54 protein-coding genes, 3 tRNA genes and 1 other RNA gene (2 of these 58 only partly in view) are annotated in these 55915 nt (G+C 69.1%); 37 read left to right on the top strand and 21 right to left on the bottom strand.

Annotated elements, in window-relative coordinates; all coding sequences use genetic code 11:
• Positions 1-1051, top strand: the end of a protein-coding gene (locus FNH13_RS12340) for a DUF4153 domain-containing protein (protein ID WP_143783689.1). 1763 nt of this gene lie to the left of the window's left edge; the window shows 1051 of its 2814 coding nt (coding positions 1764-2814); its start codon lies off the left edge, out of view; the stop codon is at positions 1049-1051.
• A 156-nt stretch (positions 1052-1207) separates the two neighbouring features.
• Here FNH13_RS12340 and FNH13_RS12335 read toward each other — a convergent pair whose 3' ends face one another.
• The 3 genes from FNH13_RS12335 to FNH13_RS12325 all read right to left on the bottom strand — a co-directional run bounded on the left by FNH13_RS12335 (position 1208) and on the right by FNH13_RS12325 (position 4045).
• Entirely contained in the window at positions 1208-2767 is a 1560-nt protein-coding gene (locus FNH13_RS12335; protein ID WP_143783688.1) for an HNH endonuclease signature motif containing protein, read from the bottom strand.
• 120 nt (positions 2768-2887) lie between these two features.
• Positions 2888-3751 (bottom strand): sulfurtransferase, encoded by an 864-nt coding sequence (locus tag FNH13_RS12330; protein ID WP_165700100.1) that lies wholly within the window; start codon positions 3749-3751, stop codon positions 2888-2890.
• A 24-nt stretch (positions 3752-3775) separates the two neighbouring features.
• Positions 3776-4045 carry a DUF2277 domain-containing protein gene (locus tag FNH13_RS12325; RefSeq protein ID WP_143783687.1) on the bottom strand — a complete coding sequence of 90 codons (270 nt, stop codon included), beginning with the start codon at positions 4043-4045 and terminating at the stop codon, positions 3776-3778.
• 34 nt (positions 4046-4079) lie between these two features.
• Between FNH13_RS12325 and FNH13_RS12320 the strand changes: the two genes are divergently transcribed.
• Positions 4080-4646 (top strand): hypothetical protein, encoded by a 567-nt coding sequence (locus FNH13_RS12320; RefSeq protein WP_228266382.1) that lies wholly within the window; start codon positions 4080-4082, stop codon positions 4644-4646.
• 54 nt (positions 4647-4700) lie between these two features.
• Here FNH13_RS12320 and FNH13_RS12315 read toward each other — a convergent pair whose 3' ends face one another.
• Complete coding sequence (locus FNH13_RS12315; protein ID WP_143783686.1) at positions 4701-5978, bottom strand: alpha/beta-hydrolase family protein; 1278 nt, start codon at positions 5976-5978, stop codon at positions 4701-4703.
• A gap of 163 nt (positions 5979-6141) precedes the next feature.
• Here FNH13_RS12315 and FNH13_RS12310 point away from each other — a divergent pair, with 163 nt between their 5' ends.
• The 8 genes from FNH13_RS12310 to FNH13_RS12275 all read left to right on the top strand — a co-directional run bounded on the left by FNH13_RS12310 (position 6142) and on the right by FNH13_RS12275 (position 13837).
• Positions 6142-7536 carry a sensor histidine kinase gene (locus FNH13_RS12310; RefSeq protein WP_165700099.1) on the top strand — a complete coding sequence of 465 codons (1395 nt, stop codon included), beginning with the start codon at positions 6142-6144 and terminating at the stop codon, positions 7534-7536.
• Between the two features lie 5 nt (positions 7537-7541).
• Complete coding sequence (locus tag FNH13_RS12305; RefSeq protein WP_143783684.1) at positions 7542-8201, top strand: response regulator; 660 nt, start codon at positions 7542-7544, stop codon at positions 8199-8201.
• Between the two features lie 10 nt (positions 8202-8211).
• The gene (locus FNH13_RS12300) at positions 8212-9543 is read left to right on the top strand and encodes a deoxyguanosinetriphosphate triphosphohydrolase (protein ID WP_407669895.1); all 1332 of its coding nucleotides are present in this window, start codon (positions 8212-8214) and stop codon (positions 9541-9543) included.
• Positions 9544-10246: 703 nt separating this feature from the next.
• Entirely contained in the window at positions 10247-10564 is a 318-nt protein-coding gene (locus FNH13_RS12295; RefSeq protein WP_143783683.1) for a hypothetical protein, read from the top strand.
• 323 nt (positions 10565-10887) lie between these two features.
• Positions 10888-11478, top strand: coding sequence for a hypothetical protein (locus FNH13_RS12290; RefSeq protein WP_143783682.1), 591 nt, complete (start codon positions 10888-10890; stop codon positions 11476-11478).
• Positions 11479-11631: 153 nt separating this feature from the next.
• Positions 11632-12135 (top strand): SigE family RNA polymerase sigma factor, encoded by a 504-nt coding sequence (locus FNH13_RS12285; RefSeq protein ID WP_165700098.1) that lies wholly within the window; start codon positions 11632-11634, stop codon positions 12133-12135.
• Complete coding sequence (locus FNH13_RS12280) at positions 12132-13514, top strand: META domain-containing protein (protein ID WP_143783680.1); 1383 nt, start codon at positions 12132-12134, stop codon at positions 13512-13514. Before FNH13_RS12285 ends, FNH13_RS12280 begins: the two co-directional genes overlap by 4 nt.
• Positions 13475-13837: an AMIN-like domain-containing (lipo)protein gene (locus tag FNH13_RS12275; protein WP_143783679.1), complete on the top strand. Its 363-nt coding sequence runs from the start codon at positions 13475-13477 to the stop codon at positions 13835-13837. Before FNH13_RS12280 ends, FNH13_RS12275 begins: the two co-directional genes overlap by 40 nt.
• A 9-nt stretch (positions 13838-13846) precedes the next feature.
• Here FNH13_RS12275 and ligD read toward each other — a convergent pair whose 3' ends face one another.
• Positions 13847-14812 (bottom strand): non-homologous end-joining DNA ligase, encoded by a 966-nt coding sequence (gene ligD, locus FNH13_RS12270; RefSeq protein ID WP_143783678.1) that lies wholly within the window; start codon positions 14810-14812, stop codon positions 13847-13849.
• Between the two features lie 76 nt (positions 14813-14888).
• Between ligD and FNH13_RS12265 the strand changes: the two genes are divergently transcribed.
• The 4 genes from FNH13_RS12265 to FNH13_RS12250 all read left to right on the top strand — a co-directional run bounded on the left by FNH13_RS12265 (position 14889) and on the right by FNH13_RS12250 (position 18679).
• Positions 14889-15914: an alpha/beta fold hydrolase gene (locus tag FNH13_RS12265; protein WP_143783677.1), complete on the top strand. Its 1026-nt coding sequence runs from the start codon at positions 14889-14891 to the stop codon at positions 15912-15914.
• Between the two features lie 78 nt (positions 15915-15992).
• Complete coding sequence (dnaG, locus tag FNH13_RS12260) at positions 15993-18029, top strand: DNA primase (RefSeq protein WP_143783676.1); 2037 nt, start codon at positions 15993-15995, stop codon at positions 18027-18029.
• A gap of 6 nt (positions 18030-18035) precedes the next feature.
• Entirely contained in the window at positions 18036-18566 is a 531-nt protein-coding gene (locus tag FNH13_RS12255; RefSeq protein ID WP_143783675.1) for a hypothetical protein, read from the top strand.
• A 40-nt stretch (positions 18567-18606) separates the two neighbouring features.
• Positions 18607-18679: transfer RNA gene (locus FNH13_RS12250), tRNA-Asn, on the top strand.
• Positions 18680-18735: 56 nt separating this feature from the next.
• Here FNH13_RS12250 and FNH13_RS12245 read toward each other — a convergent pair.
• The 4 genes from FNH13_RS12245 to FNH13_RS12230 form a co-directional block, all read right to left on the bottom strand.
• Positions 18736-19647: an amino acid ABC transporter permease gene (locus FNH13_RS12245; RefSeq protein WP_143783674.1), complete on the bottom strand. Its 912-nt coding sequence runs from the start codon at positions 19645-19647 to the stop codon at positions 18736-18738.
• Complete coding sequence (locus FNH13_RS12240; protein ID WP_143783673.1) at positions 19644-20324, bottom strand: amino acid ABC transporter permease; 681 nt, start codon at positions 20322-20324, stop codon at positions 19644-19646. The genes FNH13_RS12245 and FNH13_RS12240 overlap by 4 nt, the downstream gene beginning before the upstream one ends.
• A 90-nt stretch (positions 20325-20414) precedes the next feature.
• On the bottom strand, positions 20415-21227 hold the full coding sequence (locus FNH13_RS12235; protein WP_143783672.1) for a glutamate ABC transporter substrate-binding protein: 813 nt from the start codon (positions 21225-21227) through the stop codon (positions 20415-20417).
• A gap of 36 nt (positions 21228-21263) precedes the next feature.
• Entirely contained in the window at positions 21264-22037 is a 774-nt protein-coding gene (locus tag FNH13_RS12230) for an amino acid ABC transporter ATP-binding protein (protein ID WP_143783671.1), read from the bottom strand.
• Between the two features lie 128 nt (positions 22038-22165).
• On the opposite strand from FNH13_RS12230, the gene FNH13_RS12225 reads away from it, so the two are divergent.
• The 3 genes from FNH13_RS12225 (at position 22166) to FNH13_RS12215 (ending at position 24235) form a co-directional block, all read left to right on the top strand.
• A tRNA-Ile gene (locus FNH13_RS12225) sits at positions 22166-22239 on the top strand.
• A gap of 113 nt (positions 22240-22352) precedes the next feature.
• Entirely contained in the window at positions 22353-23510 is a 1158-nt protein-coding gene (locus FNH13_RS12220; RefSeq protein ID WP_143783670.1) for a baeRF3 domain-containing protein, read from the top strand.
• 209 nt (positions 23511-23719) lie between these two features.
• Complete coding sequence (locus FNH13_RS12215; RefSeq protein WP_143783669.1) at positions 23720-24235, top strand: DUF3145 domain-containing protein; 516 nt, start codon at positions 23720-23722, stop codon at positions 24233-24235.
• Between the two features lie 158 nt (positions 24236-24393).
• On the opposite strand, the gene FNH13_RS12210 is transcribed toward FNH13_RS12215, so the two are convergent.
• Positions 24394-25527, bottom strand: coding sequence for a glycosyltransferase (locus FNH13_RS12210; protein WP_143783668.1), 1134 nt, complete (start codon positions 25525-25527; stop codon positions 24394-24396).
• Between the two features lie 266 nt (positions 25528-25793).
• Here FNH13_RS12210 and FNH13_RS12205 point away from each other — a divergent pair, with 266 nt between their 5' ends.
• Positions 25794-27302: a hypothetical protein gene (locus FNH13_RS12205; RefSeq protein WP_143783667.1), complete on the top strand. Its 1509-nt coding sequence runs from the start codon at positions 25794-25796 to the stop codon at positions 27300-27302.
• A 49-nt stretch (positions 27303-27351) separates the two neighbouring features.
• On the opposite strand, the gene fabF is transcribed toward FNH13_RS12205, so the two are convergent.
• The 5 genes from fabF to FNH13_RS12180 all read right to left on the bottom strand — a co-directional run bounded on the left by fabF (position 27352) and on the right by FNH13_RS12180 (position 32339).
• Positions 27352-28602 (bottom strand): beta-ketoacyl-ACP synthase II, encoded by a 1251-nt coding sequence (fabF, locus tag FNH13_RS12200; protein WP_143783666.1) that lies wholly within the window; start codon positions 28600-28602, stop codon positions 27352-27354.
• Between the two features lie 106 nt (positions 28603-28708).
• Positions 28709-28957: an acyl carrier protein gene (locus FNH13_RS12195; RefSeq protein ID WP_143783665.1), complete on the bottom strand. Its 249-nt coding sequence runs from the start codon at positions 28955-28957 to the stop codon at positions 28709-28711.
• A 71-nt stretch (positions 28958-29028) separates the two neighbouring features.
• The gene (locus FNH13_RS12190; protein ID WP_202878773.1) at positions 29029-30072 is read right to left on the bottom strand and encodes a beta-ketoacyl-ACP synthase III; all 1044 of its coding nucleotides are present in this window, start codon (positions 30070-30072) and stop codon (positions 29029-29031) included.
• Positions 30069-31028, bottom strand: coding sequence for an ACP S-malonyltransferase (locus FNH13_RS12185; RefSeq protein ID WP_143783664.1), 960 nt, complete (start codon positions 31026-31028; stop codon positions 30069-30071). The genes FNH13_RS12190 and FNH13_RS12185 overlap by 4 nt, the downstream gene beginning before the upstream one ends.
• A 138-nt stretch (positions 31029-31166) precedes the next feature.
• Positions 31167-32339 carry a PucR family transcriptional regulator gene (locus tag FNH13_RS12180; RefSeq protein ID WP_228266381.1) on the bottom strand — a complete coding sequence of 391 codons (1173 nt, stop codon included), beginning with the start codon at positions 32337-32339 and terminating at the stop codon, positions 31167-31169.
• Positions 32340-32448: 109 nt separating this feature from the next.
• Between FNH13_RS12180 and FNH13_RS12175 the strand changes: the two genes are divergently transcribed.
• Both FNH13_RS12175 and FNH13_RS12170 read left to right on the top strand, forming a co-directional pair.
• A complete protein-coding gene (locus tag FNH13_RS12175) occupies positions 32449-33015 on the top strand; it encodes a DinB family protein (RefSeq protein WP_143783663.1) in 567 nt (188 codons plus the stop codon).
• Complete coding sequence (locus FNH13_RS12170) at positions 33008-34006, top strand: glycerophosphodiester phosphodiesterase (protein ID WP_228266380.1); 999 nt, start codon at positions 33008-33010, stop codon at positions 34004-34006. The genes FNH13_RS12175 and FNH13_RS12170 overlap by 8 nt, the downstream gene beginning before the upstream one ends.
• Here the strand turns inward: FNH13_RS12170 and aceE are convergent.
• Positions 34003-36753: a pyruvate dehydrogenase (acetyl-transferring), homodimeric type gene (gene aceE / locus FNH13_RS12165; protein ID WP_228266379.1), complete on the bottom strand. Its 2751-nt coding sequence runs from the start codon at positions 36751-36753 to the stop codon at positions 34003-34005. The two genes, FNH13_RS12170 and aceE, sit on opposite strands and share 4 nt — an antisense overlap.
• A 209-nt stretch (positions 36754-36962) precedes the next feature.
• Here aceE and FNH13_RS12160 point away from each other — a divergent pair, with 209 nt between their 5' ends.
• From FNH13_RS12160 to ctlX, 3 genes are all read left to right on the top strand, one after another.
• The gene (locus FNH13_RS12160) at positions 36963-37382 is read left to right on the top strand and encodes a DUF3052 domain-containing protein (RefSeq protein WP_143783660.1); all 420 of its coding nucleotides are present in this window, start codon (positions 36963-36965) and stop codon (positions 37380-37382) included.
• On the top strand, positions 37379-37861 hold the full coding sequence (locus FNH13_RS12155) for a peroxiredoxin (RefSeq protein ID WP_143783659.1): 483 nt from the start codon (positions 37379-37381) through the stop codon (positions 37859-37861). The genes FNH13_RS12160 and FNH13_RS12155 overlap by 4 nt, the downstream gene beginning before the upstream one ends.
• Positions 37862-37944: 83 nt before the next feature.
• On the top strand, positions 37945-38919 hold the full coding sequence (gene ctlX, locus FNH13_RS12150) for a citrulline utilization hydrolase CtlX (RefSeq protein ID WP_202878772.1): 975 nt from the start codon (positions 37945-37947) through the stop codon (positions 38917-38919).
• Between the two features lie 17 nt (positions 38920-38936).
• Here ctlX and FNH13_RS12145 read toward each other — a convergent pair.
• A tRNA-Val gene (locus FNH13_RS12145) sits at positions 38937-39012 on the bottom strand.
• A 61-nt stretch (positions 39013-39073) separates the two neighbouring features.
• On the opposite strand from FNH13_RS12145, the gene FNH13_RS12140 reads away from it, so the two are divergent.
• The 5 genes from FNH13_RS12140 (at position 39074) to FNH13_RS12120 (ending at position 44826) form a co-directional block, all read left to right on the top strand.
• A complete protein-coding gene (locus FNH13_RS12140) occupies positions 39074-39988 on the top strand; it encodes a Nif3-like dinuclear metal center hexameric protein (protein ID WP_143783658.1) in 915 nt (304 codons plus the stop codon).
• Positions 39985-40722, top strand: coding sequence for a zinc ribbon domain-containing protein (locus FNH13_RS12135; protein WP_143783657.1), 738 nt, complete (start codon positions 39985-39987; stop codon positions 40720-40722). Before FNH13_RS12140 ends, FNH13_RS12135 begins: the two co-directional genes overlap by 4 nt.
• Positions 40719-42122 (top strand): bifunctional RNase H/acid phosphatase, encoded by a 1404-nt coding sequence (locus tag FNH13_RS12130; protein ID WP_143783656.1) that lies wholly within the window; start codon positions 40719-40721, stop codon positions 42120-42122. Before FNH13_RS12135 ends, FNH13_RS12130 begins: the two co-directional genes overlap by 4 nt.
• 91 nt (positions 42123-42213) lie before the next feature.
• Positions 42214-43572, top strand: a complete 1359-nt coding sequence (locus FNH13_RS12125; RefSeq protein WP_143783655.1) for a cystathionine beta-synthase — start codon at positions 42214-42216, stop codon at positions 43570-43572.
• A 108-nt stretch (positions 43573-43680) separates the two neighbouring features.
• A complete protein-coding gene (locus FNH13_RS12120; protein WP_229576520.1) occupies positions 43681-44826 on the top strand; it encodes a cystathionine gamma-synthase in 1146 nt (381 codons plus the stop codon).
• A 320-nt stretch (positions 44827-45146) separates the two neighbouring features.
• On the opposite strand, the gene FNH13_RS12115 is transcribed toward FNH13_RS12120, so the two are convergent.
• Complete coding sequence (locus FNH13_RS12115; RefSeq protein WP_143783653.1) at positions 45147-45896, bottom strand: YaaA family protein; 750 nt, start codon at positions 45894-45896, stop codon at positions 45147-45149.
• Between FNH13_RS12115 and FNH13_RS12110 the strand changes: the two genes are divergently transcribed.
• On the top strand, positions 45897-46079 hold the full coding sequence (locus FNH13_RS12110; RefSeq protein WP_143783652.1) for a hypothetical protein: 183 nt from the start codon (positions 45897-45899) through the stop codon (positions 46077-46079).
• Between the two features lie 71 nt (positions 46080-46150).
• Positions 46151-47587 carry an RNB domain-containing ribonuclease gene (locus FNH13_RS12105; protein ID WP_143783651.1) on the top strand — a complete coding sequence of 479 codons (1437 nt, stop codon included), beginning with the start codon at positions 46151-46153 and terminating at the stop codon, positions 47585-47587.
• Between the two features lie 36 nt (positions 47588-47623).
• Here FNH13_RS12105 and FNH13_RS12100 read toward each other — a convergent pair whose 3' ends face one another.
• Positions 47624-48184 carry an NADPH-dependent FMN reductase gene (locus FNH13_RS12100; RefSeq protein ID WP_143783650.1) on the bottom strand — a complete coding sequence of 187 codons (561 nt, stop codon included), beginning with the start codon at positions 48182-48184 and terminating at the stop codon, positions 47624-47626.
• 148 nt (positions 48185-48332) lie between these two features.
• Between FNH13_RS12100 and FNH13_RS12095 the strand changes: the two genes are divergently transcribed.
• The 3 genes from FNH13_RS12095 (at position 48333) to rnpB (ending at position 50981) form a co-directional block, all read left to right on the top strand.
• On the top strand, positions 48333-49031 hold the full coding sequence (locus FNH13_RS12095) for an alpha/beta fold hydrolase (protein WP_143783649.1): 699 nt from the start codon (positions 48333-48335) through the stop codon (positions 49029-49031).
• A 91-nt stretch (positions 49032-49122) separates the two neighbouring features.
• Positions 49123-50532: an MFS transporter gene (locus FNH13_RS12090; protein WP_228266377.1), complete on the top strand. Its 1410-nt coding sequence runs from the start codon at positions 49123-49125 to the stop codon at positions 50530-50532.
• 66 nt (positions 50533-50598) lie between these two features.
• Positions 50599-50981, top strand: an RNA gene (gene rnpB, locus FNH13_RS12085) — RNase P RNA component class A.
• Between the two features lie 106 nt (positions 50982-51087).
• Here the strand turns inward: rnpB and FNH13_RS12080 are convergent.
• On the bottom strand, positions 51088-51819 hold the full coding sequence (locus FNH13_RS12080; RefSeq protein WP_143783647.1) for a tyrosine-protein phosphatase: 732 nt from the start codon (positions 51817-51819) through the stop codon (positions 51088-51090).
• A 65-nt stretch (positions 51820-51884) separates the two neighbouring features.
• On the opposite strand from FNH13_RS12080, the gene FNH13_RS12075 reads away from it, so the two are divergent.
• The 3 genes from FNH13_RS12075 (at position 51885) to FNH13_RS12065 (ending at position 54071) form a co-directional block, all read left to right on the top strand.
• Positions 51885-52400 (top strand): hypothetical protein, encoded by a 516-nt coding sequence (locus tag FNH13_RS12075; RefSeq protein ID WP_143783646.1) that lies wholly within the window; start codon positions 51885-51887, stop codon positions 52398-52400.
• An 11-nt stretch (positions 52401-52411) separates the two neighbouring features.
• A complete protein-coding gene (locus FNH13_RS12070; protein WP_143783645.1) occupies positions 52412-52891 on the top strand; it encodes a DUF421 domain-containing protein in 480 nt (159 codons plus the stop codon).
• Positions 52892-52964: 73 nt separating this feature from the next.
• A complete protein-coding gene (locus FNH13_RS12065) occupies positions 52965-54071 on the top strand; it encodes a VIT1/CCC1 transporter family protein (protein ID WP_143783644.1) in 1107 nt (368 codons plus the stop codon).
• Positions 54072-54123: 52 nt separating this feature from the next.
• Here the strand turns inward: FNH13_RS12065 and FNH13_RS12060 are convergent, their stop codons facing one another.
• Positions 54124-54786 (bottom strand): MBL fold metallo-hydrolase, encoded by a 663-nt coding sequence (locus tag FNH13_RS12060; RefSeq protein ID WP_143783643.1) that lies wholly within the window; start codon positions 54784-54786, stop codon positions 54124-54126.
• Positions 54787-54904: 118 nt separating this feature from the next.
• Between FNH13_RS12060 and FNH13_RS12055 the strand changes: the two genes are divergently transcribed.
• Positions 54905-55915: the 5' portion of a GuaB1 family IMP dehydrogenase-related protein gene (locus FNH13_RS12055; protein ID WP_143783642.1), read on the top strand. 447 nt of this gene lie beyond the right edge of the window; the window shows 1011 of its 1458 coding nt (coding positions 1-1011); it begins with the start codon at positions 54905-54907; its stop codon lies off the right edge, out of view.

Raw genomic sequence — 55915 nt, 5'->3', positions numbered from 1 at the left:
CACGAGCCGGCACCACGTGCTGTGGCCAGCGTTACGGACAGCCGCGATCTCCCTGGTCCTGCTCGTCGTCTTTGTCGGACTCTTCGCCTCCGGCGACGCACTCTTCGGCAGTTGGGTGTCCGGCATACTCCCCAACATCCAGATCGCTGACACCCTCGTGCTGCGCGCGTTCACCTGGTTCATGGTCGCTGGGCTCGTGCTCGCGGCCTGCTATCTGGCGCTGAACCCACCGCGTGTCGAAGCTGTCTCGCTCGGCGATGCCCGTCCGGTCGCTCGCCCGTGGGAGTGGCAGGTGCCCGTCGGGGTCGTGATCGCCGTCTTCACCGCCTTCCTGATCGCCCAGGCGACGGCGATGTGGGGTGGTCATGACTACCTGCAGGAGGCGACCGGCCTCACCTACGCCGAGTATGTCCACCAGGGCTTCGGCCAGCTGGTCGTCGCGACCCTGCTCACGCTCGTCACCATCGCCGTCGCCGTGCGCAAGGCCCCGCGTGAGACTCGAGGCGAACGGCAGGTGCTGCGCCTCCTGCTCGGGATTCTCTGTGGGCTGACGCTGATCGTGGTTGGCTCAGCGCTCTACCGGATGTCGCTCTATCAGGAGGCCTACGGCTACACCGTCCTGCGGGTGCTGGTCGACGCCTTCGAACTCTGGCTCGGGCTGCTCGTCGTCCTGGTCCTGGTCGCGGGTATCCGCCTCTCGGGTTGGTGGCTCCCGCGGGCGGCCCTGCTCTCCGGCGCTGCGTTCCTGCTGGTCATCGGACTGGCCAACCCGGAGGCGTGGGTCGCGGGACAGAACATTGAGCGCTACGAGACGACCGGCAAGCTCGATCTGGACTATCTCGCCTCCCTCGGCGTCGACGCTGCCCCCACGATCGCCGACGGACTGCCGGAGGACCTGAGCCGCTGCATCCTGGGGGACGCTGACTCTGCACTCGGTGATGATCTCCTGGAGTGGAACCTGGGCCGGGCGCGGGCCGCGGCGCTCACCACGGGTGCCAGCGCCGCACCTCCGGTGGGTCAGCCTGGGTGTCCACGCACGATCGGGGAGTGAAGGAGCAGGTCCTGGCGCGGAAGGTGCTCAGCAGTGCCGACATGGTGGTGACCCCGCTGTCCGCGTGAGTGTGGATAGCCACTGTCCGAGGCGGCCTCGGGCATGGCTGTGACCCCGCCGTCCGTGTGGGTGTGGGCGGGGTCGGGGGCGTGGTCGTTAGGTGTCGACGAGGGGGCCGGTGGGGGTCGTCATGGTGCCGGGTAGGTGCCAGATGACTTTGGTGGCGGTGACGGTGGCGGTGTAGCCGTAGCGGTGGACGATGACGTGGTGTCGTCGGCAGAGGGCGGCGGCGTTGGTCAGGTCGGTGGCGCCGCCGAAGATCCAGTGGATGACGTGGTGGATGTCGGTCCAGGTGGCGGGCATGGTGCAGCCCGGGAAGGTGCATCCTTTGTCGCGGAGGTGGACGGCTTTGCGTTGGGCGGGGGTGAAGAGGCGTTTGGTGAGGCCGACGTCGAGGGGTTCGGAGGGGCCGCCGAGGACGATGGGGATGATTTCGGCGTCGCACGCCAGGCGGCGGATCGCGCCGGGGGAGAGGCGTTGTCCGGTGGCGGTGTCGCCACCGCCACCGATCTTGCCGGCGAGGGCCTCTATGTCGATGGTGACCTGGATCTTGGCTTTGTCGGTGACGGTGGTGCCTTCGGGGGCGGCGACGCCGCGGCCGATGATTTCTAGGAGTGCGTCGGCTCGGCGGGTGGCGGTGGTGCGTGGGTCGTGTTGGTGGGTCCCGTGCTCGTCGGCGCTGGGGCGGGGTTTGGATAGTGGGTCGAGGGCGGCGAGCAGGATCGCTTCGGCTTCGTCGTCGAGGATGAGTTGCCACTCGGCGAGGCCGGCGATGGTCCCGACCCGGCGCAGGCGCCGGCAGCGGGATTTTTCGTCTTCGGCTTTGTCGTCGGGGTCGGGCTCGAGGAGGCGCTCTTTGGCTTCGGTGCCGACTTTGGCCAGGTCGCGTAGCCCGGTGGTTTCGACGACGTCGGTCATCACGTCGGTCAGAGCTTGTAGGGACTGTGGGGTGGCGAGGTCGGTGAGGTCCTGGGTGAGGCGGGTGATGAGGTTGGCTCGGGCGATGCGTGCGGTGCCGTCGTTGACTTTGGCGGTCAGGGCTTCGAACCGGTCGTCGTCCATCGCGGCGGCGACTCGGGCGGTGGCCAGGGCTTCGGGGCGGTCGATCAACGGTGCCCAGGTGGTGATCCAGTCGGGCACGGAGTGTCCGGATTGGTCGGGCAGGCCGCGGGTGATGGCTTCGTGGGTGGTCGCGGCCAACAGTGATTGGGCGGCCTGGACCAACGCCTGCGCGGCGCCGACAGCCTCACCCAGTCCCTGCTCGGGCAGGTGTGCGAGGGGGAACTCCCCGGCGAGCATCTGGATCATGTGCGCGGACCCGGCGACGAACTCGGGCACCTCGTGCCCCGAGGTGGTTAGCGGCGCGCCCCGGTCTTGGCCACCCTGCCCGGCATGTGCTGGCCCGCCCGGACCACCCCGCGTCGGATCGTGCTCCTGGGCCAGGGCTGGATCCTGGGCCAGGTCGTGGCCGACTTCTGGGACTAGATCCTGGTCTTGGTCGGGGACCAACGGTCCGGCATTGGTGGTTTCCCGTAGCGGTCCGGCCCCGATCAGCGGGGCATACCGCACCCGGCCACTGGTGGTGGCGGACTCGGTCAGCGCAGCCTTCTCGGCAGCGGTCAGTTCCCCGCTGTCCAGAGTCGCCTGCTGTGCCATAAATCAAACATACGTGCGACCACTGACAGTGGGTGGCTGCGCTCGAAAATGCGAACTGTTCAGTTTCCTGACCAGCGGAAACTCGTGGAGGCAGTGACGTCGAGGGTGGCAGCCGACGCCTCAGGGACCGGTCGTGATGGGCCGTTCAGGATCTGAGATCCAGTCGCTCCAGGACCCGATGTAGACGGCCGGGTCATAGACCCCGACCTCCGCGACCTCCATCGCCAGCGCCATGTGACAGGCCTGGATCCCCGAGCCGCAGTAGATCGCGGTCCGCTTGTCCGGTTGGATGCCGCGCGCGGTGAACCGCATCTCCAGGTCGTCGGCCGGCAGGAACCGGCCGGCCTCGTCGACATTTTTCAGCGCGGGGATGCTGATGGCGCCCGGGATGTGCCCGGCCACAGGGTCGATGGTCTCGTTCTCCCCGCGGAACCTGTCTGCCGGGCGTGAATCAACCACCTGGTGCCGGTCCAGATAGTGCTCGATCCCGTCTGCGTCCAGCAGTCGGCGCCCGCCCGGGGTGAGCACGATGTCACCGCGCTCGATCTCGGGCTCACCAGTTTCGGTCGGCAGTCCGGCGGCCAGCCATGCGGCATACCCGCCGTCGAGGACCCGCACCTCGTCCTTGCCAAAGAAGTTGAGCAACCACCAGGCGCGTGCCGCCCCCAGGGAGGTGGCCCCGTCATAGACAACAACAGGCCGTATGTCGGTGACTCCCGCAGCCCGGAACGCCTCCTGTGCGTCGGCGAGCTTGGGCATCGGGTGACGACCACCGCGCCCGTCCTCGGACGGCGAGCTGGCCAGCCCAGGCTTCATGGCCATGAAGGCGGCACCGGGGAGATGACCGGCGAGGTATTCGGCGAGATTGTCCTCGGGGGAGGTGCCCAGGCTCCACCGGATGTCGAGCAGCACGGGCCGCTCCTCGGGGTCCTCGGCGGCGAGCAGCTCAGCGAGTTCGGCGGGGTCGATCAGCAGGTCGGACACGGGTCTGAGCCTACGGCCTGCCGGTCAGCTGGCGAACCTGGCGGCAGAGCGCGCCTTCGCCTTGGCGGCCTCCTCCTCACGGTTCTTAGGAGGAACCGAGGTGACCAGCGAGTCAAGCAGATCCTGGCTGGCAGCGGCGATCTTCTCGATGGCCTGGTCGTAGGCGTCCTGGTTGGCAGCTGAGGGCTTGGTAGCCCCACCGATCTTGCGCACATATTGCAGCGCTGCGGCACGCACCTCATCGGTGGTTGCCGGCGGCTCGAAGTTGTTGAGCGGTCTGATGTTCCTGCACATGCCTCCACGATGCCACGGAGGTAGCGTGACCGCCATGAGTTCACCCGAGCTGGCGGTCGACCCGCTGGCACCCACCCCGCCGGAGCTGCTGCCCAGGTCCGTCACGATCCGTCACCGCGCCAACTGGCTCAACCTCTCCACCCTGTTTGGCATGGGGGTCGCCAGGGCGGGAGGAGCCGACATCCGGCGCGGGCCACGCAAGCTCTATCTGGCTGAGCACTATCGGTGGAAGTTCCCGGCAGGCGGTGCCTTCACCGTCGGCGACGTCGTGATCACCCGCCACGACATCGACGAGCTGGTCGCCAGGCGCCCGCACCTACTCGAGCACGAGGAGGCACACAGCCGGCAGTGGATGGCCTGCCTCGGCCTGCCGTTCCTCCCGCTCTACGTCGCCTCGATGGGCTGGTCCTGGCTGCGCACGGGTGACCGGGCGTCATACTCCTTCTTTGAGCGCAGCGCCGACCTGGCCAAGGGCGGCTACAAGGACGTCCCACCGCGGCCGCTGATGCCGGTCATCGCCTCCGGAGCGCGGCAGGCCATCGCCTTCGTCACCGGCCGACGCTCTGCCGACACGGGTGTGGACGTCGGTCGCAGCGGCTGACCGACCCATCGCGCGCCGCGCACGCCACCGCACGCACTCTGAGCTGTCGGCAGGTCAGCACAGGGGCAGGGTCCAGTCCTGCTCCGGGCCATAGGCGTGACCGTGTCCGGCGTCAGGCAGCAGCGAGGCTCCCAGATCCAGCACCGTCGTGCCATAGCTCAGACCCGGCAGCCAGGTTGTTGGCCAGTCCTCCGGCTGTGAGAGGGCCGTTTCGCCCGACAGATACCGGACGGGATCGTCGGCATTGTGGAGGCTGACCTCTCGCGGGTGACCCGAGATCTCCCCGCCCGGCGCGCCGGACCAGATCACGCCGCAGAGTGCCGACGCGTCGACGTCGGCGATGGCTGCCTGACCGGCCAGCGCCCCGAGGGACTCGCCATGGACATAGACGTCCGGCCGCTCCCGCGCGGGGAGCTCGGCGACCTGTGTGAGCACCTCCTGCACCAGGGCGCGCGCCGACCGCATCGCAGGCTTTTGGTCGATCAGGAAGCTCCACCAGCTCGGCAGGTCGCCGTACTGCGCGGAGACCACGGCCACGTCACCATCGAGCTGGGTCTCGAACGCCGTGACGGCCTCCCGGTTGACCCAGCCACTTCCGGTGGGGAGGGCGATGAGGATCGCACCACGCTCAAGGCCGCCCTCCGCGACCATCCGATCGACCGCCAGCCGGGCACCCGCCTCCGGGCTCCTGGCCTCGTCCACCCGGGCAAACGAGCGGGAGGCCCCGGCGGGGGAGTCGATGAGCAGCACGTGCTGCGGGTCCATGGTCTTGCGCAGAGGGGCCAGCAGATCGATCGGGCCGGCGGCTGCTGTCGTGACCGTGAGCGTGACCAGCAGTGCCGCGACCAGGGGCACGGAGGTGCGCCGCACATTGACCCGGGCCAGTCGGCGCACCCCGGCACCGACCGTCAGGCCGACCCCGACGACCAGGAGCGCCCACGCTGTGGCACTCAGCCAGTATGTCGGGGGGAGCGCGGGCATGCCGAGCTCAGCCGAGCGCACCACCAGGGACTGCTGGGTCACCCACTCCAGACCGGCAAGCACTGCGCAGGTTCCGGCCACCACGAGCCAGCGGGCCGGCTCGCTGACCCGCTGCCCGCTGGCAGTGCCGCGATGGGTCAGGATCAACCGGGTGCCTCCGACGAGGGTCAGGGCGAGGAGCACGAGCACCCCGGTGAGGAGTCCCTGCGGGAGTGGCAGGCGGGGGAGCAGTGACGGGATGGTGGACAGCGCCAGGGCCGCCCCGACCGTCAGCGTGGTCCCGATGTGGGGCGCAGGGATCTTGCTGAGATGGCGAGCGGGAGTGGCGGTGTCGCGACTGCTGGAGAACATGCTTCGACGCTAGGAATCCGTGGCACTTCGGCGGGTCCCCCAGTCGAGCCAGATCCGGGCACGCGATGCGGTGCCCGGGGCGGCGACACTCACCCCCACGATGCGGGCAGAACTCACCCCTAGGTATGACAAGCACCTGCCCCCGCGCGATTACGGTCGACCCATGAGCAGGCAACGGCGCGACGTGCGCGGAGAGGGCAGCCGTGACCGTCGCGGGATGGGACGTCGCGGGGTCGGACGACGGGGGATCGGACGACGCGGGATTGGACGTCGCGGGGTCGGACGACGGGGGATCGGAGGACGGGGCGCGCGTGGTGTCGGGCGGACGCTGAGCTGGGTCACGGTGCGGCCTGCCAACGCACTCGTGGTGCGACCCTCTCGCTGGCTCGGCTCGCGCGGGCTGGCCTTCGTCATCCGTCACGGCACCGTCCTGGTGTGGCTGGCGGTCGCGATCCTGATGGCCATCGCCTGGCCCACGGTCGGGATGACCCACCAGGTGCCCGCCAGCCTGTGGCCGATGTTTGCCGCACTCGGGATCCTGCCGCTGCTCTGGCTGCGGGTCGCGCCCTTCCTGGGGTGGCTCACCTGGGTGATCCCGGCAGCCGTGATCCCGCTGATCTTCGAGTCCACCTCGTTGCACGCGTTCCCGTGGCAGATCAGTGCCTTCCTCGTGCTCCTGGCGCTGCTGATCGCGGTCGGCGTCACGGAGACGCCGGCTCGGGTCGGTCTCACCTTTCTGGGCACCGGGGCCCTCTTCCTGGCCCACCTGCCCTCGAGCATGGCGACGGGCTGGGTCTTCGGCGCCGCAGCCTTCCTCGGGCTGGGTCTGCTGCTGCGCGGGCTGTTCCGCTCTCGCCGCGAGGCCGCCGAGCAGGCGCAACGCGCCGAGGAGCAGACCCGCCGCGCCGAGGTGGAGCAAGCCAGGGCGGTCCTGGCCGAGGAGCGCACCCGCATCGCCCGGGACCTGCACGACGTGGTCGCCCACCGGATGTCGATGGTGGTGGTGCAGGCACAGTCCGCGCAGTATCGCCTCGGTGGGGTCACCCCCGAGGTCGCCGCCGAGTTCGAGTCGGTGGCCAGCCAGGCGCGAGAGGCCCTCAACGAGGTGCGCGCGATGCTCGGCGTTCTGCGCAGCGAGGACCACGCCCCGGAGCAGGCGCCCCAGCCCGGCACCGAGGATGTGCTGCGGCTGCTGCGGTCCTCCAGCGCGGCCGGGGTGGACCTGACCTGGTCGATCGTCGGGGAGACCGAGCCGGGACCGGCCACCGCGATGGTCCTCTACCGGGTGCTGCAGGAGTCACTGGCCAACGCCTCCCGGCACGCCCCGGGGGCACCTGTGCGGGTCGAGCTGGGCTACGGGGAACAGGTGGTCGTGCGGGTGTCCAGCGGAGCGGGCCACGCCCGCCCGCGAGATGCGTCGGGGAGCGGGGGACACGGCATACCGGGTATGTCGGCGCGCGCCGCCTCCGTGGGCGGCACCCTGAGCGCCGGGCCAGTGGGCGACGGGGGTTGGCTGGTGGAGGCGTCCTTGCCCACCCGACCGACGGTCGTAGGGTGAGCGGCATGGTGAACGTCTTCATCGCCGACGACCAGGCCATGGTGCGGCAGGGGTTCGGTGCCCTGCTCGCGGCCCAGCCCGACATCCAGGTGGTCGGTGACGCGCCCGATGGTGCGACCGCCGTCCGCGAGGTGGTCCGTCTGCGTCCCGATGTCGTGTTGATGGATGTGCGGATGCCGGAGATGAACGGGCTGGATGCCGCAGCAGAGATCTTCCGTCGGCGGATCGACCCCGCTCCACGCGTGCTGATGCTGACGACCTTCGACATCGACGACTATGTCTATGAGGCGCTGCGCCTGGGGGCCAGCGGCTTCATGCTCAAGGACGCTCCCGCCGAGGAGCTGATCAGGGCGGTGCGGCTGGTGGCCTCCGGGGAAGCGCTGCTGGCGCCGTCGGTGACGCGGCGCCTCATCGAGGAAGTCACTCGCCGTCGCTCCGACGTCCGGCCCAGCGCCGAGCTGGCGACGCTGACCCCGCGGGAGCGTGAGGTGCTCGAGCTGGTCGCCGCCGGGCTGTCCAACGCCGAGATCGGGCAGCGGCTGTTCGTGGCCGAGCAGACCGTCAAGACCCACGTCGGCAAGGTGCTGGCCAAACTCGGCCTGCGGGACCGGGCACAGGCTGTGGTCTATGCCTATGAGTCGGGCGTGGTCCGCCCGGGGGCCTAGGCTCCGGGCTGTGGAAGGAGTCGAGGACGCCGCGGGGGACGCTGGCCGCACCGGGCGTGCGCGTCGCTCTCCGGGCGAGTCCGTGGTGCCGGCGATCCCTGGCTACACGGCGCACGACCGGGAGCGCTGGGTTGCCGAGGATCCGGCGCACAAGAGGCTGGACCGTGACGACTTCGCTCGCGACCGTGGCAGGGTCATCCACTCGGCCGGGCTGCGACGACTCTCGGCGACGACGCAGGTCGTGTCGCCAGACACTGATGACTTCGTCCGCAACCGACTGACCCACTCCCTGGAGGTCGCCCAGATCGGGCGCGAGTTCGGGGCCGCTCTCGGCTGCTCGGCCGACGTGGTCGACACGGCCTGTTTGGCCCACGACATCGGCCACCCGCCGTTCGGGCACAACGGTGAGGCCGCGCTCAACGAGCTGGCCGCTGACATCGGGGGCTTTGAGGGCAACGCGCAGACGCTGCGGGTGCTCACCCGCCTGGAGGCCAAGCGGACCCATGCCGACGGCCGCTCGGCCGGGCTCAACCTGACCCGGGCGAGCCTGGACGCCGCGACGAAATATCCCTGGCCTCGCGGGGGCGGTCCTCGCCCGACGCCGAAGTTCGGGGTCTATCCCGACGACCTGGACGTCTTTGCCTGGTTGCGTCAGGGTGCCCCCGAGGGGGTGGGCCGTCGGTGTCTTGAGGCTCAGGTCATGGACTGGGCGGACGACGTCGCCTACTGCGTCCACGACGTGGAGGACGCCATCGCCTCGGGGCGAGTGGACCCCGCTGCCCTGCGTGCGGCACCCGAGCAGGCCGCGGTCGTGGACGTGGCACAGCGCTGGTATGCCGACGACCTGACCGGCGACGATCTCACCAGAGCGCTGGACCGCCTGCTCGCCTCCGGGTGGGTGCCGCGCACCCATGACGGCACCCGGGGTGATCTCGCGGCGCTGAAGGACATGACCAGCCGGCTCATCGGGCGCTTCGTGCACACCGTCGAGGTCGCCACCCGCGAGCGGCACGGTCAGGGGGTGCTGACGCGCTATGCCGCCGACCTGGTGGTCCCGGACCGGGTGCGCGCGGAGACTGCGGTGCTCAAGGCGACAGCGGCCTACTTCGTGATGCTCAGTGACGAGCGGCGAGACCTGATGGACGTGCAGCGAGGCATCATCGGGGTGCTGATGCGGCACTTTGAGGACCACCCGGAGGCGATGGACCCGCTGCACCGAGCGGCTCGTGAGGCGGCCCGCGCCGTGTCCGACGAGGCTGCGGAACTGCGGTCAGTGGTGGACCAGGTGGCTTCCCTCTCGGACGCCCGAGCCCTGACTCTGCACGCCTCTCTCTCGCGCTGAGGCAGGCGCACCCCCACCGAGCGCGTCCGTCGGTCACACTGTCGATCTCATCGCGCGTACCGGCGACAGCGCCTGGAGTGCTGAGCCCGACAGTAGTCGATGGAGGTGGGTGGCCGGAGATGCAGGGTCATTCGTGCAGCAGGCTCCGTGGTCGCTTGACAAAGCGTCGGGGGGGGGGAGTCTAGCGCCGGGGGCAACGGGGCCCCTCATTCGCGAAGGAGTCACTATGCTCGATATCCAATCGATCACTCACAAGACTGCGACACCGTTGGTTCGCCGGACACTTGCTGGGATTGCCGCCTCGGCTATTGCACTGTCGTTGGTTAGCGGGACGGCAGCCGCGCATTCTGGAAGCATTGACATTGGGACTAAGACGGGCGCCGTTTGCGCCGTATCTGTGGCCACTAAGGTTTCGCAGTTGAAGCAGTCAGGCCACCAAGTTCGAGTGACGCAGCAGTGCCATGCGGTGCCAGGCGGCTACCTTGCTCGGGTGACTTTCTGGCATTGATGCTGCAGCAGGGTTTGTGTTATCACATGCGTGCAGGACGTGGACGGCGACATACGATGACCACGATCACGGCCTGGTGGCCGGTGCTCCTCGATGGCCCCGGCAAGAGTTCTCTGTGCATCCATTACGCTAAAGCGCGGAAGTCGGTGCCCCAGGGGGCATAGCGTCGCCGCACCGGCTGATGTGGGAGGAACAATGAAGCGAGTGATGACGGGTGTCGTGGCGGCTGCCTTGCTGGTGCCGACCCTGACCGCGTGCGGTGGCGGTGATCCGGTATTCTGTGACGCCGCCCCCGACGTCGACACATCCGACCCGGCTGCCATGCAGAAGGCTCTCGAGGACATCGCCGACGATGCACCGGACGAGGTCCGGGACGATGTCGACGTGATCATCGAGCAGTTGAAGCTCGTCGAGGAGGACCCGGCCAGCATCGATGTCGACGCGGTCAACACGGCGGTCGACAACCTGACCACGTGGGAAGAGGAGAACTGCTCGACGGACGAGGACGGGTAAGACGTCTGTTGACGACTCACCGGAGCCCCCGCCGCAACAGCGCCGGGGGCTCCGTCGTGCCCGGACCGGGCACCCGTCGCTGGGATCCTCACTGCTCTGGCCTGGAGTCTGGGTGGGCGGCGTCGATGAAGTCTGTCGCTCGGGGCGAGGAAGTCCCTCGCGCACGGGAACCGACCGCGCAGTCGCCCCGTCCATCAGGTGCTTGAGTCCAGCACTGCAGCTTGCCTACCGGTGTCGCACCGGGGGGAGAGCGGCACTGAGACCTGCGGGTCAGACTGAGAGGACCGGTCATGAAGACACATAGCGGGACCACGCCACGACGCGTGAGCACGATCGCCCTGGTCGCGATCATGGGCACGGCTGCCCTGCTCACCACCGCGTGCGCCGAGGAGGCCCCCGACACCATCGCGGTCGGCGGTGGCGGCAGTCCTCAGGCCGGCACTCAGGGCAACGGTGGTGGTGAGGGTGGCACCAGGGGTGAGGGTGGCACCGGAGGGGGAAAGGGCGGTCAGGCTGAGCCCGAGCCTCCCGCTGGAACTGGAGACGGCGGCGGGGAAGGCGGGCTCTCGGTCGCTCCCGAGCCGCCAGCGGTGCCCGAGCCCCCGGTCGGCGGTGAAGGCGGCGGAGGTGAGCCGGCCTCCGAGCCTCCGGTCGGCGGTGAGGGTGGGGGACAGCTCGACCCCGGGCTCCAGGAGTTCTGTGTCCAGTTTGCGCAGAGCGACCTCTCGGATGTCAACGACCTGCAGTCATTGCGGGAGGTCGCACCCGACGAGCTGGTCGACGACATTGGCGTGATGATCGAGCAGACACCCCTCGTGGAGCAGGATCCGCTGGGCGCTGACCTGGACGCGTTGTTGGACGCGACCACGGTGCTGGGCGACTACAACCTGGAGAATTGCTTCACCCTGGAGTGAGCCGTCGTCATCCTCGGCCGGGTGCCCGCTTCGCGGCACGCGGCCGAGGATGAACCTTTTGGGCGTCCGGGACGACAGAGTGGGGAGAGCACCACTTCGGCAGCAGCCCACGCCGCGCCGGGGCCGGGACCGACGTGCGAGAGGAGAGCGGCCGTGGCGACGACCGACCCCGCCTACAGCGAGTTCGTGCTGTCTCGGCAGGCACGGCTGCGTCGCGTGGCGGTGCTGCTGTGCGGTGACCCGCACCAGGCTGAGGATCTGCTCCAGGAGGCGCTGATCGCGCTCGCCGAGAAGTGGGAGAAGGTCGAGCATCCGGACGCCTTCGTGCGCACGGTGCTCGCCCGGCAGCGGGTCTCGTGGTGGCGGCGCAGACGCCACGAGGTGATCTCTGAGACGGTGCCGGACCGCGGTCTTGACGACGGGTCGGAGGCCCGTGCGCGCAACGACGAGGTGCACAGGGCGTTGCGCGCGCTGCCACAGAGGCAGCGGGCTGCGCTGGTACTGCGCTACTTCGAGGACCTGACCGAGGCGCAGACGGCCGAGGCCATGGGTGTCGCGGTGGGCACCGTCAAGAGCCTGTCCCACCAGGCAGTTGCCGGTCTGCGCAGGCAGTTGGGTGTGGACTCCCTGGCCAGCATGGAGGAGGATCAGCGATGAGTGATCGTGGCGACGACGTGCGGGTGCTGCTCGAGGATGCGTCCGGCAGCGGCCGAGAGCGAGACATCAGGCCCGAGGACACCTGGTCGAGGGGACGCCGGCGTCAGTCGCGCAAGCGGGCCGGAGCAGGTGTCGTGGGGGCACTCGGGGTGGCCGCCGTTGTTGGGCTGGTCTGGCAGACCAACCTGCTGGGCGGTGGACAGGAGACCGGGGTGGCGACGCCGCCCTCGGGCCTGACGACCTTTGTCCTCGCGGCACCGGGTGCGCCCGGACAGGTGCCCAACACGCTCGACGGCCTCGCGGTCCCCGCTCCCGAAGATCTGGTGGGGACGACCTGGAGGGTGCGTGAGGACCTCTGGGGGAGTGACCTGACGGCTGTCGACGTGGTCGGCTCGGCTGCAGAGACCGACTTCTCCTTCGGCGGGAACGGGACCGTCGGCTGGGGGTTCTGGGCCGATGGGTGCGGCGGTGGGTGGTTCCAGGAGGCCCTCGAGGTGACCGAGGACGGTGCGTTCTCCGGTGGGCCGATGGGGACGGACGACCAGGGCTGTCTCGAGCCGGCGCAGACCGCCGAAGACTTCTGGATCGACGTGCTGGGGCACGGCGGGTCCCTCCATCAGCTGGGCGAGGACTGGCTCCTGCTCTCGGTGGACCCGTCGTGGGCCGGCCTTGAGGAGCCGCCTCCCGTCGTGGTCGACGGCGCCGCTCGGCTCGACTTTGTCCGAGAAGGAGCAGACCCTGCCACTATCGACACGGCATCGCCCGAGCGGGTCCCCGCCAACGAGGAACTGACCGGGACCTGGCAGCTCCTGGAGTGGGCCGATGGTGGCGGGGTGCTTGGTGATTTCATGGCCGACCCGAGCCAACTGCGCCTCAGTTTCGAGGGAATGCCGCCGCAGTCCCTGCTGCTGAGCGACGGACCGCCGTCCGCTGACGGAGACCAGACCTGCCCCATCGTGTCCCTGGGCAACGTGCAGGGCGTCGACAGTCTCGGACACACCGTGCCGCCCGATCACGGCTACACCCTGACTCCTGCGGACGGGACCTGCGCCAGCGTTGCCGACGTGCAACCCGTGTTCGTGGACGGACTGCGTGAGGGTGCCCAGATCACCCTGGTCGGCGAGGACCTGCTGGTGCTGCGCCTGCCCCTCGTGGAGCGAGGCACTGTGCAGGAGTCGGGCGATGTGACCGACCCGACCAGCGATCAGGTGACGGATGATCCTGACCTGCCGGACGGCATACCGGACATCACGTTTGTCCAGCCAGGCACCGAGCTCGCCTGGCCTGACGCGACACCTGGAGCCATCTCTCGGAGCGTGGTGGAGCGTTGGTCAGTGGCGTGCGGTTCGGCGCTCACGACGGGTTCGACCGCGTGGTGATCGACCTGGAGACGGCGGAGCAACCCGGGTGGATGGTCCGCTACGAGGATCCACCGGGCGGCCAGGCGTTCGACCCTCCGGAACTGCCCGGCGACGCCACCCTGGTCGTGGACGTGGTGGGGGTTCCCTATCCCGCGGACTCCGAGCAGCCCACGTCGGTGCCGGTGGGCGAGACGAACGGTCTGTCGGTCGTCACCGGTGCCGTCGTCGCGGGTCCTTACGAGGCCCACCTCAACTTCTTTGTGGGTGTCGATCATGAGCGGCCGTTCTCAGTGACCTACCTGGAGGACCCCGGGCGTCTGGTCATCGACATCCAGCACTAGGCACGAACGTCACTCCTCGTCTGGCTCCGGCACCGGCTCGGCACCCTGCGCCTCGTCCCGGTCGGCCCACTCCAGCAGCGGAGCGATGTCATAGACCGCGTCGTCGATGCCCGCGTGCAGGTCGCCGACCTCGGCATAGCGGTCCGGCATCGTCACGATGGTGAAGTCGGCGGGGTCGACCTCCGGCACCTCGTCCCAGGTGAGCGGTGCGGAGACGCGCGCATCGGGCCGCCCACGGACCGAATAGGCCGCGGCGATCGTGTGATCTCGCGCGTTTTGGTTGTAGTCCACGAAGACTGTGGTGGGGTCGCGGTCCTTGCGCCACCAGGTCGTCGTCGCGTCCTCTGTGCGGCGCTCCACCTCGCGCGCAAAGGCGAGCGCTGCCCGGCGCACCTCTTCGAAGCCGTGGTCCGGGGCGATCCGCACATAGACGTGCAGGCCCTTGCTGCCGCTGGTCTTGGGCCACCCCGTCGCGCCGAGCTCGTCCAGCACCTCCTGCGCGACGCCCGCCACCCGCTGCACCGTCGCGAAGTCGCACTGCTCACCCGGGTCCAGGTCGATCCGCCATTCGTCGGGCCGCTCCACGTCGGCACGGCGGCTGTTCCACGGGTGGAACTCCACGGTCGACATCTGCACCGCCCAGATGACGCTGGCCAGCTCGGTGACGCACAGCTCGTCGGCAGTGCGGTTCCACCTCGGGAAGGTGACGTGCGCGGTCTCCACCCAGTCCGGCGCACCACGTGGCAGCCGCTTCTGGTGCACCTTCTCACCGGTGATGCCCTCAGGGAAGCGGTGCAGCATACAAGGCCGTTCGCGCAGCGCGCTGACGATGCCGTCGCCCACGGACAGGTAGTAGTTGGCCAGGTCGAGCTTGGTGTGGCCACCCTCGGGGAAGTAGACGCGGTCCGGGTTGGACAGGCGCACGGTGCGCTCGCCGACCTCGAGCTCGATCGCGGGTGACTTCGACGCAGCCATGCCCCCGATCATTCACCATGCGCACGCGCTGTGCCCACGGTCGAGTGCCGAAGGCCCCCGTGCCAGGATCAGGACCATGAAGACCTCGACCCGCCTGGTCCAGACGTCCCGCCTCAACACCTTCGTGCGAGAGGCCGGTGACCCGAGTGCGCCGGTGCTGGTGCTGGTGCACGGCAATGTCAGTTCCTCGGTCTTTTTCGACGCCCTGATCGAGGAGCTGTCCGACACCTACCGCATCATCGCGCCCGACTACCGCGGCTATGGCGGGTCGGAGCGCAAGACCATCGACGCGACCCGCGGCATGGCCGACTTCTCCGACGACGTGGTCGCCCTGCTCGACGCCCTCGAGATCACCGAACCCGTCGACCTGCTCGGCTGGTCCGCGGGCGGCAACATCGTGCTGCAGCTCGCGATCGACCACCCCCACCGCGTGCGGCGACTGATCCTGGAGGCGGGGGGCTCGCCCTACGGCTTCGGGGGCACTCACGGGCTTGACGGCACCCCCACCTCCGAGGACTTCGCCGGCACCGGTGGCGGGACCGCCAACCCGGACTTCTGCAAGCGTCTGGCCGAGGGCGACCGCGGAGATGACCCGGCCAGCCCCGTGACCACCCTGCGCAACTTTTATGTGAAGCCGGGGTTCACCTTCGATCGCGAGACAGAGCAACGCTATCTGGACGGCATGCTCGACACGACGCTCGGCGACGACATCTACCCCGGTGACAGCACGACCTCGCAGAACTGGCCGGGACTGGGGCCGGGCACGACGGGCACCAACAACGCGCTGTCGCCGAAGTACCTCAACCAGGGCTCCTTCGCCGACCTCGACCCGGCCCCGCCGGTGCTCTGGATCCGGGGCGCGGACGACCAGATCGTCTCTGACACCTCGATGTTCGATCTGGCTCAGCTCGGCAAGCTCGGTGCCATCCCCGGCTATCCCGGGGAGGAGACCTGCCCGACCCAGCCGATGGTCAGCCAGCTCCGCACGGTGCTCGAGGGCGCGGGTGAGTTCACCGAGATCGTCTATGAGGACTGCGGCCACAGCCCACACCTGGAGCACCCGGAGCGGTTCGTCGCCGACGTGCGTGCCTTCCTGGACTGAGCCGGTGGGGGCTGTGTCCTCTCGGCGGGGGATGACGGCCCCACCGCCTAGACTCACGGCAACCGCGAAGGAGGGTCGGTGGCCGGACTGATCAGGCCTGAGGACGTGCAGACCGTCAAGGAACGCACGTCCATCGAGGACGTCGTGCGCGAGCACGTCACCCTGCGACCCGGCGGCACCGGCTCCCTCAAGGGACTGTGCCCGTTCCACGACGAGAAGACCCCCAGCTTCAACATCCGGCCCGCCGTCGGTGCCTGGCACTGCTTCGGCTGTGGCGAGGGTGGGGACGTCATCTCCTTCGTGATGAAGATCGACCACCTGACCTTTGCCGAGGCCGTGGAGCGGCTCGCCGGCAAGCTCGGGATGGAGCTGAGGTATGCCGAGGGCACGGGCGGGCGTGGTCGTCGCGACGGCGAGGGTGGCCTCGGGCGACGGGCGAGGCTGGTCGAGGCCCACCGGGCTGCTGCCGAGTTCTATGCCTCCGCCTTCGCGGAGAGCCCCGAGGGACAGACCGCGCGGGACTTCCTCCTGGCCAAGGGCTTCGGGCTCGACGACGCGGCCCGCTTCCAGGTGGGATATGCACCCCAGTCCGGTGAGGCGCTGACCCGCCACCTCCGGGCCAAGGAGTTCACCGACGACGAGCTGGTCATCGCCGGACTGTCCGGGCGGAGCAGCCGTGGGCTCTATGACCGGTTCCGCGGGCGGGTGCTCTGGCCGATCCGGGACATCACCGGTGACACGGTGGGCTTTGGTGCCCGGCGGATCTTCGAGGACGACCGCATCCAGGCCAAGTATCTCAACACCTCCGAGACCCCGATCTATCGGAAGACCTCGGTGCTCTATGGACTCGACCTGGCCAAGAAGCCGATGGCCGAGCAGCGCCGGGCCGTGGTCGTGGAGGGTTACACCGACGTGATGGCCTGCCACCTGGCGGGCGTGGACACCGCAGTGGCCACCTGCGGGACAGCCTTTGGAGTCGACCACATCAAGATGCTCCGGCGCATCCTGCGCGACGAGGCAGGACTGTCGCCAGCTCGCGTCATCTTCACCTTTGACGGCGACGCGGCCGGCCAGAAGGCGGCGATGCGTGCGTTCCGCGAGGACCAGCGCTGGGCCAGCCAGTCCTATGTGGCGGTGGCACCAGCAGGGCAGGATCCCAACGACCTGCGACTGTCGGGCGGTGACGAGCCGGTCCGTGAGTTGATCGAGGACGCGGTGCCACTGTTTGAGTTCGCCATCCGGTCGACCATCGCCCCCTATGACCTGGACCGTGCCGAGGAGCGGGTCTCGGCGATGCGCGCCGCAGCACCCATCCTGGCGGGGATCCGGGACCCTGCGCTACGACCGGAGTATGTCCGCACCGTCGCAGGCTGGCTCGGCATGCCGGTCGAACGGGTCGGTTCAGAGGCCGCCCGTGCCGGACGCTCGTCTCAGGGCCGGAGCGGCCCCCGTGGTGCCTCGCCGCAGCGACCCGGCGGTCAGAATGGCTGGGCACCGCAGCACGCCGGCCCGCCTCACCCAGGTCCACCGCAGGATGGTCCGCAGTATGACGGCCCACCCGAGGATGGCCCGCCCTACGACGGCCCACCGGAGGATGGCCCCCCGGAGCAGCAGCGGCTGCCTCGTCCTGATCTGCGGGACCCCTTGGTCTCTGCCGAGCGCCAGTTGCTCCAGGTCGTCCTGCAGTATCCCGGCACCGTCGCACCCGAAGCGCTGACGCAGCTGCCGTCAGACGGGATGCGGGCACCGGCTCACCGGGCGGTTCTGGAGGGTGTGCGCTCCGGTGGTGGATTGGCCGCAGCGCGCACCATGAGCAGCCAGGGCTGGGCTGCAGCAGTGTCTACGGCGACCAGTGAGGCTGCGCGGCCACTGGTCCATGAGCTGGCCGTCGCCACGCTGCCCGTGCGGCTCGATGCCGGCACCGGCCAGCCGCCCCAGCGCTATGTCGAGTCCCTGGTGAGCAGGGTGGTGGAGGCTGGGGTCGCGCGGCGCATCTCTGATGCCCTCAGCGCCCTGCAGCGCGCTGAGCCGGGGAGTCCGGAAGAGCGTGCCAAGAACGAGGAGCTGACCATGTTGTATCGCGAGCGGGCACGCCTGCGTGCCGGGATGGAGTGAGGCGTCATGGCGTGGGGCAAGAAGAGCGAAGGTCCACCCGAAGCGATCCGGGAGGCCGGGGTGCCTGACGGGGACAAACTGATCGCGGCGAAGGTCGACGAGCTCACCGGACGGTGGGTGCTGGCCTGCCGCACCCGCGTCACGGTGGTCAGCGACGCCGGGGAAGTGCAGGAGTCACGACCCTGGCTCGACGTCGACGGCGGCACGTGGGACCCCGAGCAGGACATCCTGCGGGTGACCTGGATCGAGGGCGGCACTCCCACGCGGTGGCAGTTCACCGGTTCGGGGACGCACATCTTCACCGACGCCTTCCGGGACAGGGTGCAGTCCAGTGTCGTGCTCGTGCGCGAGGTCGACCTGGGGCCGGGGCGCAAGACCCGGGTGGCGATCCGCAAGGACCTCGCGACGCGCGAGCTCGTGGACCAGGTGGTCCCCGGGCGTGGGGTCCGCAGCGACGATGTCGAGCTTGCTGAGCAGGTGGCTGTGGCACGAGCCACCCTGCGTGACCAGAGTGGCTTGCCACCCCTGACCGCGTGATAGAGTCTCTCCTCGCTGCCACCTTCTAGGGTGTGCACATTCCCCTGTAGCTCAATTGGCAGAGCAGCCGGCTGTTAACCGGCAGGTTGTTGGTTCGAGTCCAACCGGGGGAGCACACGAAAATGGCCCGGATCTCTCGCGAGATCCGGGCCATTTGCTATCGGCGGGACTACCCGACCGCGCCACCGCCGCCAGCCCCAGATGGCGCCGGGATGGGCGCGACAGGTGGGGGCTCGTTGGCGCTGCCAACCTTGCCTGCGGACCGGGCCCGGCGGCGCTGCCGGTTCTCGATCCACTCGGCCAGCTTGCTGAGGGCGTAGTTGAGCAGGATGAACAGGACTGCGACCACGACATAGGCCGGCAGTGTCGCCGACTCCAGCGAGCCGAGGTTGCGGGCCCGGGTGAGCAGCTCGGGGTAGAGGATGATGTAGCCCAGCGCCGTGTCCTTGGTGATGACGATGACCTGGCTGACCAGGGTCGGCAGCATCGCCGTCAAGGACTGGGGGATCAAGATGGTGCGGCGCGTCTGACTCGGTGACAGACCGATGGCCAAGCCGGCCTCGCGCTGGCCGGAGGGCAGTGACGCCACGCCGTTGCGGATCACTTCGCAGAGCACGGCGGAGTTGTAGAGCGTGAGGCCCACGACCACGCCGATGAGGGGGTTGATGCTGCTCGGGAACCAGCCACGGTGGGCCAGGAAGTAGAAGATGAACAGCATCATCACCAGCACGGGAACCGCGCGGAAGAACTCCACCATCATGCCGGCCAGCCAACGCAGCACCCGGTTGTCCGACATCCGCGCCATGGCCAGGGCCAGCGCGAGGACACTGGCGCACACGATGGCAATCGCGGCTGCGCGGAGGGTGTCGATGATGCCGGGGATCAGGTAGTTCTTCCAGGCACTGGCACCCAGCACCCAGTCCCAGCGCGCCGCTTCCAACTGGCCCTTGTCCGCGAGCCGGTCGTAGACGACATACAGGATGGCTGCCAGCAGCAGGATGCCCACCACCGCCATGAGGCGGTAGCGCATGCGGGCCTTGGGGCCTGGGGCGTCGAACAGGACGCGTGTTGTGTCAGTCATCGCTTCACCGCCAGTCGGCCGGAGAGATAGCTGGTCAAGATGCCCAGCGGGAGTGTCAGGATCACGAAGCCGATCGCCACGACGGCAAAACCGAGCATCAGCAGGTCCGGTCGGAACTCGGCCACCGCCTTCATCCGGTAGGCGATCTCAGCAACGCCGATGGCTGCCACGACCGTGGTGTTCTTGATAAGGGCGATGAGCACGTTGCCCAACGGAGTGACCGCCCCGCGGAAGGCCTGGGGCATGATGACCTGTCGCAGGCTCTGGGTGAAGGTCAGCCCGATGGACCGGGCTGCCTCTGCCTGGCCGAGGGGGATGGTGTTGACGCCACTGCGCAGCGCCTCGCACACGAAGGCCGCGTGGTAGGCGCTCAGGCCGAGGATCGCGAGCCGGATGTTGTTGTCGACCAGGAAGCTGGCGGACTCCCGATCAGCGAGCGTGATCCCCAGTTGACCGTAGAGCGCCAGGCTGCAGAAGACCACGATCAGGGTCAGGGGCGTGTTGCGGACCAGCGTGACGTAGGAGGACCCCAGCCACTGGAAGATGCGCACCGGCGAGACGCGCATGACCGCCAGCACCGTCCCGAGGATGAGTGAGTAGAACGCCGAGTAGGCAGCCAACTTGAGGGTCATCCAGAACGCTGCGACGAACTCGTATTCCTCGATCAGCTCAAGCATGGGACTCCCGGGAGTGAGGGGGTTTGTGGTCCGGTGCCGGTCGGCATACCCACCGTGTGGGGAGGGTATGCCGACCGGTCAGGCCGGCGCTCAGGCGCAGTTGCCGCCCGCCTCCGGCGGGTTGGTGTCCGCGTTGGGCGTGTAGTTGGCCGGGCCGAGGTACTTCTGGATGATCTCGTCCATCGTGCCGTCATCCCACATCTCGGTGATGATCTCGTTGATCTCCTCGCACCGGTCGTCCTCCTTGTTGAGGCCGATCCCGTAGTTCTCGGTGCTGAAGGTCTCACCGGCGACGACCAGCTTGCCGGCGTAGGCCTCCTGGGCCGCGAAACCGGCCAGGATGGTGTCATCAGTGGTGAGCGCGTCCAGCGTGCCGTTGGCGACCTGCTCGACACACTCGGAGTAGCTGGCGTACTCCTGCAGCTGGACGTCGGGGTAGTCCTCCTTGACGTTCTCCGCCGAGGTGGAACCGGCCACCGAGCAGAGCAGCTTGCCCTCCAGGTCTGCCGGCCCGGTGATGCCACTGTCGACCCCGACCAGGAGGTCCTGGCCGGCCACGAAGTAGGGGCCGGCGAACTGCACGGTCTCCTTGCGCGAGTCCGTGATCGAGTAGGTCGCCACGATCATGTCGACCTGGCCCGTGTCCAGCATGGTCTCGCGCTGGGCGGAGACCGACTCCTTGAAGCTGATCTGGTCCTCGCTGTAGCCGAGCTTCTCCGCCACGTGCCGCGCGATGTCGGTGTCCATGCCGGAGAAGGTGTCGCCATCCTGGACGCCCATGCCGGGCTGGTCGATCTTGACGCCGATGGTGATGCCGTCCTCGTCATCGCCACCGCCACAGGCAGTGAGGACCAGGGCGCCGGCCGCGAGAGCGACCGCCATGCGGAAAGTGGTGTGCTTCATCGTGTGAATCTCCTTAGTTGGGGTCACGGACTGCAGTCAGTGGGTCAGGATCTTGCCGAGGAAGTCCTTGGCGCGATCGGTCTGCGGGTTGGTGAAGAACTCTTCGGGGGTGTTCTGCTCGAGGATGGCGCCGTCGGCCATGAAGACCACGCGGTCGGCTGCCTTGCGAGCGAAGCCCATCTCGTGGGTCACCACGATCATCGTCATGCCCGACTGGGCCAGCTGGACCATGACGTCCAGGACCTCGTTGATCATCTCGGGGTCGAGGGCCGAGGTCGGCTCGTCAAAGAGCATGACGGTCGGCTCCATCGCCAGGGACCGAGCGATGGCCACGCGCTGCTGCTGGCCGCCGGAGAGCTGCGCTGGGTACTTGGCCGCCTGGTGAGCGACCCCCACCCGGTCCAGGAGCTCCATGGCACGCTTCTTGGCGTCGGCCTTGTTGGTCCCGCGCACCTTGGTCGGCCCCAGGGTGACGTTCTCGAGGATCGTCTTGTGGGCGAACAGGTTGAAGGACTGGAAGACCATGCCGACGTCGGCCCGGAGCTTGGCGAGTGCCTTGCCCTCCTCGGGGAGCGTCTCACCACCGATCGTGATGGAGCCGGACTCGTAGGTCTCGAGGCGGTTGATGGTGCGGCACAGGGTCGACTTGCCCGAGCCCGAGGGCCCGATCACGACGACGACCTCGCCCCGGTGGACCGTCAGGTTGATGTCCTGGAGCACATGCAGATCGCCGAAGTGCTTATTGACGTCCTGGAGCACCACCAGCGGTTCGGTGCTGGGCTCGGGAAACCCGGTAGCGTCTTCGCTCATGCAGGCACCCTACTGATGGGTGTGCACAAAATGCGGCAGTTGCGGCGAGCCGTAACCGAATTGAGTCCTTCGGCCGCCCGCGGCAACGAGTTGGTGGCGCTCTCGGCGGGTTACCATCGGCCGTCGAGGGGCCAGTAGCTCAGCCGGTTAGAGCAGCGGACTCATAATCCGTCGGTCGCGGGTTCAAGCCCCGCCTGGCCCACCCCTCATGCCGGTCACTAGGCTGGGAGTCGTCCGGACCCGCCCGGCCGCGAGGCCCCGGATCGGCACCTGCCGGACAGGCCTCGACGGTCATCTCAGTGAGAGGCCTGCCGCATGACCACGCACCACCAACTGCCCTCCTCCGACGACCTCGACAGGCTCAGCGCCCGGACTGAGCACGCCCTGACCATCTATGTGCCGACATCGCCCAACCCGCAGGAGCGCAGCGCCAGCCAGACGGCCGTCAAGAGCGCTGTCGACGACGCGGTTCGGCGTCTGAAGCAGGACGGTGCCTCGCACGCTCTGGTCGAGAAGCTGCGTGCTCAGTGGGAGTCCGTCGACCGCGACAGCGACCTGTGGGGTTCCCTGTCGTCCTCACTCGCAATCTTCCTGGCCCCCGAGGTCAACGAGGTCTTTGTCCTTCCTAATAGCCTCCTGCCGCAGTCGCAGCTGGCGGACCACTTCGATCTCGGACAGCTTCTGCGCTCGGTGACCTTCCCTCACGAGGCCTATGGGCTGATCCTGGCGGCCAACGGCTGGAGCCTGTGGCACGCCACTGCCGACGCTCGGATCACCGAGCTGGAACTGGACGGGGACTATCCCAGCGATGCTGCGGACGCGACGAACCGGGACAGCATCCGGGGTCGGGACAAGAACCGCGGGCTCGTGGGGGATGAAGGCAAGAAGGCCCTGCTGGGCAAGTATGCCCACCGTGTCGCGGAGGCAGTCACGGCAGAGATGAACCGTCGGCGCGTGGCTTCCAGCGTCCCGTTCTTTGTGTTTGGCGTCGAGCCGCTGCTGAGCCAGTTCGCCGACCAGTTCGACCGCGACGTGATCCAGCTCCAGGGCGCGGCCGAGCGCCTCGGTGCCGACCAGTTGGACGAGCAGGTCCGCGCGGAGCTGGCAAAGATCCACGCCGAACGGGCGGACTCTCGGCTGCACACGATCGCCGACACGGTCTCCAGCGGGCTGGTGGCCACGGACCTCGTGGACATCGCCACCGCGGCGACCCGTGGGCTCGTGGACACCTTGATCTTCAACTTCACCGTGGACATCTACGGTCGGATCGACGAGGTCACCGGTGCGGTCGAGCGGGTCCGCGACGGCGAGCGTGCTCTGCCCGGTGGCACCGCGGCATACGACCTGCTGTCGCAGATCGCGCTGATGGTGCTGCGTCAGGGTGGCACGGTGCTTGCTGTCCGTGACGACGAGGTGTCCCACCTCATCTGGAACTCGGTCGCCGTCGCCCAGCTGCGTGCTCCTCTGGGCTGAACTGAGCGCACCGTGCCCGCCCAGGCGGGCACGGTGCAGCCGAGCTTCGCGGGGCGCCCAGCGGCGTGTCGCTGACTGCGGCGCGCCGGTGCACTTGATACTGGTGTGACAAGAGAGCACAATGGGTCGTGTCACAGGACGCGGCACTCGTCGCGTGTGGTTTGAGGCCGTTGGGGAAGACGTCCCTCGCACCACACAGGAGGTTCCGGATGTCTGCTGTGACACCGCGTATCGTCACGCGCGGGGTGGTGTTTATTCACTCCACCCCTACTGCGTTGTGCCCGCACATCACGTGGGCACTTGAGGGTGTACTCGACACCCGTGTGTCCCTGGACTGGGTCTCGCAACCGGCGCAGCCGGGCACCATGCGGGCCGAGTTCTCCTGGACCGGCGACGCCGGCACCGGGGCCTACCTTGCCAGCGCCATGCGCGGCTGGGACGGCCTGCGTTATGAGGTCGTCGAGGAAGCCAGCCGCGGGTGCGACGGTGCCCGCTGGACCCACACGCCCGAATTGGGCATCCACCACAGCCGCCTGTCCGCCAACGGTGACGTCGTCGTCAACGAGGACCGGATCCGCAGCATCGTGGAAGAGTCCAGCGGCAACATGGCCGTACTCACCGCTGAGCTCGACCGCGCCCTCGGGTCGGCCTGGGACACCGAGCTGGAAGACTTCCGCCACGCAGGCGAGGGTGCTCCGGTCAAGTGGCTCCACAAGGTCGGCTGACCTGACCTGACCTGACCTGACCTGACGCGGTCGTGTCCTGATCGGTCGGGTGACCGAGCTCATGGGTCAGTCTGGTGCTCTCTGAGTGCACCTGGCTTCCCCACGAGCGGTTTCGGTGTCTCTCACCGTGGCGCGCACTGGGCCGTGCGGGTGCTGTCTTACCTCCTGGAGTGCAGCACTGCCAGCTCACCGTGGATCGCGAGCATCTCGTCCGAGGAGTGTTCCCAGCTAAAGGTTTCGGCCTGCTCGCGGGCCAGGCGGCGAGCGTCCGGTCGAGTGCTGAGCGTGAGTACCGCGTCGGCGAACTTCGCCGGGTCGGACGGCGCGGCGATGCCACCATCACGCACGACCTCGGCCAAGGCGCCTTCGTCGGGACAGACGGTCGGCACGCCGCAGGCCAGTGCCTCCAGCGCCGCCAGACCGAACGTCTCCAACGGACCGGGTGCAATCGCGACGTCAGCCCGGCGCATCACCGCGGCCAGCTCGGAGCGAGAGTTGATGTAGGCGTGGAAGGTCACCGGCAGGTCCTGGGACTTCTCGATCAACTCGTCACGCAGCGGCCCGTGGCCCAGCACGGTCAGGTGGGCCCTGACGCCGCCGCGCACCAGGTGACGGAGCGTCTCGATGGACAGCTGCGGGTTCTTCTCCGGGGCCAGGCGACCGCAGTGGATGATGTGCAGCCCCTCGTCCTCGGTGCGCACGCGCCCACCGGGGGTGAGGTGCTCGTAGGAGTCGTCGGGGTGGAAGACGTCCAGGTCCACGCCGAGGTCGACGATGCGGGCGGGGACACCGAGGCGGTGGAACTCCTCGGCCGCAAACCGGCTGGGGCAGACGATCGCGTCGTAGTCGTTGGCGCTGTGGGTGTTGATGAAGTCCGCCATCCAGACGGCAGGCACGTCGGGGACCGGGGTGCGGCGGACCATGATGCCGGTCATGTTCTCGTGGCTGATCATGATGCTGCCGATGTCCCGGCGGCGGGCCCAGCGCCCCATCCAGCGGGTGGTGGAGCGGTCGGACACCTCGAGGGAGTCGGGGTTGATCCGGTCCATCAGCGCGCCGAGGCGGGCCCGGCTCCACATGAGCGAGTAGCCCGTGCCAGGAATGGCCGTGGCGGGGACACGGTAGACGGTGCCCTGGCTCTCCTCGGTGACCGGCTCGTCGCCCTTGGTCGCCGGGATGATCAGGGAGACCTGGTGTCCACGGGCGCGATAGCCCTCGCCCCAGTGCCGCAGCGCGGTCTTGATGCCGCCTGAGGTGGGGCTGACGAAGTTGGCGACCCGGAGGATGTGCATAGGCACGAAACGCTACCCCGCGGTGGCCGAGTCCGTCGTCGCCGGGGCCTGGCCGAGGGCAGGGAGCTGTAGTTGGCCGCTCACTGATGGGGCGTGCGCGAACGGGCAGGCAACTCTGCCCACCCTGGCCGAAGCCGTCGCCGTAGCCTGGGTGTGTCAGATCGAGGGAGCGCATGTACGCACGCCGACCAGGAGACCTGAGACAACCTGCCCGACCAGTTCGTGCGCTGACGACCAGCCGCGCCGGAGAGGGCGGGACCCTCGGCATGCGGCCAGTCCCCAGCGACGTCCTGAGGGTGCAGGCGGAGGCCGGCAACGCGACCGTCTCAAGGTGGCTCGACGGCCAGCAGCTGTCGGTGCAACGCTCCAAGGAGTCGCAGGACTTGCTCACGAGGCTCGCCGTCCCCAAGATTCGCGAGGGCCCGGCGATCGAGGTCCAGACCACACTGGTCAGCGCCTTGGAGGACCTGATCAGGAGAGGGGAGGTCTCGGAGGCCACCACTGAGTTCTGTATCGGCGGCGTGGTATTGGACCGGCTTCCCAACTCTGAGACAGAACTCCGGCCGGCGACGCGCACACAGGAGGACAGCAAGGAGGAGGACAAGAAAAGACGGGATGCTGAGACCGGGGAGATCTTCACCCGGCTCACGCAGCAGAAGGGCAAGGAGACCCCGATGACGAGGTTCACGCCGCTGAGCGGGGGTGGCACAGTCGCACGGTCGGCAGGGGTGGACTTCGGTCCCTTCGTGCTTGGTGGCGAACTCGGGAGCCTGGTGGTGGAGAACTCGCTCAAGACGATGATCGATGCCGAGCAGGTGGAGTACCTGCGGCTCGCGGGGCTGCCAAACAGCGAATGGGTGATCCTCATCGAACTCCACTACATCCGGAGCCGCCCGAAGGACATGGCCGGGTTCCACAAGGACACGAGGGGCCAAAGCCTCTTCGTCAACCTCAACTACCACATGCCAGGGCACCGGACGCGTGGGCCGGAACACGTCCTCAACCCACCACCGTCAGTCGACCACGACGAGCAGGTCCTGAGCGATAAGGACAGCAATCGGACCCTGCCGGCGGAGTTCAGCGATGATCTCCGCCACGCGCGGAAGGAACTGGGAGCTCCGTCGCGCATCGAGTTGCCAGGTGATGTCCCCGAGTTGGGGTACGTCGCCTTCGTGGACGAGGCCATTCACCACGCCACGCCGTGGTTCGGGCACCGGTATGTCACAGCGAAGGAGTTCAGTGCCTACCTCACGCGGCACCATCCTGCGAAGTTCGCAGAGATCTCTCGGGCCGAGAAGCAGTATGAGAATTCCTTGGTACCTGCGTACTTCTCACCGTTCAACAGTTACGTGAAGCACTCGATCATCAGCGACGACGAGATCGAGACCTGGCGTAGATGGCACCACATGGCTACGCCCGCGAATGACCGCCGATACACCCGGAAGGACTTTGCGCCTACGATCCCGAGCGAGGAGTTCGACGAGGTGCTGCATGACGTCGGCGCCCAGAAGGACGCGCCACGAGCGAGGGGTGGGTCCGGCGGCTGGCACTCGGCCAGCATTCCCGGGGTCAAGCCCAGCATCCGTGGAGCGACAGTGACACCTGGAGTTCGCTCACCGATCCGGCCGGACGGCAGCAAACCGCTCGTCCGGACCTCAAGTCAGTCGGACCTGACCAAGGGTTTGCCGGGTCAACTGCCCGAGGACGTGCCGCGGCGGTTCATCCGGACCTGGGTCCGAGCCGTGCCGCGGGAGGCGGCGCACGATATCCCCTAGGGATCGGGGATGTCCGCAGCTTGGCGGAGAAACCCGGTGCGGGCAGGCATCAGGCGCTGCGGAAGGTGAGCGCCACGTTGGCACCGCCGAAGCCGAAGCTGTTGCTCAGCGCCGCGAGGTCCCCGGAGGGCAGTTCCCGGGAAGAGCCGGTCACCACGTCGACCGGGATCTCCGGGTCCTGCTCCTGCAGGTTGATCGTGGCGGGGATCGAGCGGTGGTGCAGGGTCAAGATCGTCAGCACGGCCTCGATCGCGCCCGCAGCACCGAGCAGGTGTCCGGTCATCGACTTGGTGGCGGTGATCGGGATCTCGCTGCTGTGCGAGCCAAAGGCACGGGCGATCGCCTTGGCCTCGGCGGCATCGCCGACCGGCGTGGACGTCGCGTGGGCGTTGATGTGCAGGATGTCAGCGGTGCTCAGGTCGGCATCTTCCGTGGCCTCGAGCATCGCGCGCGCAGCGCCGCGACCCTCCGGCTCGCCGGCGGTGATGTGATAGGCGTCGGCTGACATGCCGACCCCGGCTACCTCGCCATAGATCGTGGCACCACGGGCCTTGGCGTGCTCCTCAGCCTCGAGGACGAGCACGGCAGCGCCCTCACCGAGCACGAAACCGTCGCGTGAGACGTCATAGGGACGAGAGGCGCCCGCCGGATCGTCGTTGCGCTTGGACAGCGCCATCATCGCGGCGAACGCGGCGATCGGCAGCGGGTGCACCGCGGCCTCCGTGCCCCCGGCCACCATGACGTCGGCGCGCCCGGAGCGGATCATGTTGAGCGCCAGACCGATCCCCTCCGCACCCGAGGCGCAGGCGCTGACGGGGGTGTGGGCGCCGGCCCGGGCACCAAGGTCGAGGGAGACGGCCGCGGCCGGGCCGTTGGGCATGAGCATGGGCACGGCCAGCGGGAAGACGCGGCGGGGTCCCTTGGTGCGCAGGTTGTCCCACTGGTCCAGCAGGGTCCACACGCCGCCGATGCCGGAGCCGATGGCGACGCCGAGACGCTCCGGCTCGACCTCGGGGGAGCCGGCGTGAGCCCAGGCCTCGCGGGAGGCGATGAGCGCATACTGACCGGCAGGGTCGTTGCGGCGCACCTCCACCTTGGAGAGCACATCTCCGGGCGGCGTGTGCACGCTCGCCGCGAAGGTCACCGGAATCTCATACTCGGCGACCCAGTCCTGCTCCAGGGTGCGGGCTCCGGACTGACCAGACTGGATGGCCTGCCAGGTCTCCTCGACGTTGCCGCCGACCGGGCTGGTGGTTCCCAGACCGGTGACGACGACCCGACGCTGGGGGTTCGCTGACATCTGCTACTCCTCGGTGGGGTGGTGCGAGTGTGGGTGCGGGCTGGGAGCCGTGCGGCCCACCGGCTGCACTCCAGCGGTATGCCGGGTGGCCGGTGGGCGCAACGGATCAGCCCTGGGCGTTGATGATGAAGTTGACCGCGTCCTTGACGTGGGTGAGGTTCTTGACCTCGTCGTCGGGGATGCGGACACCGAACTTGTCCTCGGCGTTGACGACCACCTGCATCATCGACAGCGAGTCGATGTCCAGGTCCTCCTGGAAGGACTTGTCCATCTCCACGGCGTCAGCCTCGATGCCGGTCTCCTCGTTGACGATCTCGGCGAGTCCGGCGAGGATCTCCTGCTCGTTCAGTGCCATGTGGCGTGCTCCTTGTCTCTGCTGGGTTGGGCTGACCCGGTGTCGTCCCGCCGGGCCTCGGGAATCGGGGGTCAGGGGAGGATGACGACCTGCGCGGCATAGACCAGGCCGGCACCGAAGCCGAACTGGAGCGCCAGACCGCCGTGCGGTGCCTCTCCTGCGTTGAGCATGCGGGCGGTGGCCAGCGGGACCGAGGCCGCCGAGGTGTTGCCGGTCTCGGCGATATCCCTGGCCACCGGGATCTCCGGCGGGATGCCGATGTGCTTGATCATCGCGTCGGTGATCCGCATGTTGGCCTGGTGGGGAATGAAGACGTCCAGGTCGTGGGCAGTGACGCCCGCGGCGGCCAGCGCCTGGTCGACGACCGGGGCGATGGTGTAGACCGCCCAGCGGAAGACGGACTGGCCCTGCATCGCGAAGTGGGGCCACTCGACGGAGCCGGCGTCGGCGGAAGTCATGTCCGCGCGCAGCCCGGTCCACGGCTCCTTCTGCATGATCTTGTCCCAGTTTTCACCGTCCGAGCCCCAGATCGTGGGGCCGATGCCGGGGAAGTCGGAGGGACCGACGATGGCCGCGCCCGCGCCGTCACCGAAGATGAACGCGCTGCCGCGGTCGTGCTTGTCGGTGAAGTCCGACAGCTTCTCCACACCGACGACCAGGACGTAGTCCGCGCTGCCGGCCCGCACCATGTCGTTGGCCAGGGAGATGCCGTAGCAGTAGCCCGCGCACGCGGCAGAGATGTCGAACGCGGCCGGGCCGTTGGTGCCCAGGCGCTCAGCCAGGATCGGCGCGGCCGCCGGGGTCTGGTAGGGGTGGGTCACGGTCGCCATGAGCACCACCGAGATCTGGTCCGGGGTGATGCCGGCCATCGCGATCGCGTCGCGCGAGGCTGCCTCGGCCATGTCCACCACGGTCTCGTCTGCGCGGGCGAAGCGTCGCTCCTTGATGCCGGAGCGCTGCTGGATCCACTCGTCGCTGGAGTCGATGTGCTGGCAGATCTCCTCGTTGGTGACGATGCGCTCGGGGCGATAGCCCCCGACGCCGTGGATGCGGGCGTGTCGCGGCCCATCCGGAACCGTCAGGGTGGGCTGGTCTGCCTTGGGCTGGGCGGTCACTGTGCGTCCTCCTGGGAGTCTGTCGCGGCGTTGCCGTGCTCGCCGATCATGCGGTGGGCGGCCTCGAGGTCGTCCAGGGTCTTCAGGGCCAACAGTTCGACGCCCTTGAGGGCACGCTTGGCCAGGCCTGTCAGGGTGCCTGCAGGGGCAAGCTCGATGAGGCCGGTCACGCCGAGCTCGGCGAAGGTCTGCATGCACAGGTCCCACCGCACCGGGTTGCTCACCTGGGTCACCAGTCGCTGGAGGAACTCGCGACCGTCCGTGACGACCTGCCCGTCGGCGTTGGACACCAGGGCCGTCCGCGGGTCCTGGGTGCTGATGGCGCCGGCATAGCGGCCGAGTTGGTCGACGGCGCTGCCCATGTGGTGGGTGTGGAAGGCGCCGGCAACCTGCAGCGGGATCACCCGAGCCCGGGTCGGGGGCGCCTCCTGGAGGGCGGTGAGCTGTTCGGTGGTGCCGGCCGCGACGACCTGACCGCCGCCATTGATGTTGGCCGGGGTCAGCCCGTGTCCCTCCAGCACCGTGGTGACCTCGTCGGGGTCGCCACCCAGGACCGCGCTCATGCCGGTCGGGTTTGCGGCGGCGGCCTCGGCCATCAGCCGGCCCCGCTCGCGGACGAAGACCATGGACTGCTCGGTGCCCAGCACGCCCGCGGCGGCGGCCGCAGTGATTTCACCCACGGAGTGCCCGGCCCAGGCACCGACCCGGCTGGTCACCTCGGCCGGGTCCGCGAAGAGCGCCGGCAGGGTCAGCAGGCCCGCTGCGACGAGGAGCGGCTGGGCGACGGCGGTGTCCCGGATGGTGTCGGCGTCAGAGGTGGTGCCGTGGGTCACGAGATCGAGTCCGGCGACGGCCGACATCCAGTCCAGCCGGTCCCCGAGCCCGTCCAGCTCAAGCCAGGGGGAGAGGAAGCCGGGGGTCTGGGAGCCCTGTCCGGGCGCAACGATCACAAGCACGAGGTCCACTCTCCCGTCCGGGGCCCTGACGCAACGACGCCGTTACCCACCACAACTCCTGGCGTTTCTTGTAGAGAACCTACAACCGAACCCGGCCACGCGCAGCCGCGCGAGGGCCCGGCCGCGCACGGCGGGTGATCATCCGGTGCCGCGGCGCCACGAGCCGGCCGCGATCCGCCCGTAGACCAGCGCCACGCGGACGATCCACGCCTCTCGGGCGCGGGTCAGGTCGAGGTCGACGACCTCGGCGATCCGGCCCAGCCGGTAGCGCACGGTGTTGGGATGGACGAACAGCTCCCGTCCGGTGGCCTCCAGCCGCCCGCCGGACTCCAGATAGGCCGTGGCGGTCTCGAGCAGGTCCGGGTGCTGAGCCAGCTGGCGATAGACGCGATCCACCAGCAGACGACGGGCCGGGCCGTCGCCGTTGAGAGCCCGCTCGGCGAGCAGGTCGTCCGCCGCCACGGGGCGGGGAACGTCCGGCCAGCCGGCGGCAGCATCGAGCCCGGACAGGGCCGAGCGCGCCGAGCGGCCCGCCGCGAACAGGTGCGGCACGCGGGGACCGACAACGACGGGGCCGGGGCCGAACTGACCGGCCAGGTCGGCGGCGCTGGCCAGCGGGTCACCGACACTGCCCAGCACCACGATCAGGCGGTTGCCCTGCACGGCGATGAGCACCTCCAAACCCTTGCGGACAGCCGTGCTGCGCAGGGCGTCAGCCACCTCGGCACTGCTGCGCTGCGGGGCGGCACCCACGACGACCGCCACGTCGGACACCTGCTCCCAGCCCAACTCGGCCGCCCGGGACTGCAAGGCATCATCAGCCTCACCGCGCACCACGGCGTGGACCACGAGGGACTCCAGCCGGGCGTCCCAGGCGCCACGAGACTCCGCAGCGGCGGCATAGATCTGGGCGGCGGCGAAGGCCAGCTCCCGTGAGTAGCGCAACAGGGAGTCCCGCACCTGCGCCTCCTCGCCCGGCTCGGCCAGCAGACTGACCTGCTCCTCCACGACGCCGATCGTCGTGCGCACCAGGTCGAGGGTCTGCCGCAGGGTGATGGTGTGCGCCAGCTCGCGCGGTGCGGTGCCGAAGACGTCGGCGGTGACCGGCAACGAGTCGTCGTTCTGCCGATACCAGGTGAGGAAGGCGTGGATGCCGGCCTGAGCGACCAGTCCCACCCAGGAACGGTCCTGCGCGGACAGCTCGCGATACCACTGGTGCTCACGCTCCATGCGCTGCACCGCCAGGGTTGCGACCGCCCCGACGTTGCGCAGGGTCGGCTCCCGGGCGGGGGTGCCTGTGTCGCTGTCCATTCCGGGCACTGTAGCCGCCGACGGATTGTGCGGGCCACACAACCACCGGTCAGGCTCGGACCAGCTTGCCCGGGGCCCCGAGCGGAGAGCCGGGCGATAGGTTCGGTGCATGGCTGCAGACCCGATCGTGCCCGACACCAAGGACTGGACCTGGGCGGCGCACCGCCGCTGCGACGAGTGCGGCTTTGACGCCTCCCAGGTGTCGCCGAGCGCCCTCGCCGCGGGGTTGCGGGGGCTCACCGCCCCGTGGCGCGAGGTGCTGACCCGAGCGGACGTGACCGTCAGGCCGCAGCCCGCCACCTGGTCACCGCTGGAGTATGCCTGCCACGTCCACGAGGTGCTCGACGTCTTCACGGGGCGCTTCTCGCTCATCCTGGACGAGGACAGCCCCGCGCTGCCCAACTGGGACCAGGACCGCGCCGCGATCGAGGGGGAGTATGCCGGCCAGGATCCTGAGCGGATCGCCCGCGAGATCCCCGAGCGCACGGAGGGTCTCATCGCGGTCCTGGGCGGCTACGCCGGGGAGAGCGAGTGGGAGCGGGCCGCGATCCGCTCGGACGGGGCAGCCTTCACCGGGCTGTCCCTGGCCCGCTACCTGACCCACGACCTGGCCCACCATCTGTCTGACGTGGGGGCCGGGGACCAGATTCCGCCGCCGGGCTCGTCTCGTGGCTGAGCCCCTCCTGATCGCCCATCGCGGCGCCAGCGGTGCCCGGCCCGAGCACACGCTGGAGGCCTATGAGCTGGCTGCTCGCTGGGGGGCGGACTATCTCGAGCCGGACCTGGTCGCCACGGCAGACGGGCAGCTGGTCGCCCGGCACGAGAACGAGATCTCCGCCACGACCGACATCGCCGAGCGGGCGGAGTTCGCCGACCGTCGGGGCACCAAGGTCATCGACGGGGTCGAGGTGGCTGGCTGGTTCACCGAGGACCTGACCCTTGCGGAGCTGCGCACGCTGCGCTGCCGGGAGCGGCTCCCCGCCCTGCGACCGGACAACACGGCATACGACGGGCAGTTCACCGTGCCCACGCTGGGTGAGATCCTCGACCTGCGCAGCCGCCTCAGCGAGGAGCTGGGGCGCAAGATCGGGCTCTATCCCGAGACCAAGCACCCGACCTACTTCCGCGGGATCGGGTTGCCGCTGGAGGAGCCGCTGGTCGCGGCGCTGACGGCCGCCGGTCTCAACCGTCGTGACGCACCCGTCTTTGTGCAGTCCTTCGAGCTGGGCAACCTGATCGCGCTGCGGCGGGACCTCGGCCTGGCGGTGCCGACGATCTTTCTCGCTGCGGAGGAGGGGGCACCCTACGACCTGGAGAGCAGCGGGGACCCACGGACCTTCGCCGACCTCCTCACTCCTGCCGGGCTGGCCGAGCTGGCGCGCTGGGTCAGCGGGATCGGTCCGCACAAGGACCTGGTGATCGGGCGGTCCGAGGACGGCAGTCTGGCCGGGCCGACCCCACTGGTCGCCCGCGCGCACGCCGCCGGCCTGGCGGTGCATCCGTGGACCTTCCGCCGGGAGAACGAGTTCCTGCCGACCGACCTGCGCCAGGGCACCGATCCCGGCGCAGCAGGCGACGTGGTCGCCGAGATCCGGGCGCACCTGGCAGCCGGGGTGGACGGCTTCTTCACCGACCACCCCGACCTCGGGGTGCTGGCTCGAGGTTAGGCGTCGCCGCCGGTCACGCCGCTGCGGCCGGCGCGCACGTCGTGCAGCTGATACTTCTCGATCGCCTGCTGTGGGACGCTCTCGTCGATCTCGCCGCGGTCGGCCAGCATCTGCAGGGCCTTGACCGCCATCGACGGGCCGTCGATGTGGAAGAACCGCCGGGCCGCTGCCCGGGTGTCGGCGAAGCCGAAGCCGTCGGCGCCGAGACCGTAGAAGTCCTCCGGCACCCACGGAGCGATCTGGTCGTGGACGGCACGCATCCAGTCGCTGGTGGCCACGACCGGGCCGGTCCCCTCGGAGAGGCGCTGGGTGACGTAGGGCACCCGGCGCTCCTTCTCCGGGTGCAGGAAGCGCTCCTCGTCGCACTCCATGGCCTCGCGGCGCAGCTCGTTCCACGACGTCACCGACCAGACCTCGGCCGTGACACCCCAGTCGTCCTGGAGGAGATTGCGGGCCTCGAGGGCCCACGGGACGCCGACGCCGGAGGCGAGCAGGCGCACGTTCTTGTCGCCGTCACCGCCCTCGGCGACCCGGTGCATCCCCTTGAGGATGCCCTCGGCGTCGACGTTCTCCGGCTCCTTGGGCTGCACCATCGGCTCGTTGTAGACGGTCATGTAGTAGAGGACATCTTCGGGGTCCTCGCCATACATCCGTCGGATGCCGTCCTGGAGGATGTGTGCGATCTCGTAGGCGTAGGCCGGGTCGTAGGCCACCACACCGGGGTTGGTGGAGGCCAGCAGGAGGCTGTGGCCGTCCGCGTGCTGCAGGCCCTCACCGGTCAGCGTGGTGCGTCCGGCGGTCGCGGCGATCATGAAGCCGCGGGCCAGCTGGTCGGCAGCGGCGTAGATGCTGTCGCCGGTGCGCTGGAAGCCGAACATCGAGTAGAAGACGTAGAACGGCACCATCGGCAGCCCGTGGGTGTCGTAGGACGTGCCGGCCGCCGTGAGCGCGGCGACCGATCCCGCCTCGTTGATCCCGAGGTGCAGGATCTGGCCGGACTCCGACTCCTTGTAGGCCAGCATCAGCTCGGCGTCCACGGAGGTGTAGTTCTGACCGTGGACGTTGTAGATCTTGGCCGTGGGGAAGAACGAGTCCATCCCGAACGTGCGGGCCTCGTCGGGAATGATCGGCACGATGTGCTTGCCGAACTCCTTGTCGCGCATCAGGTCCTTGAAGATGCGCACGAAGGCCATCGTGGTGGCGATCGCCTGCTTGCCCGAGCCCTTCTTGCCAACCTTGTAGGCCTCGTCCCCGGGCAGGGAGAGCTTGTGGGTCTTCTCCGGCTGGCGCTTGGGCAGGTCGCCACCGAGCTTGCGCCGACGCTCGCGCATGTACTCCAGCGTCGGGTCGTCGTCGGCGGGCCGATAGAACGGGGGTGCGTAGGGGTCCTTCTCGATCTGCTCGTCGGTGATCGGGATCCGCAGGCTGTCGCGGAAACCCTTGAGGTCCTCCACCGTCATCTTCTTCATCTGGTGGGTGGCGTTGCGTCCCGCGAAGTTGGACCCGAGGCTGTAGCCCTTGATGGTCTTGGCGAGGATGACGGTCGGCTGACCCTCGTGCTCCATCGCCTCCTTGTAGGCGGCGTAGACCTTGCGGTAGTCGTGCCCGCCGCGCTTGAGAGCCCACCAGACCTGCTCGTCGGACCAGTCCTTGACCAGCTCCTTGGTGCGGGGGTCCCGACCGAAGAAGTGGTCGCGGATGAAGCCGCCGTCCTTGGCGCGGTAGGTCTGGTAGTCGCCGTCCGGCGTGGAGTTCATCAGGTTGACCAGGGCACCGGAGGGGTCGCCGGCCAGCAGCTGGTCCCACCCGCGGCCCCAGACGACCTTGATGACGTTCCAGCCCGCGCCGCGGAAGAAGGACTCCAGCTCCTGGATGATCTTGCCGTTGCCACGGACCGGGCCGTCGAGTCGCTGCAGGTTGCAGTTGATGACGAAGGTGAGGTTGTCCAGCTCGTCGTTGGCCGCGACCTGCAGCAGGCCGCGCGACTCCGGCTCGTCCATCTCGCCGTCGCCCAGGAACGCCCAGACGTGCTGCTGGCTGGTGTCCTTCAGGCCACGGTTATGAAGGTACTTGTTGAACTGCGCCTGGTAGATGGCGTTCATCGGGCCGAGGCCCATCGACACCGTCGGGAACTGCCAGAAGTCCGGCATGCTCCGCGGGTGCGGATAGGAGGACAGCGCCCGGATCTTGCCGTCGACGATGTGCGACTTCTCCTGGCGGAAGCCGGACAGGTCCTCCTCCTCCAGTCGCCCCTCGAGGAAGGCCCGGGCATACATGCCGGGGGAGGCGTGGCCCTGGAAGAAGATCTGGTCGCCGCCACCCTCGTGGTCGCGGCCCCGGAAGAAGTGGTTCATGCCGACCTCGTAGAGGGTCGCGGCAGAGGCATAGGTCGAGATGTGGCCACCGACGGAGATGTCCGGGTGCTGGGCACGGTGCACCATCACCGCGGCGTTCCAGCGGATCCATGCCCGGTAGCGGCGCTCGACCTCCTCGTCACCGGGGAACCAGGGCTCGCGCTCCGGGGGGATCGTGTTGACGTAGTCCGTCGTGGTGAGCGAGGGGATGCCCACCTGGGACTCGCGTGCCCGCTCCAGCATGCGCAGCATCAGATAGCGCGCCCTGCGGCGGCCACCTGCCTCGATGGCCCCGTCGAGGGAGTCCAGCCACTCCTGGGTCTCCTCGGGATCGGTGTCCGGGATCTGGCTCGGCAGCCCGTTGACGATGGGGCCTGGCTTGTTCGTTGACACAGACGTTCCTTCCACTGGGAGCGGCACTCTCCTTCGCCCATCCTTGCACGCCGGGTACCGTGGATGCATGGGCATCCCACCTGTCGGGGATCGGGCGTTTGTCGCCCCACCCGACCCTCGTCATACCGGCTCTGTCAGGCAGCGGCCGACAGCGACGGTGCGTGTCGCGTCTTGCCTCTCTCGCCGATCTCTAGTGGACTGTGCGCACTATGGCTAACGAAGGAATCACACGACCGGGTGGGCCGGTCGACAAGCTGGGCTTCGCCCACGACCAGATCGTTCTCGAGTACGGCTACGACGATGACGTTCCCGACCCGTTCCGTCAGGAGGTTGAGGAGGTCGTCGGTGGACCCATGGAGGAGGAGGGCTACACCGGCGTCGTCGACGCGGTGCTGCTGTGGTGGCGCGACGGTGACGGTGACCTGACCGATGAGCTCGTCGAGTGCGTGTCGCTGCTGGAGGACGGCGGCTTCATCGCGCTGGTGACCCCCGGCGCGGGACGGGACGACCGGATCGCCGCACACGATGTGCAGGAGGCCTGTGCCACCGCCGGACTGACCGCCAGTGGCGCCGTCCCGCTCGGTGACGACGGCGAGTGGCACGTCCAGCGGCTCGTGGGCCGACGATGACCGCCCCGGCTGCGGCCCTGTCCACGCCCCAGGTCGGCGACACCGCTGCAGACTTCACCCTGACCGACCAGACCGGTGCTCCGGTCACACTCTCGGAGGCGGTCCGGGACCGCCACGCGCTGCTGGTCTTCTTCCCCTTCGCGTTCTCCAGCATCTGCACCGGCGAACTGCTGGAGATCCAGCTCAACGTCGACGAGTTCGTCAACGAGCGCGTCAACGTCTACGCGATCTCCTGCGACCCCCGCCACACGCAGGCGGCGTGGGCGGCGCACGAGGGCTATCGGTTCCCGCTGCTGTCCGACTTCTGGCCGCACGGCAAGGTCGCGCAGTCCTACGGGGTGTTTGACGAGGCCTCCGGCATGGCGGTGCGGGGCACCTTCGTGGTCAGCCCGCAGATGCAGGTGGTGTGGAGCCTGGTCAACGAGCCGGGCCAGCAGCGGGACATCGGAGAGCTGCACGCCGCGGTCAAGGATCTCTGACTCCACTCTGCGCCCAAAGGGTGGGACACTCCTGTCACCAGGGCTGGCCACAGCCTGCGCACGTGATGATGAAAGAGGTGTCAATGCCCGTTCAGGCCCCAGGTGCCGTCGTGATGATCCGTCCTCACCGCTTCACCCCCAACCCAGATACCGCGGCAGACAACGCCTTTCAGGTGCCGGCGACCGGAGATCCCGAGGAGCTGGCGAGGAGCGCCTACCTCGAGGTGACCCGGGCCGCCGAGGTGCTCGAGTCTGCCGGTGTCACGGTGCACCTCTTCGACGACGAGGACGCCACCCGTCCCGACAGTGTCTTCCCCAACAACTGGTTCTCCACCCACGCCGGCGGGCGCGTGGCGCTCTATCCGATGTATGCCGCGAGCCGGCGCACCGAGCGACGTCCAGACATCGTCGAGATGCTCAAGTCGCAGTATCGCGTCCAGGACGTCATCGACTACTCCGGTCTGGAGTACGACAACATCTTCCTGGAGGGCACCGGCGCCATGGTGCTGGACCACCTCTCCCGGATCGCCTACACGGCCCGATCGCGCCGGGCCGACCCGGTGATGCTGGAGCGCTTCTGCACCGCCTTCGGCTATGAGCCGATGGCCTTCGACGCGGTGGACCCCAGCGGCACGCCGGTCTATCACACCAACGTCCTGATGTGCATCGCCTCCGGCTTTGTGCTGATCGGGCTCTCGATGATCACCGACCCAGCCCGTCGCGCCGAGGTCGCTGAGCGGCTCGCGGGTCGACGCGGCACCCGCGCGGTGCTGGAGCTGAGCCCCCAGCAGATCCACGACTTCGCCGGCAACGCCATCGAGCTCGAGGGCCACGAGGGGCGGCGTCTTCTTGCGCTGTCCACCCGGGCGGCGGCCTCGCTGACCGATGAGCAGCGAGACGTGATCGAGCAGACGTGCACGCTGCTGCCCCTCGACGTGCCGACCATCGAGCTGGCCGGCGGCTCCGTGCGGTGCATGCTGGCGGGGATCCATCTGGACTCCCGCCCGCAGGTGGACTCGGCGTCCATGGTGGCGCCCGGGGCGGCAACCGTGAGGTGACGTCCCCGGGATCAGCGTGGTGGGCCCGGCCGGGCTCGAACCGACGACAACCGCGGTGTAAACGCGATGCTCTACCAACTGAGCTACAGGCCCCTGCGTCACCACCACCAGAGGGTCCGGTGGGGCGCCGCGGCGCCCCATTGTGCCACCTACGATGGGCTGCGTGACACAGACACAGACGCAGGAGTATGCCGAGAACCTCACCCTGGGTCAGGTCGTGGCCGCGTTGGAGCGGCTCTATCCACTCGACACCGCCCAGTCCTGGGACCGCGTCGGTCTCGTCGCGGGAGATCTCGACCAGCCCATCACGCGTATCCACCTGGCGGTTGACCCCACCATGGCGGTCATCGAGGAGGCCCGAGAGGCCGGGGCCGACCTGATCATCACCCACCACCCGTTGCTGCTGCGCGGCATCCACTCGGTGGCGACCACCACCGCGAAGGGTGCGGCGGTCACCGCGCTCATCGTCAACGACATCGCGCTCTACTGCGCCCACACCAACGCCGACGTGGCCGACCCCGGGGTCGGCCAGGCCCTCGCCGCGGCCTGCGGGCTCACCGGCACCGAGGCACTGGCGATCACCGAGGGCCAGGAGCTCGGCAGGGTGGGGGACCTGGCCGAGGCGATGACCCTCGCCGACTTCGCCGGTCGCCTCCATGACAACCTGCCGCCCACGGCCGGCGGGATCCGGGTCGCAGGTCCTGCCAGCGGCCAGGTCCGGCGGGTCGCCGTCCTCGGTGGGGCCGGAGACTCCGCCTTCGACGCGGTCCGGGCCAGTGGCGCCGACGTCTATGTCACCGCCGACCTGCGCCACCACCCGGCCCTGGAGGCCCGGGAGGAGGCAGCACTGACGGGCGGGGCGCCATACCTGGTCGATGCGGGTCACTTTGCGAGCGAGTCGCTCTGGCTGCCCGGACTCGCGACCCGGCTGGTGGCGGAACTGGGGGCTGCTGCGGCTAGGTTGGAGGTCCACGTTTCGCAGGTGCGGACCGACCCGTGGGACTTCGTCCTCGGTGCGTCCGGGCCCGAGGCGTCCGGACCGGAGCACACCCAGGGAGACCACGCGTGAAAGCCGACCCCCACGAGCAGCAGCGGCTGCTCGACCTGCAGGCCCTCGACACCCGGCTCAGCCAGCTCGACCACCAGCTGCGCAGCCTGCCCGAGCACGCCCAGCTGGAGCAGCTGACCGGCCGCGCCGCCGACCTCGACGCCGAGGTCGTGCGCACCACCACGGCCCGCGGCGACGTGCAGCGCGAGCTGACCAAGGCCGAGCAGGACGTGCAACTCGTGCGAGACCGGGCAGCCCGCGACCAGCAGCGCCTGGACGCCGGCATCGGCACCGCCAAGGACATGCAGGCGCTCCAGCACGAGATCGAGTCCCTGGCTCGGCGCCAGGCGACGCTCGAGGACGAGGAGCTGGAGGTGATGGAGCGGGCCGAGGCACGGGATGCCGAGGTCGCCAAGGCGGAAGCTGACCGCGACGCGCTCGCCGCCGAGACCGCCGAGATCACCACGAGCCGCGACACCAAGGCCCAGGCGCTGCAGGCCGACCGCGACGAGGTCGCTGCCGGTCGTGACGCGATCGTGGCCGACGTCAGCGACGAGCTGGTCGCGCTCTATGACAAGATCCGTGCCCAGTCCGGCACCGGGGCAGCCTCACTGCAGCAGCGCCGGTGCGGCGGGTGCCAGCTCGAGCTCAACCAGGTCGACCTCAACCGGATCCGCAGCGCCGCCGAGGACGAGGTGCTGCGGTGTGAGGAGTGCCGCCGGATCCTGGTGCGCACCCCCGAGTCCGGCCTGTGAGCAGGCCGGGGGCGAGTATGCCGGCCGGTGCCGCGCGGCAGCTCGTCGTCGAGGCCGACGGCGGCTCGCGGGGCAACCCCGGGGTGGCTGGCTACGGCGCGCTCGTGCAGGACGCCGACGGCACGCTGCTCGCGGAGCGTGCGGCGCCGCTGGGCACGGCGTCCAACAACGTCGCGGAGTACACCGGTCTGATCGAGGGGCTGCGCGCTGTGCTCGACCTCGGTCTGGCCGAGGGAGCGACCGTGACCGTGCGGATGGACTCCAAGCTGGTCGTCGAGCAGATGAGCGGGCGGTGGAAGATCAAGCACGAGGACATGCGCCGCCTCGCGCTGCAGGCCCGGGACCTGGTCCGGCAGATCCAGGCCGCCGGTGGGCGGGTGAGCTACACCTGGATCCCGCGGGCGGAGAACTCCGCTGCCGATGCGCTGTCCAACGACGGCATGGACGGGGAGACGGTGCACCGCGACCACGTCGCACCGGTCGCCCGCCCACGCGCTCGCGAGACGGAGCCGCCCGCGAGCCTGTTTGAGCTCGACGCGTCGGAACAGGCCGAACCCGTCGCGTCCGCGGCTGAGCCTGTCGCGTCCGCGGCTGAGCCTGTCGCGTCCGCGGCTGAGCCTGTCGCGTCCGCGGCCGAGACGTCTGCGCCGTCAGTGCCGCAGACCCAGGCGCGCAACAGCGCGCGCCGCGCCGACCCGACCTTCGGTGAGGTCAAGGCGCCCGTCGGCGAGGAGGTCTTCAGCACCGAGACCGACCCGACGCTGGAGGGATCGTGCCGGTTGATCCTGGTGCGCCACGGCGTCACCGACTTCACCCGCAGCCACAAGCTGGACGGCCGGGGCGGTGCGAACCCGCCGCTCAACGACGAGGGGCTGGCCCAGGCTGCCGCTGCGGCCGGGGCGGCCAAGCGGCTCATCGACCGATCCGGTCCGAGCGCAGTCCAGGTGATCACCTCCTCGCTGACGCGCGCCATGCAGACCGGGGGAGCGGTGGCGGAGGCGCTCGGTGTGACGCCTGAGGTCGACCGGGACTGGGACGAGCAGGCGTTCGGTGACTGGGACGGGGCGACCATGGCCGACCTGGTGACCCACTCGGGGCCGGAGCTGTTGGCGTTGCGCCAGGACCCGGCATACGCCCGTCCCGGCGGGGAGAGCCGGCAGCAACTGACCGGCAGGGTGGTCTCCGCCCTCGGCCGGGCGGTGGCCCGTGGCGGCACGGTCGTGGTCGCCACCCACCGGCTGCCGCTGATGGTGGTGCTCTCTCAGGTGCTGGGCATCGACACCAACCGCGCTTGGTCGATCGCGACCGCGCCGGCCTCGCTGACCGCCTTCGAGTTCTACAGCGACGGCGGGGTCCAGGTCGCGTTCGTCAACGACACCCACCACCTGCACGACCTCTGAGGTCGTCTGCGGTGCCTGCCGACGGCTGGGTGATTGTCGGCGTCGCCTACCCTTGGGACGAGCCATCCACCGACCCGGGAGCAGACCGTACATGCGCGTCGCAGAGACCATCCTCGACACGATCGGCAACACGCCGCTCGTCAAGCTCAACCACGTGACTGAGGGCATCGCGGCCACGGTCCTGGCGAAGATCGAGTACGTCAACCCCGGCGGGTCGGTCAAGGACCGCATCGCGATCAAGATCATCGACGCTGCCGAGGCCGAGGGCAAGCTCAAGCCGGGTGGCACGATCGTCGAGCCGACGTCGGGCAACACCGGAGTGGGCCTGGCGCTGGTGGCGCAGCAGCGTGGTTATCGGTGCGTCTTCGTCTGCCCCGACAAGGTCGGCGAGGACAAGATCAACGTCCTCAAGGCCTATGGCGCCGAGGTCGTGATGACCCCGACCTCCGTTCCGCCGGACCACCCGGAGTCCTACTACTCGGTGAGCGACCGGCTGGCCGCCGAGATCCCGGGCGCCTACAAGCCCAACCAGTACGAGAACCTCAACGGCCCCGCCTCGCACTACGAGTCCACCGGCCCGGAGATCTGGCGCGACACCGACGGCACCGTGACGCACTTCGTGGCCGGCGTCGGCACCGGCGGCACGATCTCGGGCACCGGGCGCTATCTGCGGGAGGTGGGCGACGTCACGGTGATCGGCGCCGACCCCGAGGGGTCGGTCTACTCCGGCGGCACCGGGCGGCCCTACCTGGTCGAGGGCGTCGGCGAGGACATGTGGCCAGGCGCCTACGACCCGAAGGTCCCGCACCAGATCATCGCGGTCACCGATGCCGAGTCCTTCGAGATGACGACGCGGCTCGCCCTGGAGGAGGGTCTGCTGGTCGGCGGCTCCTCGGGCATGGCGGTGGTCGCCGCGATCAAGGCAGCCAAGGACCTCGGGCCCGAGCACACGGTCGTGGTGCTGCTCCCCGACGGCGGCCGCGGCTACCTGGGCAAGATCTTCAATGAGGGGTGGATGCGCTCCTATGGGTTCGCGCCGGTCGCCGAGGAGAAGACGGTCGGTGACGTACTGTCCGCCAAGACCGGTCACCTCCCGGACCTGGTGCACGTGCACCCCACCGACACCGTCCGCGACGCGATCGACATCATGGGGGAGTATGCCGTCAGCCAGCTGCTCGTCCTGGGTGCCGAGCCCCCTGTGGTCATGGGGGAGGTCAAGGGTTCCCTGAACGAGCGGGACCTGTTGGACGCGGTCTTCCACGGGGACGCCAAGCTGACCGACACGGTGTCCACGCTGACCGGACCGATGCTGCCGCTGATCGGCATCAATGACTCCGTCGGAGCGGCGCGGGAAGCATTTGCTGACGCGGACGCGTTGCTGGTGACAGAGGGTGGCAAGCCCGTCGCCGTGCTGACCCGCCCTGACCTGCTGACCTTCGTGTCCCAGTGAGGACGGCGGGCAAAACCTCTCTCAAAATGCGCGCAGGATGTGCAAAACCTCTCCCAAAATGCGTGCAGCGCGGACCAAACCTCTCCAAAAATTGTGAAGGACAGTGACGTGACCGGATTCTCCACCCGTGCCATCCACACCGGCCAGGCGTTCGACCCGACCACCGGGGCGGTGATCCCTCCGGTCTACCAGACCTCGACCTTCGTCCAGGAGCACATCGGGGGCCTGCGCAACGGCTACGAGTACGCCCGTGGCACCAACCCCACGCGCGACGCACTGCAGGAGCTCATCGCCGACCTCGAGGGCGGCGTGCAGGGACTGTCCTTCGCCTCCGGTCTGGCTGCCGAGGACGCGACCTTCCGCGCGCTGCTGAGCGCCGGCGACCACGTCCTGATGGGCAACGACGTCTATGGCGGCACCCACCGTCTCGTCAACCGGATCCTCAAGCCGTGGGGCCTGGACCTGAGCACCGCGGAGATGAGTGACCTCGATGCGGTGCGGGCCGGCATACGTCCGGAGACGAAGATGCTCTGGCTGGAGACGCCCAGCAACCCGCTGATGAAGATCACCGACATCGAGGCCCTCGCGGCGCTGGGCCACGAGCACGGCCTGGTCGTCGTGGTCGACAACACCTTCGCCTCACCCGCTCTGCAGACCCCGATCAGCCTCGGCGCCGACATCGTGGTGCACTCGGCGACCAAGTACCTGGGCGGCCACTCCGACGTCCTCGGCGGCGTCGTGGTCACCGCGAGCGAGGAGCACGCCGAGAAGATCCAGTTCCTGCAATTCGCGGCCGGTGGGGTGTCCGCTCCCTGGGAGGTCTTCCTGACGATCCGCGGCATCAAGACTCTCGCGCTGCGGATGGAGAAGCACAGCAGCAACGCGGCCACGATCGCGCAGGCGCTGGTGGGGCACCCGGCGGTGGAGCGGGTCTACTACCCGGGCCTGCCCGACCACCCCGGCCACGAGATCGCCGCGAAGCAGATGAGCGCCTTCGGCGGCATGGTCTCCCTCGGGCTGGCGGGTGGCGCGGGCGCGGCCCGGCAGTTCGCCGAGTCGATGTCGGTCTTCCAGCTCGCCGAGAGCCTCGGTGGTGTGGAGTCGCTGGTCAACTATCCGGCCGAGATGACCCATGCCTCCGTGCGTGGCACCGAGCTCGAGGTGCCGGACAACATCATCCGGCTCTCGGTCGGCATCGAGGACGAGGCCGACCTGGTCGCGGACGTGCAGCAGGCGCTCGAGCGCCTGGGCTGAGATCCGCTCACCCGCTCACCAGCTCACCCGCCCGTGGCTGGGCACGCTTGTCGGCTCGGTGCGACGGATATAGCCGTGACACAGCCGGGGTAAGCATGCCCAGGTATGGGGCGCTGGGGCTGGGCACGCTTGTCGGCTCGGTGCGACGGATATAGCCGTGACACAGCGGCGCTAAGCGTGCCCAGTTTCGGTGGTGGGGCTGGGCACGCTTGTCGGCTCGGTGTGACGGTTATAGCCGTGACACAGCCGGGGTAAGCGTGCCCAGGTTCGGTGGTGGGGCCCAGGTTCGCTGGTGGGGTGTCGGGCCAGCGGGTGGGCCGTCAGGCGGGTGGGTGCACGTCGAGGATCCAGGGCTTGGTCGCGCCGGACGGCTCGTGCAGCTCGACCCGGAACGTCTCGGCGAGCACCTCAGCGAGTCCGGCGGGCGTGCGCGGGTCCTGGTCGATCTGGCACAGGGCTCGGGTGACCAGCCCGCGGGTGTGCTTGGCCATGTGTGTCGCCCCCGGCACGCGGATCTGGACCCAGCGCCGAGCGAGGTCGCCCTGCGGGACCCATGCTGCGGCATACGTGCTGGAGCGGCAGTCGATGATCAGACCGCGACCGACAAGGCCAGGCAGCGTCTTGGCCAGCGGGCTGCGCCAGTGCCCCGCCAGTGGTCCGGTGCCCGGCAGGTTGACCGCCATCGACAGCCGATAGGGCGGCACGTGGTCGGTCAGTCGCAGTGCGCCGAACAGCGCGGAGACAACCAGGACGCGGCGGTTCGCGCGGCGGCGGGCGGCGGTGTCCAGCGACGTGAGATCGAGGGCGTCATAGAGCACGCCGGTGTAGAGCTCTGCCACCGGCACCGAGGGGGCCGTCGTCAGCCGGGTGTTGCGGGCGATCTCCTCGGTCAGGTTGGGGCTGACACCGAGCGTGGCCGCGGCGTCAGGTCGAGCGCTCGTCTCGGCGAGCGCAGCCACGACCTCGGCGCGGTATGCCGTGAGCTCGGGGACCGAGAGCCGGTCCAGGTCGAGGGCCCGCCCGCGGGCACGACCGGTCTTGGACTCCGACGGGGGGAGCAGGATCAGCACGTGAGCAGGGTAGACGACGCGCGCCGCCGGTCCAGCCCAGTGGTCACCGAGCGTCGGCACATCTGGGGCGAGCGTCGGCACATCTGGGGCGAGCGTCGGCACATCTGGGGTGACATCTTCGATGGCGAGCTGACTGCCGAGTTCGACGAGCCGGTGGATGACTGTGCTCCGTGTCTCTCATGAGTTGCTGCTGGACACACTTCGGCCAGGCTTGCCTGCGCGGTGTCAGACCAGTTCTGCTTAGGGTGACAGTTATGGCGCAGCGAGCAACGACGATCCGGGACAACCGCACCGACGGCAACGGCACCGAGCTGGAGGCGGCCTTCGCCGACATCCGGACCCGCATGGAAGTCCGGCAGGAGTTTCCGGAGGCCGCGCTCGCGGAGGCCCGTGCGGCAGCAGAGAACCCACAGTTGCCCGAGCGGGATGAGACGTCCCTCCCGTTCATCACCATCGACCCGCCCGGCTCGATGGACCTGGACCAGGCGATGCACATCGAGCGCGACGGGCAGGGCTATCGCATCCGCTACGCCATCGCTGACGTCCCGGCCTTCGTCCAGCCCGGCGGTGCCCTGGACACCGAGGTGCGGCTACGCGGTCAGACGATCTACTGCCCGGACACGCGGGTCCCGTTGCACCCCACCGAGATCAGCGAGGGAGCAGCCAGCCTGCTCCCGGAGACGGCCCGTCCGGCATACGTCTGGGACATGCGGCTGACGGCGGAAGGGGTGCGCGACTCGGCCGAACTCTATCGAGCGATGGTGCGCTCGGTGCGGCGCTACACCTATGAGGAGGTGCAGGGCCTCATCGACGGCGGGGAGGCCGAGGAGACGCTGCAACTGCTCAAGGAGGTCGGCGAGCACCGGATCCGGCGCGAGTCCGAGCGGGGCGGGGCCAGCCTGCCGATGCCCGAGCAGGAGGTGCACCTCGAGGAGGATGGGCACTACACCTTGCAGTTCCGGCCGCTGCTGCCGGTGGAGGACTGGAACGCCCAGATCAGCTTGCTGACCGGGATCGTGGCGGCCGAGATCATGCTGGAGGGCAAGGTCGGGATCCTGCGCACCATGCCGCCGGCGCAGCAGCGCGACGTCGACCGGTTCCGCCGTCAGGTGAGGGCGCTCGGGGTGACCTGGCCCAAGGGCATGGCCTATGGCGACTTCCTGCGCACCCTGGACCGTGAGGACCCCCGGCACCTGGCGGTCATCCACGACGCGACGGCGCTGTTCCGCGGGGCTGGCTACGAAGCCTTCGACGGCGAGATCCCTGAGTACACGGAACAGGCAGCGATCGCCGCGTCCTACACCCACGTCACCGCACCGCTGCGTCGGCTCATCGACCGGTTCGTGCTGGTCGTGTGTGAGTCGCTGACCCAGGGCTCGCAGATCCCCGACTGGGTCCGGGAGGCGCTGCCGACGCTGCCCGACATCATGAACGAGTCGGGACGGCTGGCCAAGGGTGTTGAGCGGGCCTGCACCGACGCCACTGAGGCGGCAGTCCTGGCCCACCGGGTCGGCGAGCAGTTCGACGCGGTCGTCGTCGATGACGCGGGCAAGAAGGGCTGGCAGGTGCAGCTGACCGACCCGGCCGTCAACGCCCTCGCCGAGGGGAAGGCCGACCTGGGCAGCGAGGTCCGCGTCGAGCTCGTCGAGGCGGACATCGCCAGCCAGCAGGTGCGCTTCCGCATCGTGTGAGGGGGACGCAGACCCGTCGACCGGTCGGCCTGGCTCTCAGCTGCGCAGCGTCGCCAGCGCCGTCGTGGCGGCCTCCAACGAGTCGAACAGGTCAGCCGCCTCGTCGGCGTTGCGGTCGGCCGGGGTGAAGGTCTCCCCGTCGAACTCGCTAAAGGTGCTCAGTGCCACCTGGGCCCGGATGTCATACATGTCGGCGTTCGCCACGACCGGGCGCCAGGCCTCGACCGCGCGCGAGCCGGACATCGCGCCGTAGGAGACGAACGCCACCGCCTTCTTGACCCACTCCGGATAGATCACATCGAAGGCGTTCTTGAAGCCTCCCGGCACGCCGTGGTTGTACTCCGGGGTGACGAAGATGAACCCGTCATAACCATCGATCTTCTGGCCCCAGCGGGTGACCCGCTCGTCGTCATACTGCCGGTTCGCGGCTCCGGGCACGGTCGCCGAGGTGAGCACGGGCAGGTCGAACTGGCGCAGGTCGACGAGCTCGTAGGTCATGTCGGTGTCCCGGGACTGCGCCAGCTTGCTGAGCCAGCTGCCCACGTCGTCGCCCTTGCGGTCGTCGCGGACCGATCCGATGATGATGCCGATCTTCATGCTTCTCCTCCGGTGGTGGATAGGCCCTCATCCTGCCTGAGGTCGCGCCCGGCAGCGCGCCGGGGAGCAGGACGTGGATCGTCCGCAATGCGTTCTATCGTGGGCACGTCGCGGGCGAGGCCCCGGTTGTCGAGCACAGGAGGCAGACATGGACGTGATCCTGCTGGGTGGGCTGTGGCTCACCCCGGACGTATGGCGTGAGGTCGCCGAGGGCATCTCGGCGCGGGGGCACCGGGCGGTTCCGGTGGCGCTGCCGGGGCAGGGGGACGGCAACGAGGCGGCGACCCTGGCAGACCAGCTGGCGGCCGCGGTGACAGCGGTGGATGCTGCAGAGGGCAGGGCACTGGTGGTGGGTCACTCCGCCGCCAGCACGCTGGCGTGGCTGGCGGCTGACCGCCGTCCGGAGCAGGTCGCCGGCGTCGGCCTGATCGGTGGCTTCCCGAGCAGTGACGGCTCCGCCTATGCCGACTTCTTCGAGCCCGTGGACGGGCTGATGGACTTCCCGGGGTGGGCGCCCTTTGAGGGGCCGGACTCCGTCGACCTCGACGAGAGCACCCGTGCGGCCATGGAGACCGCCATGGTCCCCGTCCCGGTCGGGGTGAGCCGAGGGATCGTGGAGTATGCCGACCCGCGCCGGACCACTGTGCCGGTCACCCTGATCTGTCCCGAGTTCGGTCCCGACGACGCCCGGGAGTGGATCGCCGCCGGAGACGTGCCGGAGCTGTCGGCCGTCGACGCGCTCGACTATGTCGACATCGACAGCGGCCACTGGCCGATGGTCAGCGCGCCCCAGGCGCTGGCGACGATCATCGCGGACCTGGCCGATCGGCATACCGCCACCGGTTGAGCACCGGGTGCGGTGGGCGAACTGGTGTCGCCGGGGTGAACTCGGCGGGTTCAGCGCCGGTTTCGGGGCGCGGGGCAATACGGTCGGTGCTGTGACTGTGCACGATGACACCTCAGGGTCTGGTCCCGGCGGCGTGGGACCGGTCGATCCGACAGCCGGTCAGTCCCTTGACCCCGACGAGGTCACCACCGCCCTCGGTGCGAGCGAGGGTGCCTCCAAGGGCAAGGTCACGGCGTGGGCCCTGTGGGACTGGGGTGCGCAGCCGTGGAACACCGTCATCACGACCTTCGTGTTCGCGGTCTATCTGACCAGCGACAGCTTTGGCTCGACCAACCACACTTCCCAGATGCTGGCCTGGTCGACCGCCATCGCGGGGCTCTTTGTCGCGCTGCTGGCACCGGTCCTCGGACAGAACTCCGACCGCTCCGGTCGCACGGTGCGCAACCTGCGCTGGCAGACCTGGCTCCTGGCGGCCCTCGCGGCCAGCCTGTTCTTCGTCAAGGCCGACCCCGGCTATCTCCTCCTCGGCCTGGTGCTGCTGGGTGTCGGCTCGGTGGTCTCTGAGATCGCCGGGGTCAACTACAACGCCACGATCGAGCAGGTGGCCACCACCAAGAACATCGGCCGGGTGTCCGGCTACGGCTGGGGCTTCGGCTATCTGGGCGGCATCGTGGCGCTGCTGGCGATGTACTTCCTGTTCATCCAGCCCGAGGTCGGCCTGTTCGGCGTCACGGGTGAGGACGGTCTGGACATCCGCGTCTCGATGCTGCTGTGCGGGGTCTGGATCGCGCTGTTCACGATCCCGGCGCTGGTCAAGCTCAAGGACCGTCCGGTGGAGCGCGCCCCGCGGGTGGGCATCATCGACTCCTACCGGCTGCTCTTTGGGACCATCCGTCGGCTGTGGAAGACCTCCCGTCACACCGTCTGGTTCCTGCTCGCCTCAGCGCTCTTCCGGGACGGACTGGCTGGCGTCTTTGCGTTCGGTGCCGTCTTGGCGGCCGGGACCTTCGGCATGAGCGCCGGTGAGGTCATCATCTTTGGCGCTGCGGCAAACATCGTGGCCGGCGTCGCGACGATCTCCTTCGGCCTGCTGGATGACCGGATCGGACCCAAGAAGGTCATCCTGCTCTCGCTCGTGGCACTGGTGATCCTGGGCCTGCTGATCTTCTTCCTCCATGACGGTGGCAAGACCGTCTTCTGGGTGCTTGGCCTGGGCCTGACCGTCTTTGTGGGGCCGGCGCAGGCCGCGTCCCGGTCGTTCCTGGCGCGGCTCATCCCCGAGGGCAAGAGCGGGGAGATCTTCGGCCTGTATGCCACCACCGGCCGGGTGGTGTCCTTCCTCTCCCCGGCCGCCTTCGGTGTCGGGATCTGGCTCGGCGCACGACTCACGGGCCAGGAGAACACGCAGTACTGGGGCATCCTCGGCATCGTGCTCATCCTGGCCGCCGGTGCGCTGGCGATGCTGCCGGTCAAGGAGCACACCGACCACCGCATCGGGTGACTGTCCCTGCGGACCCGGGCGATCGGCATACGGCCCTGTCGTGAGCCCGTAGACTGAGCCGGTGGATGAGTCGGTCAGGCGGCCGCGTCGAGCCCTCCGGGGACTCGCCGAGGAACGTCCGGGCTCCACAGGGCACGGTGGTGGCTAACAGCCACCCGGGGTGACCCGCGGGACAGTGCCACAGAAAGTAGACCGCCTCCGGCTCCGGCCGGAGGTCAGGGTGAAAGGGTGGTGTAAGAGACCACCAGCGTGCCGGGTGACCGGCGCGGCTAGGTAAACCCCACCGGGAGCAAGGTCAGACAGCACGCGTTCGAGGGCGGCCCGCCCGAGCGTGCGGGTAGACCGCTAGAGGTGGCCGGCAACGGTCACCCGAGATGGATGGTCGCCACCGTCGCAGTGCCGGCAACGGCGCGGCGGGACAGGACCCGGCGTATCGACCGACTCATCCACCACGAGCGCTCTAACCTGCGGTGGAACTGTCCGCGGCCGTGTCCTGTCCGCACGCAGTCCTTACCCGGGCAGTCCTCACCCGTGCAGTGCTCACCCGTGCAGTGCTCACCCGGGCAGGAGTCGCTCCCGCAGGAGGGCGACCGTGCTGTCCTCGATCCCCGCCGCGCGCAGGTAGTCCTGCGTGCCGCCATACTCCGTCGTGAGCCAGTCGAAGGTCTCACGCAGGACGGGCTCGGGGGAGTGGGCCAGCACCTCGAGCAGGGTCTCGGTGATCGGCACGCGGAACCGCCGCACCTTGCGCAGCATCGCCTCGGTCCAGTCGCCGGCCAGGTTGCCCTGGCTGGCGGCATAGTCGGCGGCCACAACATGGTCGTCGACTCCCACCGCCCGCAGCACGAGCGCCACGACCAAACCGGTGCGGTCCTTGCCCGCGGTGCAGTGCACGACCACCGGACCGTCAGCCTGCGCGATCGCTCGGATCGCGGTGGCGAGCTCGTCCCGGTGCTGGGACAGGATCGTGCGATAGACCCCGCGCAGGTCGATCGTCGCGGGGTAGGTGCGCGGGGAGGCACCCAGGATCGGGATGGACAATCGCTCGGCGCCCGTGCCGCGGAGCCGGTCGCGACCGCCGAGGCGACGGTCGAAGTCGGACCGCAGGTCGATGACCAGCCGGATCCCCAGGTCTGCGAGGGCCCGGCGGCCCTCACGCGTGAGGCGGTGCAGCCCGTCGGAACGATAGAGCTGCCCCGGGCGGAGCGCGCCCGGTGCGACCTCACGGAAGTTGTAGGTCCGCGGGATGTCGAGGGGCCCACCACCAGGGACCGGCGAGGGGCTCATGGAGGGGAACCCTAGAGCATGCCATCGAGTGGCAGGACCTCGCGGAGACGTGTAAACACGGTGGCATGTCGATTGTGTCCACCCTCGAGGACGTGCCGGAGGCAGGCGCCCGCCGCTCCCTGCTCTGGCGGCGCGTCGGAGTGGTGGTCCTCACGCTCCTGGTGGTGGGAGGTCTCTTCGGGTTTTTCGGAGACCGACTGGGTGTGGTGGAGGGGGACAGCGGAGAGTCGATCCACCTGGCGGTGACCTATCCGTCGGTCACCCGCCCCGGTCAGGATGTGGAGTTCGAGATCGAGGTCTCCGACCCGGCCGGGCTGGACCCGGAGGTCACGCTCGCGATCAACCCCGAGTATCTCGGCCTCTATGAGACGCAGGGGTGGTATCCCGAGCCGTCGGACCAGTCCCGGGACGGTGAGTGGCTCTACATGACGTTCGCGACGGAGGGGCGCACCACCATGGTCATCGGGTTCGACGCCTACATCCAGCCCGACCAGGTGCGTGGGCGCGAGGGCCGGGTCGCGGTCGTGGAGGATGACGTGCCGGGCCGACCCGTGACCTTCAAGACAACTCTCTTCCCCTGATCGGAGGCCCGATGGAGATCGTCGTCAGAGCGGCTCTGATGTTCTTGTTCCTGTGGCTCGTGACCAGGGTCGTGGGTCGCTCGACCCTGGGCGAGCTCAGCTCGTTCCAGCTGATCCTGTTCATCACGATGGGTGACCTGGTGGGGCAGGCTGTCGTGCAGCAGGACTACTCGTTCACCGCGGGCGCGCTGGCGGTCGGCACCTTTGCCGTGCTGACCCTCTTCCTGGCCTGGATCAACTCACGCTGGCGTGGTCCCGCCCGCTTCACGCACGGGGTGCCGGTGATCGTCGTCAAGGACGGGGAGCCGCTGCTCGACATCATGCGGCGTGAGCGGCTCGGCGTGGACGACCTGCTGGCGGCCTCGCGCGGCCAGGGCATTGAGCGGGTCGGCGACATCCAGGTGGCTGTGCTGGAGGCCAACGGGCAGCTGTCCTTCTTCACCGGCGACGGTGGGAGTTCAGGGGCTCAGGAACAGCCGTCGGTGGGCTGAGACAGCGTAGGCTGGGCGGCTGGTCAGCGACGACCGGGCGACGCGCACCGACGGCACTACCGGTAGGAGAAGCATGAGCAGCGGCATCAAGCCGACACCGCAGGAGGCCCGTCGCTGGCGGCGCTACCTCGCGGACGAGCGGGCCGAGGCTCAGGTCTATCGGTCCCTGGCCGAGCGCAAGCAGGGCGAGGAGCGCGAGATCCTGCTGGGTCTGGCAGAGGCCGAGAAGCGGCACGAGGCGCACTGGGTGGAGTTGCTGGGCGACGAGGTCGGCAAGCCGGTCTCGCCGGGACTGCGCAACCGTGTCCTCGGCGTGCTGGCCCGGCGATTCGGCTCCGTCTTTGTGCTCGCCCTCGCGCAGAGCGCCGAGTCCCGCACTCCCTACTTCGCGGACGCTGCGGCGACGCCACAGATGGCCGCCGACGAGATGATCCACGAGGAGGTGCTGCGCGGACTGGCCGCCCGGGGTCGGGCCCACATGTCCGGCAACTTCCGTGCCGCCGTCTTCGGTGCCAATGACGGCCTGGTCTCCAACCTGGCCCTCGTGATGGGCATGGCCGGCACCGGCGCCGGGAGCGGCGTCGTGCTGGCCGCCGGCATCGCCGGGCTGCTCGCCGGCGCCATGTCGATGGGGGCCGGCGAGTTCATCTCGGTCCGCTCCGCACGGGAACTGCTCGCGGCCTCGCACCCCAGCGCCGACGCCAGGGCCGCAGTGCCCGAGCTCGACCTGGAGGAGAACGAGCTCACCCTCGTCTATCGCTCGCGTGGCATGGCCGATGCTGAGGCCAGGGCCAAGGCGCACGAGGTGATGAGCAGCGTCCACGGCCATCCCGAGCGGCACGTCCCCGAGGGAGCCATGCCGACCGCTGCGGTCGATGTCGATCGGGACGAGGCCATCGGCAGTGCCTGGGGTGCCGCGTCGTCCAGCTTCTGCTTCTTTGCCAGCGGGGCCCTGATCCCGATCCTGCCCTTCCTGTTCGGTATGACGGGCTATTCGGCGCTCCTCGTCGCGGCGGTCCTCGTGGGGCTTGCCCTGATGATCACCGGCAGCGTGGTGGGCCTGCTGTCCGGTGCCTCGCCCCTGCGACGGGCTCTGCGCCAGTTGGTGATCGGCTATGGCGCTGCCGCGATCACCTATGTGCTGGGACTCGCCTTCGGAGCGAGCGGGCTCGTCGGCTAACTGCCACCGGCCTGGCGGTTCGCTGCAGCTGGGCCTAGCGGCTCGCTGCGGGCTAGAAGGTCGTTGCGCCCGTGCCGCGCAGGTCGAGCACCTCGACACCGCCGTCGGCACCGAAGGTGGCGATGTGACCGAGATACACCGACCGGCCGGTGTCGTTGAGCAGACCGTCGTGGATCGGGACCACCCGCGTCGGGGCCAGGCGGCGCACGAAGGTGACGGTGTCACCGATCCGCGCCCACGGAGCACTCACCGGGACGAGCAGGACGTCGACCGGCCCGGGCTCCGCGTCCAGGGCATCGCCGGGATGGAAGACGGTCGGCTCGCCGTCAGCGCGCACCACCAGGCCGGTGTTGTCGATCCGCGGCACGAAATCGTGGATGAACGCGTGCCGTTGCCCGACGGTCTCCACACTCACGGCGCCGAGGTCGACCGTGGTGCCTGTCGGCATACCCTCCAGCCGGTCGCGGTGGCTCCCTGCCGCCTCGGCGAGGCTGTCCGCAGTCTGCGGCTCGAGGAGCACGCGGGCCTGCGGGTTGTCGTCGAGCAGCGACGCGAGCTGCGCCGGGTCGACATGGTCAGGGTGCTGGTGGGTGACCAGGATGGCCGTCAGGTCGCGCACGTCGGCGAAGTCACTGAAGTTGCCCGGGTCGATCAGGATGCGCTGGTCGGCCACCTCGAGCAGCACGCACGAGTGGCCCAGGTGGGTGATCTGCATCCCTCTACCGTAGGCCGTTCCGCCTGCCCGCGCCTGAACGGGGTGTCGGAGCAGGTGGTGGCGGGGCGCCGCGGGCCGCGGAGGGGAAGTGAGTGCGTGGGCGACGTAGGCTGCGGGCGTGGAATTTCTGGGAGGCATGCAACCTCAGCACGACCTGACCTACAACGACGTCTTCATGGTCCCGTCGCGGTCCTCGGTGACCTCGCGGATGGACGTGGACCTGACCACGCCGGACGGGGTGGGCACGACGGTCCCGATCGTCGTGTCCAACATGACTGCGGTCTCTGGCAAGCGGATGGCCGAGACGGTGGCGCGGCGGGGAGCTGTCGCGGTGCTGCCCCAGGACATCCCGGTCGAGGCGATCGAGCAGACCGTCACCGCGGTCAAGGCCGCCCACCCGGTCTATGAGACCCCGATCATGGTCGAGCCGGGGTCGCCCGTGGCGCAGGTGCTCTCCGTGCTGGGCAAGCGGGCCCACCACGCTGCCCTGGTGGTCCAGCACAGGCGAGCGCTGGGCATCGTCACCGAGCAGGACTGCACGGGTGTCGACCGGTTCGCCCAGGTCAAGGATGTCATGCAGGAGCCGGAGGTTGTCGTGCCCGAGGGCACCGACGTCCGTGAGGCATTTGATCTGCTGGACAGCCAACACATCGATCTCGCGCCCGTCGTGGCGGGAGACACGCTGCGTGGGGTGGTGACCCGGCGCGGTCTCCTGCGCTCGGCGATCTACACCCCCGCCCTGGACAGTCACGGGCAGTTGCGCATCGGAGCTGCGGTCGGCATCAACGGGGACGTGCGTGCCCGGGCCGAGGCGATCCTGGGATTCGGCGTCGACGTGCTCGTGGTGGACACGGCCCACGGCCACCAGGAGAAGATGCTCGAGGCGCTGCCTGCTGTGCTGCAGGCCCGCGACGCCCACGAGGCGGCGACCGGCCTGCGGGTGCCTCTCGTGGCCGGCAACGTCGTCTCTGCGGACGGTGCTCGTGACCTGGCGCAGGCCGGCGCCGACATCATCAAGGTCGGGGTGGGTCCCGGTGCGATGTGCACGACGCGGATGATGACCGGCGTGGGGCGTCCTCAGTTCTCTGCGGTGCTCGAGTGCGCGGCGGCGGCCACGGATGCCGGGGCG

Source organism: Ornithinimicrobium ciconiae (genome assembly GCF_007197575.1).
In the GTDB taxonomy this organism is placed as follows: domain Bacteria; phylum Actinomycetota; class Actinomycetes; order Actinomycetales; family Dermatophilaceae; genus Ornithinicoccus; species Ornithinicoccus ciconiae.
Note: the sequence above shows the minus strand (reverse complement) of the source record. Positions and strands in the feature narration are given on the sequence as shown.

Excerpts from the sequence above, each read along its gene's own strand:
- FNH13_RS12335 (WP_143783688.1), bottom strand. The coding sequence starts at position 2,767 with ATGGCACAGCAGGCGACTCTGGACAGCGGGGAACTGACCGCTGCCGAG.
- FNH13_RS12325 (WP_143783687.1), bottom strand. The coding sequence starts at position 4,045 with ATGTGCAGGAACATCAGACCGCTCAACAACTTCGAGCCGCCGGCAACC.
- FNH13_RS12320 (WP_228266382.1), top strand. The coding sequence starts at position 4,080 with ATGAGTTCACCCGAGCTGGCGGTCGACCCGCTGGCACCCACCCCGCCG.
- FNH13_RS12315 (WP_143783686.1), bottom strand. The coding sequence starts at position 5,978 with ATGTTCTCCAGCAGTCGCGACACCGCCACTCCCGCTCGCCATCTCAGC.
- FNH13_RS12310 (WP_165700099.1), top strand. The coding sequence starts at position 6,142 with ATGAGCAGGCAACGGCGCGACGTGCGCGGAGAGGGCAGCCGTGACCGT.
- FNH13_RS12305 (WP_143783684.1), top strand. The coding sequence starts at position 7,542 with ATGGTGAACGTCTTCATCGCCGACGACCAGGCCATGGTGCGGCAGGGG.
- FNH13_RS12295 (WP_143783683.1), top strand. The coding sequence starts at position 10,247 with ATGAAGCGAGTGATGACGGGTGTCGTGGCGGCTGCCTTGCTGGTGCCG.
- FNH13_RS12280 (WP_143783680.1), top strand. The coding sequence starts at position 12,132 with ATGAGTGATCGTGGCGACGACGTGCGGGTGCTGCTCGAGGATGCGTCC.
- ligD (WP_143783678.1), bottom strand. The coding sequence starts at position 14,812 with ATGGCTGCGTCGAAGTCACCCGCGATCGAGCTCGAGGTCGGCGAGCGC.
- FNH13_RS12265 (WP_143783677.1), top strand. The coding sequence starts at position 14,889 with ATGAAGACCTCGACCCGCCTGGTCCAGACGTCCCGCCTCAACACCTTC.
- FNH13_RS12255 (WP_143783675.1), top strand. The coding sequence starts at position 18,036 with ATGGCGTGGGGCAAGAAGAGCGAAGGTCCACCCGAAGCGATCCGGGAG.
- FNH13_RS12245 (WP_143783674.1), bottom strand. The coding sequence starts at position 19,647 with ATGACTGACACAACACGCGTCCTGTTCGACGCCCCAGGCCCCAAGGCC.
- FNH13_RS12240 (WP_143783673.1), bottom strand. The coding sequence starts at position 20,324 with ATGCTTGAGCTGATCGAGGAATACGAGTTCGTCGCAGCGTTCTGGATG.
- FNH13_RS12235 (WP_143783672.1), bottom strand. The coding sequence starts at position 21,227 with ATGAAGCACACCACTTTCCGCATGGCGGTCGCTCTCGCGGCCGGCGCC.
- FNH13_RS12230 (WP_143783671.1), bottom strand. The coding sequence starts at position 22,037 with ATGAGCGAAGACGCTACCGGGTTTCCCGAGCCCAGCACCGAACCGCTG.
- FNH13_RS12220 (WP_143783670.1), top strand. The coding sequence starts at position 22,353 with ATGACCACGCACCACCAACTGCCCTCCTCCGACGACCTCGACAGGCTC.
- FNH13_RS12215 (WP_143783669.1), top strand. The coding sequence starts at position 23,720 with ATGTCTGCTGTGACACCGCGTATCGTCACGCGCGGGGTGGTGTTTATT.
- FNH13_RS12210 (WP_143783668.1), bottom strand. The coding sequence starts at position 25,527 with ATGCACATCCTCCGGGTCGCCAACTTCGTCAGCCCCACCTCAGGCGGC.
- FNH13_RS12205 (WP_143783667.1), top strand. The coding sequence starts at position 25,794 with ATGCGGCCAGTCCCCAGCGACGTCCTGAGGGTGCAGGCGGAGGCCGGC.
- fabF (WP_143783666.1), bottom strand. The coding sequence starts at position 28,602 with ATGTCAGCGAACCCCCAGCGTCGGGTCGTCGTCACCGGTCTGGGAACC.
- FNH13_RS12195 (WP_143783665.1), bottom strand. The coding sequence starts at position 28,957 with ATGGCACTGAACGAGCAGGAGATCCTCGCCGGACTCGCCGAGATCGTC.
- FNH13_RS12180 (WP_228266381.1), bottom strand. The coding sequence starts at position 32,339 with ATGGACAGCGACACAGGCACCCCCGCCCGGGAGCCGACCCTGCGCAAC.
- FNH13_RS12175 (WP_143783663.1), top strand. The coding sequence starts at position 32,449 with ATGGCTGCAGACCCGATCGTGCCCGACACCAAGGACTGGACCTGGGCG.
- FNH13_RS12160 (WP_143783660.1), top strand. The coding sequence starts at position 36,963 with ATGGCTAACGAAGGAATCACACGACCGGGTGGGCCGGTCGACAAGCTG.
- FNH13_RS12155 (WP_143783659.1), top strand. The coding sequence starts at position 37,379 with ATGACCGCCCCGGCTGCGGCCCTGTCCACGCCCCAGGTCGGCGACACC.
- ctlX (WP_202878772.1), top strand. The coding sequence starts at position 37,945 with ATGCCCGTTCAGGCCCCAGGTGCCGTCGTGATGATCCGTCCTCACCGC.
- FNH13_RS12140 (WP_143783658.1), top strand. The coding sequence starts at position 39,074 with ATGGGCTGCGTGACACAGACACAGACGCAGGAGTATGCCGAGAACCTC.
- FNH13_RS12125 (WP_143783655.1), top strand. The coding sequence starts at position 42,214 with ATGCGCGTCGCAGAGACCATCCTCGACACGATCGGCAACACGCCGCTC.
- FNH13_RS12105 (WP_143783651.1), top strand. The coding sequence starts at position 46,151 with ATGGCGCAGCGAGCAACGACGATCCGGGACAACCGCACCGACGGCAAC.
- FNH13_RS12100 (WP_143783650.1), bottom strand. The coding sequence starts at position 48,184 with ATGAAGATCGGCATCATCATCGGATCGGTCCGCGACGACCGCAAGGGC.
- FNH13_RS12095 (WP_143783649.1), top strand. The coding sequence starts at position 48,333 with ATGGACGTGATCCTGCTGGGTGGGCTGTGGCTCACCCCGGACGTATGG.
- FNH13_RS12080 (WP_143783647.1), bottom strand. The coding sequence starts at position 51,819 with ATGAGCCCCTCGCCGGTCCCTGGTGGTGGGCCCCTCGACATCCCGCGG.
- FNH13_RS12075 (WP_143783646.1), top strand. The coding sequence starts at position 51,885 with ATGTCGATTGTGTCCACCCTCGAGGACGTGCCGGAGGCAGGCGCCCGC.
- FNH13_RS12070 (WP_143783645.1), top strand. The coding sequence starts at position 52,412 with ATGGAGATCGTCGTCAGAGCGGCTCTGATGTTCTTGTTCCTGTGGCTC.
- FNH13_RS12065 (WP_143783644.1), top strand. The coding sequence starts at position 52,965 with ATGAGCAGCGGCATCAAGCCGACACCGCAGGAGGCCCGTCGCTGGCGG.
- FNH13_RS12060 (WP_143783643.1), bottom strand. The coding sequence starts at position 54,786 with ATGCAGATCACCCACCTGGGCCACTCGTGCGTGCTGCTCGAGGTGGCC.